The 57,671-nt window shown below is 42.9% G+C and carries 46 protein-coding genes and 2 pseudogenes (2 of these 48 running past the window's edge); 35 read left to right on the top strand and 13 right to left on the bottom strand.

What is annotated here, in order from left to right:
- From CHH91_RS07215 to xylB, 4 genes are all read left to right on the top strand, one after another.
- Window positions 1–223, top strand: partial view of a xylose ABC transporter ATP-binding protein gene (locus CHH91_RS07215; protein ID WP_095222767.1) — the 3' portion only. Its footprint begins 1,313 nt before the window's first position; the window shows 223 of its 1,536 coding nt (coding positions 1,314–1,536); the start codon falls outside the window, past its left edge; it ends in the stop codon at window positions 221–223.
- Window positions 198–1,364, top strand: coding sequence for a sugar ABC transporter permease (locus tag CHH91_RS07210; protein WP_095222766.1), 1,167 nt, complete (start codon window positions 198–200; stop codon window positions 1,362–1,364). The genes CHH91_RS07215 and CHH91_RS07210 overlap by 26 nt, the downstream gene beginning before the upstream one ends.
- Window positions 1,365–1,379: 15 nt before the next feature.
- The gene (xylA, locus tag CHH91_RS07205) at window positions 1,380–2,702 is read left to right on the top strand and encodes a xylose isomerase (protein ID WP_095222765.1); all 1,323 of its coding nucleotides are present in this window, start codon (window positions 1,380–1,382) and stop codon (window positions 2,700–2,702) included.
- A gap of 77 nt (window positions 2,703–2,779) precedes the next feature.
- Entirely contained in the window at window positions 2,780–4,279 is a 1,500-nt protein-coding gene (gene xylB / locus CHH91_RS07200) for a xylulokinase (protein WP_095222764.1), read from the top strand.
- A gap of 499 nt (window positions 4,280–4,778) precedes the next feature.
- Here the strand turns inward: xylB and CHH91_RS07195 are convergent, their stop codons facing one another.
- A complete protein-coding gene (locus CHH91_RS07195) occupies window positions 4,779–5,951 on the bottom strand; it encodes a trans-sulfuration enzyme family protein (protein WP_095222763.1) in 1,173 nt (390 codons plus the stop codon).
- 134 nt (window positions 5,952–6,085) lie between these two features.
- Here CHH91_RS07195 and CHH91_RS07190 point away from each other — a divergent pair, with 134 nt between their 5' ends.
- From CHH91_RS07190 to CHH91_RS07165, 6 genes and pseudogenes are all read left to right on the top strand, one after another.
- Window positions 6,086–7,048 carry a TRM11 family SAM-dependent methyltransferase gene (locus CHH91_RS07190; protein WP_095222762.1) on the top strand — a complete coding sequence of 321 codons (963 nt, stop codon included), beginning with the start codon at window positions 6,086–6,088 and terminating at the stop codon, window positions 7,046–7,048.
- A 305-nt stretch (window positions 7,049–7,353) separates the two neighbouring features.
- A complete protein-coding gene (locus CHH91_RS07185) occupies window positions 7,354–7,905 on the top strand; it encodes a GNAT family N-acetyltransferase (RefSeq protein ID WP_095222761.1) in 552 nt (183 codons plus the stop codon).
- Between the two features lie 26 nt (window positions 7,906–7,931).
- Window positions 7,932–8,021 (top strand): annotated as a pseudogene (locus CHH91_RS07180) (helix-turn-helix domain-containing protein); the annotation flags it as partial.
- A 58-nt stretch (window positions 8,022–8,079) separates the two neighbouring features.
- Window positions 8,080–9,042 (top strand): helix-turn-helix transcriptional regulator, encoded by a 963-nt coding sequence (locus CHH91_RS07175; RefSeq protein ID WP_095222760.1) that lies wholly within the window; start codon window positions 8,080–8,082, stop codon window positions 9,040–9,042.
- A gap of 72 nt (window positions 9,043–9,114) precedes the next feature.
- Window positions 9,115–9,747, top strand: a complete 633-nt coding sequence (locus CHH91_RS07170) for a type 1 glutamine amidotransferase family protein (RefSeq protein WP_095222759.1) — start codon at window positions 9,115–9,117, stop codon at window positions 9,745–9,747.
- Between the two features lie 197 nt (window positions 9,748–9,944).
- A pseudogene (locus CHH91_RS07165) lies at window positions 9,945–10,948 on the top strand (LLM class flavin-dependent oxidoreductase).
- Window positions 10,949–10,987: 39 nt separating this feature from the next.
- On the opposite strand, the gene msrA reads toward CHH91_RS07165, so the two are convergent.
- Window positions 10,988–11,518 (bottom strand): peptide-methionine (S)-S-oxide reductase MsrA, encoded by a 531-nt coding sequence (msrA, locus tag CHH91_RS07160; RefSeq protein WP_095222758.1) that lies wholly within the window; start codon window positions 11,516–11,518, stop codon window positions 10,988–10,990.
- A gap of 112 nt (window positions 11,519–11,630) precedes the next feature.
- On the opposite strand from msrA, the gene CHH91_RS07155 reads away from it, so the two are divergent.
- Complete coding sequence (locus CHH91_RS07155; protein WP_095222757.1) at window positions 11,631–12,518, top strand: 5'-3' exonuclease; 888 nt, start codon at window positions 11,631–11,633, stop codon at window positions 12,516–12,518.
- Window positions 12,519–12,551: 33 nt separating this feature from the next.
- Here CHH91_RS07155 and gltC read toward each other — a convergent pair whose 3' ends face one another.
- A complete protein-coding gene (gene gltC, locus CHH91_RS07150; protein WP_095222756.1) occupies window positions 12,552–13,454 on the bottom strand; it encodes a glutamate biosynthesis transcriptional regulator GltC in 903 nt (300 codons plus the stop codon).
- Between the two features lie 132 nt (window positions 13,455–13,586).
- On the opposite strand from gltC, the gene gltB reads away from it, so the two are divergent.
- From gltB to CHH91_RS07135, 3 genes are all read left to right on the top strand, one after another.
- A complete protein-coding gene (gltB, locus tag CHH91_RS07145) occupies window positions 13,587–18,134 on the top strand; it encodes a glutamate synthase large subunit (protein WP_095222755.1) in 4,548 nt (1,515 codons plus the stop codon).
- A gap of 15 nt (window positions 18,135–18,149) precedes the next feature.
- Entirely contained in the window at window positions 18,150–19,634 is a 1,485-nt protein-coding gene (gene gltD, locus CHH91_RS07140) for a glutamate synthase small subunit (RefSeq protein ID WP_095222754.1), read from the top strand.
- A gap of 171 nt (window positions 19,635–19,805) precedes the next feature.
- A complete protein-coding gene (locus CHH91_RS07135; protein WP_176465712.1) occupies window positions 19,806–21,101 on the top strand; it encodes a globin-coupled sensor protein in 1,296 nt (431 codons plus the stop codon).
- A gap of 37 nt (window positions 21,102–21,138) precedes the next feature.
- Here CHH91_RS07135 and CHH91_RS07130 read toward each other — a convergent pair whose 3' ends face one another.
- Entirely contained in the window at window positions 21,139–21,447 is a 309-nt protein-coding gene (locus CHH91_RS07130; RefSeq protein WP_095222752.1) for a DUF948 domain-containing protein, read from the bottom strand.
- A gap of 213 nt (window positions 21,448–21,660) precedes the next feature.
- On the opposite strand from CHH91_RS07130, the gene CHH91_RS07125 reads away from it, so the two are divergent.
- The 4 genes from CHH91_RS07125 (at window position 21,661) to CHH91_RS07115 (ending at window position 24,947) form a co-directional block, all read left to right on the top strand.
- Window positions 21,661–22,734 (top strand): branched-chain amino acid aminotransferase, encoded by a 1,074-nt coding sequence (locus tag CHH91_RS07125; protein ID WP_095222751.1) that lies wholly within the window; start codon window positions 21,661–21,663, stop codon window positions 22,732–22,734.
- Between the two features lie 118 nt (window positions 22,735–22,852).
- The gene (gene proB / locus CHH91_RS07120) at window positions 22,853–23,944 is read left to right on the top strand and encodes a glutamate 5-kinase (protein ID WP_095222750.1); all 1,092 of its coding nucleotides are present in this window, start codon (window positions 22,853–22,855) and stop codon (window positions 23,942–23,944) included.
- Between the two features lie 65 nt (window positions 23,945–24,009).
- Window positions 24,010–24,138: a hypothetical protein gene (locus CHH91_RS21195; protein WP_286160712.1), complete on the top strand. Its 129-nt coding sequence runs from the start codon at window positions 24,010–24,012 to the stop codon at window positions 24,136–24,138.
- Window positions 24,139–24,152: 14 nt separating this feature from the next.
- The gene (locus tag CHH91_RS07115; RefSeq protein ID WP_095222749.1) at window positions 24,153–24,947 is read left to right on the top strand and encodes an SDR family oxidoreductase; all 795 of its coding nucleotides are present in this window, start codon (window positions 24,153–24,155) and stop codon (window positions 24,945–24,947) included.
- Here the strand turns inward: CHH91_RS07115 and shc are convergent.
- Window positions 24,944–26,806, bottom strand: a complete 1,863-nt coding sequence (shc, locus tag CHH91_RS07110; RefSeq protein ID WP_095222748.1) for a squalene--hopene cyclase — start codon at window positions 26,804–26,806, stop codon at window positions 24,944–24,946. The genes CHH91_RS07115 and shc overlap by 4 nt on opposite strands.
- Before the next feature lie 119 nt (window positions 26,807–26,925).
- Between shc and CHH91_RS07105 the strand changes: the two genes are divergently transcribed.
- The 9 genes from CHH91_RS07105 (at window position 26,926) to CHH91_RS07065 (ending at window position 36,005) form a co-directional block, all read left to right on the top strand.
- Entirely contained in the window at window positions 26,926–27,897 is a 972-nt protein-coding gene (locus CHH91_RS07105) for a quinone oxidoreductase family protein (RefSeq protein ID WP_095222747.1), read from the top strand.
- A gap of 26 nt (window positions 27,898–27,923) precedes the next feature.
- Window positions 27,924–28,691: an exodeoxyribonuclease III gene (locus CHH91_RS07100; RefSeq protein WP_095222746.1), complete on the top strand. Its 768-nt coding sequence runs from the start codon at window positions 27,924–27,926 to the stop codon at window positions 28,689–28,691.
- A gap of 128 nt (window positions 28,692–28,819) precedes the next feature.
- On the top strand, window positions 28,820–30,301 hold the full coding sequence (gene dacB, locus CHH91_RS07095) for a D-alanyl-D-alanine carboxypeptidase/D-alanyl-D-alanine endopeptidase (protein ID WP_176465711.1): 1,482 nt from the start codon (window positions 28,820–28,822) through the stop codon (window positions 30,299–30,301).
- A 203-nt stretch (window positions 30,302–30,504) separates the two neighbouring features.
- A complete protein-coding gene (locus CHH91_RS07090) occupies window positions 30,505–30,831 on the top strand; it encodes a bh protein (RefSeq protein WP_286160711.1) in 327 nt (108 codons plus the stop codon).
- A 302-nt stretch (window positions 30,832–31,133) separates the two neighbouring features.
- The gene (locus CHH91_RS07085; protein WP_095222817.1) at window positions 31,134–31,400 is read left to right on the top strand and encodes a PadR family transcriptional regulator; all 267 of its coding nucleotides are present in this window, start codon (window positions 31,134–31,136) and stop codon (window positions 31,398–31,400) included.
- The gene (locus CHH91_RS07080; protein ID WP_095222744.1) at window positions 31,397–31,918 is read left to right on the top strand and encodes a DUF2812 domain-containing protein; all 522 of its coding nucleotides are present in this window, start codon (window positions 31,397–31,399) and stop codon (window positions 31,916–31,918) included. The genes CHH91_RS07085 and CHH91_RS07080 overlap by 4 nt, the downstream gene beginning before the upstream one ends.
- A gap of 292 nt (window positions 31,919–32,210) precedes the next feature.
- On the top strand, window positions 32,211–33,188 hold the full coding sequence (locus CHH91_RS07075) for a ring-cleaving dioxygenase (protein ID WP_095222743.1): 978 nt from the start codon (window positions 32,211–32,213) through the stop codon (window positions 33,186–33,188).
- A gap of 108 nt (window positions 33,189–33,296) precedes the next feature.
- Entirely contained in the window at window positions 33,297–33,758 is a 462-nt protein-coding gene (locus CHH91_RS07070) for a CBS domain-containing protein (RefSeq protein ID WP_095222742.1), read from the top strand.
- A gap of 99 nt (window positions 33,759–33,857) precedes the next feature.
- Window positions 33,858–36,005 carry a type IA DNA topoisomerase gene (locus CHH91_RS07065; protein WP_095222816.1) on the top strand — a complete coding sequence of 716 codons (2,148 nt, stop codon included), beginning with the start codon at window positions 33,858–33,860 and terminating at the stop codon, window positions 36,003–36,005.
- A gap of 35 nt (window positions 36,006–36,040) precedes the next feature.
- Here the strand turns inward: CHH91_RS07065 and CHH91_RS07060 are convergent, their stop codons facing one another.
- Entirely contained in the window at window positions 36,041–36,883 is an 843-nt protein-coding gene (locus CHH91_RS07060; RefSeq protein ID WP_095222741.1) for an aldo/keto reductase, read from the bottom strand.
- A 239-nt stretch (window positions 36,884–37,122) separates the two neighbouring features.
- Between CHH91_RS07060 and CHH91_RS07055 the strand changes: the two genes are divergently transcribed.
- Window positions 37,123–38,250: an HD domain-containing phosphohydrolase gene (locus CHH91_RS07055; protein ID WP_095222740.1), complete on the top strand. Its 1,128-nt coding sequence runs from the start codon at window positions 37,123–37,125 to the stop codon at window positions 38,248–38,250.
- Between the two features lie 72 nt (window positions 38,251–38,322).
- Here CHH91_RS07055 and brnQ read toward each other — a convergent pair whose 3' ends face one another.
- Entirely contained in the window at window positions 38,323–39,672 is a 1,350-nt protein-coding gene (brnQ, locus tag CHH91_RS07050; protein WP_095222739.1) for a branched-chain amino acid transport system II carrier protein, read from the bottom strand.
- 200 nt (window positions 39,673–39,872) lie between these two features.
- Here brnQ and CHH91_RS20500 point away from each other — a divergent pair, with 200 nt between their 5' ends.
- Complete coding sequence (locus CHH91_RS20500) at window positions 39,873–40,022, top strand: hypothetical protein (RefSeq protein WP_176465710.1); 150 nt, start codon at window positions 39,873–39,875, stop codon at window positions 40,020–40,022.
- A gap of 39 nt (window positions 40,023–40,061) precedes the next feature.
- Here the strand turns inward: CHH91_RS20500 and CHH91_RS07045 are convergent, their stop codons facing one another.
- The gene (locus CHH91_RS07045) at window positions 40,062–41,282 is read right to left on the bottom strand and encodes a DHH family phosphoesterase (RefSeq protein ID WP_095222738.1); all 1,221 of its coding nucleotides are present in this window, start codon (window positions 41,280–41,282) and stop codon (window positions 40,062–40,064) included.
- A gap of 66 nt (window positions 41,283–41,348) precedes the next feature.
- Window positions 41,349–42,875, bottom strand: coding sequence for a stage V sporulation protein B (gene spoVB / locus CHH91_RS07040; protein ID WP_176465709.1), 1,527 nt, complete (start codon window positions 42,873–42,875; stop codon window positions 41,349–41,351).
- A gap of 421 nt (window positions 42,876–43,296) precedes the next feature.
- Between spoVB and CHH91_RS07035 the strand changes: the two genes are divergently transcribed.
- The 6 genes from CHH91_RS07035 to CHH91_RS07010 all read left to right on the top strand — a co-directional run bounded on the left by CHH91_RS07035 (window position 43,297) and on the right by CHH91_RS07010 (window position 52,039).
- Window positions 43,297–44,001, top strand: a complete 705-nt coding sequence (locus tag CHH91_RS07035; protein ID WP_095222736.1) for a DUF5058 family protein — start codon at window positions 43,297–43,299, stop codon at window positions 43,999–44,001.
- A gap of 19 nt (window positions 44,002–44,020) precedes the next feature.
- Complete coding sequence (locus CHH91_RS07030) at window positions 44,021–44,755, top strand: small-conductance mechanosensitive channel (RefSeq protein ID WP_286160710.1); 735 nt, start codon at window positions 44,021–44,023, stop codon at window positions 44,753–44,755.
- Entirely contained in the window at window positions 44,748–46,166 is a 1,419-nt protein-coding gene (locus tag CHH91_RS07025) for an amidohydrolase (protein ID WP_095222735.1), read from the top strand. The genes CHH91_RS07030 and CHH91_RS07025 overlap by 8 nt, the downstream gene beginning before the upstream one ends.
- 267 nt (window positions 46,167–46,433) lie before the next feature.
- Window positions 46,434–48,068: a ribosomal protection-like ABC-F family protein gene (abc-f, locus tag CHH91_RS07020; protein ID WP_095222734.1), complete on the top strand. Its 1,635-nt coding sequence runs from the start codon at window positions 46,434–46,436 to the stop codon at window positions 48,066–48,068.
- A 785-nt stretch (window positions 48,069–48,853) separates the two neighbouring features.
- Window positions 48,854–50,773 carry a glycoside hydrolase family 3 protein gene (locus CHH91_RS07015; RefSeq protein WP_095222733.1) on the top strand — a complete coding sequence of 640 codons (1,920 nt, stop codon included), beginning with the start codon at window positions 48,854–48,856 and terminating at the stop codon, window positions 50,771–50,773.
- A 42-nt stretch (window positions 50,774–50,815) separates the two neighbouring features.
- Complete coding sequence (locus CHH91_RS07010) at window positions 50,816–52,039, top strand: exo-beta-N-acetylmuramidase NamZ family protein (RefSeq protein WP_095222814.1); 1,224 nt, start codon at window positions 50,816–50,818, stop codon at window positions 52,037–52,039.
- 595 nt (window positions 52,040–52,634) lie between these two features.
- Here CHH91_RS07010 and CHH91_RS07005 read toward each other — a convergent pair.
- From CHH91_RS07005 to CHH91_RS06990, 4 genes are all read right to left on the bottom strand, one after another.
- On the bottom strand, window positions 52,635–53,606 hold the full coding sequence (locus tag CHH91_RS07005) for an NAD(P)H-quinone oxidoreductase (protein WP_095222732.1): 972 nt from the start codon (window positions 53,604–53,606) through the stop codon (window positions 52,635–52,637).
- 202 nt (window positions 53,607–53,808) lie between these two features.
- Window positions 53,809–54,963: a glycosyltransferase family 4 protein gene (locus CHH91_RS07000; RefSeq protein ID WP_095222731.1), complete on the bottom strand. Its 1,155-nt coding sequence runs from the start codon at window positions 54,961–54,963 to the stop codon at window positions 53,809–53,811.
- Between the two features lie 9 nt (window positions 54,964–54,972).
- On the bottom strand, window positions 54,973–56,121 hold the full coding sequence (locus CHH91_RS06995) for an NAD-dependent epimerase/dehydratase family protein (RefSeq protein ID WP_095222730.1): 1,149 nt from the start codon (window positions 56,119–56,121) through the stop codon (window positions 54,973–54,975).
- Between the two features lie 120 nt (window positions 56,122–56,241).
- A protein-coding gene (locus CHH91_RS06990; RefSeq protein WP_095222729.1) for an FAD-dependent oxidoreductase crosses the window boundary here: on the bottom strand, window positions 56,242–57,671 show its 3' portion. 88 nt of this gene lie beyond the right edge of the window; the window shows 1,430 of its 1,518 coding nt (coding positions 89–1,518); its start codon lies beyond the right edge, outside the window — the gene reads right to left on this strand; its stop codon occupies window positions 56,242–56,244.

Below are 57,671 nucleotides of genomic sequence, written 5' to 3'. Positions count from 1 at the left end.
GTATGAAATCTATAAAATTATCAATGAACTCGCCAAGGAAGGAGTCGGTATCGTCATTATTTCTTCAGAACTCCCTGAAGTAATGGGTATGTCTGATCGAATTATCGTTATGTCTGAAGGGAAAATCACAGGTGAATTCCTACGGGCCGATGCCAATCAAGAGAAAATCATGACTTGTGCCACAGGAGGGAAGCAAAATGAACAGTCCACTTCCATCGGCTAAAGGTGAATCAGGAAAACAACCTAAATTAACTTTTAAGTTGGACTTACAAGCATACACACTCATTATTGCATTAGTATTGATTGCTGTGATTTTTAGTATCTTCACCGGTGGGGAGTTTCTATCATCAAGAAATATTTCCAATTTATTCACGCAAATGTCAGTGATAGCTGTACTGGCAATAGGAATGACATTGATTATAGTAGCAGGTCATATTGACTTGTCGGTTGGATCTTTGGTCGGATTGCTTGGCGGGATTGCCGCTATATTGCAGGTCTGGCACGGATGGGGAACAATACCTGTCATAATTGTGACTGTGATTGCCGGAGCATTGCTAGGTTTATGGCAAGGATGGTGGGTTGCATATCGGGCAGTGCCTGCTTTTATTGTAACTTTGGGTGGAATGCTGGTTTTTAGAGGAATACTGATTGGAATTAGTAAAGGGCAAACGGTTGCTCCTATGAATGAAAGTTTTAAACAAATAGGAAACAGCTATCTCCCATATGTATTAGGATACATCCTTGCGATGATCAGTATTGCATTGTTAATCTATGGTACTTACAGAAACCGTTTTAAACGGAAGCAGTTAGGATTAGTGATTCCTGCAGGCATCATAGATTATGGAAAAGTATCGTTATATTCCTTTTTTATTCTTCTTGCCACCTATATGTTAAATCGCTACTTAGGAATACCTGTCCCTATCTTCATCGTAATCGTACTGGCAGCGATTTTCATCTTTATATCAAACAAAACGGCATTCGGTCGTTACGTGTATGCTATTGGTGGAAATCAGGAAGCTGCTGCACTATCAGGTATCAATATTAAATGGAATACACTTTGGGTATTCATCACGATGGGAGCTTTGGCGGGCATAGGTGGGATTTTGCTGACAAGCAGATTGAATGCAGCAACTGTCAGTGCAGGTGATATGTATGAATTGGATGCTATTGCTGCCTGTGTCATTGGAGGAACAAGCCTTATGGGAGGAAAGGGAAGAATCACTGGAGCTTTGATTGGTGCTCTGATAATGGCTAGTATCGATAATGGCATGAGCATTATGAATATAGAGGCGTTTTGGCAATATATCGTGAAGGGTCTCATTCTCATTCTGGCAGTTTGGGTGGATATATCAAGTAAAAAATAATAGGAGGCAATAAAGATGGCTTATTTTGAAAACGTTAACAAAATTGTATACGAAGGTGCTGCATCTACTAATCCTTTAGCGTTTAAGTTTTATGATCCTGAGGAAAGAATTGCTGGCAAGACGATGGAAGAGATACTTCGGTTTGGTGTTGCATATTGGCATACCATGACGATGGATGGCACAGATCCATTTGGAGACGGCAATATGCAGCGGCCGTGGGATAAGTTTTCCGGCATGGACTTGGCTAAGGCTCGTGTTGAAGCTGCATTTGAGTTCTTTGAAAAACTGAATGTACCATTCTTTTGTTTTCATGACGTAGATATTGCACCTGAAGGAAATTCACTTGCTGAAACGTATCAAAATCTGGATTCAATTGTTTCCATGATAAAGGAATATATGAATACTAGTAAAACAAAGCTTCTGTGGAATACAGCGAATATGTTCACACATCCACGCTTTGTTCATGGAGCAGCAACAGCTGTTAATGCGGATGTGTATGCTTATTCCGCTGCCAAGGTGAAGAAGGGGCTTGAAGTTGCGAAGGACCTAGGAGCAGAGAATTATGTGTTCTGGGGTGGACGTGAAGGTTATGAAACGCTATTGAATACAGACATGAAGCTTGAGCAGGACAATCTTGGGCGCTTCTTCCATATGGCTGTCAATTATGCGAAAGAAATTGGTTTTACAGGACAATTTTTGATTGAACCGAAACCAAAAGAGCCAACCAAACATCAATATGATTTTGATGTAGCCACTGGCTTAGCTTTCCTTCAAAATTATGATCTACAGGATCATTTTAAATTTAATATCGAAGCAAATCACGCCACATTGGCAGGTCATACATTTGAACATGAACTGCGGGTGGCGCGCATTAATGGATTGTTGGGTTCTGTTGATGCAAACCAAGGTGATTCATTGCTTGGTTGGGATACAGATGAATTTCCAACAGATTTATATACTACTACGTTAGCGATGTATGAGATCTTGCAAAACGGCGGGCTTGGTAAAGGTGGATTAAACTTTGATGCGAAGGTACGACGTGGTTCATTTGAAGCAGATGATCTTTTCCACGCACATATTGCTGGAATGGACAGCTTTGCAATTGGTTTAAAAACAGCGCAAAAACTAATAGAAGATCGAGTTTTGGAAGATTTTATTTCATCTCGTTACAGCAGCTATGCAAGTGGAATTGGAAAACAGATAGTGGAGAACGAAACAGACTTCCATAAACTGGAGGAGTATGCACTTGGATTAGGGGAAATTTCAAATACTTCTGGTCGTACGGAACAGTTAAAAGCAACAATTAATCAATATCTACTAAACGTTCTATCTAAATAGAGCAAAAATGGGGATATACCAGATGATTTGTAGCTTGACTCTGGTATATCCTATTATGTCGTAAAGGGGGAGCAGGCTTGAAATATGTTATTGGAATTGATTTAGGTACTAGTGCCGTCAAAACGCTGCTAGTTAATAAATCAGGGAAAGTTTGTCTGGAACAAACAATTGCTTATCCGTTAATTCAACGTAAGTCTGGTTATAGTGAGCAGGATCCGGAGGAGTGGGTTAGTAAGACGGTCAATGCTTTGAAAGGGCTCTTTAGTAAATTTGATGGAAATATAGAAGACATCGAAGGTATCAGTTTTTCCGGTCAAATGCATGGACTTGTTTTACTTGACCAAGAAGGAAATGTTCTTCGCGATGCCATATTATGGAACGATACGCGTACTACTAAGCAATGTCAGGAAATTTATAATAAAGTAGGCAGGGAGAAATTGCTGACTGTAACTAAAAACCCAGCTCTTGAGGGATTCACTCTGCCAAAATTATTATGGGTGAAAGAAAATGAACCTGAATTGTTCAAGAACGCATCGACTTTCGTGCTTCCCAAAGATTATCTGCGTTATCGTATGACAGGACATCTCGCTACTGATTATTCAGATGCTGCTGGAACACTTTTATTGAATATAAAAGAAAAGAAATGGAGTATCGAAATTTGTGACGATATAGGTATTGCTTCTTCTTTATGTCCTCCGCTTGTAGAATCACATGAATGCATAGGGACATTAACACCCTCCTTTGCTTTTGAATCAGGTTTATCCCAATCAACCAGAGTATTTGCAGGAGGGGCAGATAACGCTTGCGGGGCAATTGGCTCTGGTATCTTAAAAAGAGGAGAAACCTTATGCTCTATTGGGACTTCTGGTGTTATTTTGTCTTATGAAGACAACTCTGATTCGGATTTTGAAGGAAGGGTACATTATTTTAACCACGGAAAAAAGGACTCATTCTATACGATGGGCGTTACTTTGTCAGCAGGTTACAGTCTAACCTGGTTTAAAGAGGTATTCGCTAGGGAGTATAACTTTGAAGATTTACTTGATGGTATTGATACTGTTCCAGCAGGTTCCAATGGTTTAGTTTTTACACCTTATCTTACTGGTGAGAGGACTCCTTATGCTGATTCGGTTATACGAGGTAGTTTTATTGGAATGGACGCTTCTCATAATATAAAGGATTTTGTAAGGGCAATCCTGGAAGGAATCACCTTTTCACTTAATGAATCAATCCATATATTCCGGGAAAATGGCAATGTTATTGATACTATTATCTCGATTGGCGGCGGTGCAAAAAATGATGAATGGTTACAAATGCAAGCGGATATTTTTGATGCTAATATTGTCCGTTTAAAGAGTGAACAAGGTCCTGGTGTCGGCGCAGCAATGCTTGCAGCTGTAGGAGTTGAATGGTTTGCGACACTCGAGGAATGTGCCGAGGTATTCATTGAAAGAATAAAGGAATTCAAACCGAAAGAGGCTAATGTTCAAAAATACCAAAAGCTGTTCAGTATTTACCAGCAAGTTTATTCCAAAACTAAGAGTTTAAATTTAGAATTAAAAGCCTATAGAACATAACTGGACTTCTCTAACGTGTATTGGCCAAGTCTATTGTAGACTTGGCCTTTTTAATCCTTTTATCAACTACTTCTTTTGCTTAACAAATGGATACCAGCTACTAAAGCCATGGTACCTGGTATTAAATATAGTCCGGCAAAAGCATATACTCCAGTTGCAGTAGTAAGGATTAGTAAGCATCCGCCAGTAATAATCTTTTATTATCGATGATAGAGCAAACGATAACAACGATTCCATTACTCATACTCCAAAACCCTATATTACCAAAGGTATACGAATCGTCGATAACAGCAATGATTGCGCTATTTTTGAAAATTCCATTATACCTCACATGCTTATGTTTGATCCCCTCACAAAGTATGAAACGAACGGAAATGAGAACTTGAAGTTAAACTATGCTAAATGATTAAAAGAATACATTGAATAATATACTATTATTCAACTTATCACCAGATCACTGAAGATTACACATACAAGCTACACTAGGATTGGCTGCTGTTCATTCCAATGCTTGCTTCAAATCCTGTATTAGCTCATCCGCATCGCCTTGCCCAACAGATATCCGGATAAGCCCTGTGCTGGTATGCTCCTTTTTCAGCTGTTCAGCATTATTTCCGTAGTTAGGAGACATGATCAAGCTCTCAAAGGAACCCCATGATACGCCAATTTGGAATACTTTTGCTTTATTTATAACCTCTTTCACCGTCTCATAGGTAGCATTCTTAAGCGTAAAGCTTAATAATCCAGAGTATCCTGTTAGTTGTCTTTGTCCCAATTCATAGTCTGGGTGTGATGGCAGTCCAGGATAATGAACTGCCTCAACAGCTGAATGAGATTCTAAGAACTTCGCTACTTTGAGCGCATTTGCTTCATGTGTTGCCATTCGTATCGGTAAAGTTCGCAGGCTGCGTAACAGCTGGGAAGCTTCTTGAGGAGGCATTATTCCTCCAAATAAAATAAATTCATCGGTGAACAGTTTACTTATAATCTGCTTATTCGATATAACGGCTCCTCCCATTAAATCGCTGTGTCCACCTAAATACTTCGATGTCGAATGTACTACGATGTCAATGCCGTGTGTTAAAGGTTTTTGAAAGAGCGGTGTTGCCCAGGTGTTGTCAATAATCGTTCGAATTCCTTTGTTTTTGGCCAAGCTGGCAAGCGCCTTTAAATCAACCAGCCTGAAATTATGATCAGTCGGGCATTCTAAATAGATTACTTTTGTAGTAGGCAGCAATGCTTGTTCAATGGCGGCAATGTCTGTGGAATATATAACAGAGTGCGATACATTGAACTTTTCCATATATGTAAGGAAATCCATAGAAGAGAAGTAGACATTGCTGATACACAATACATGATCACCGCTTTTAAGACTGTTAAGTAATGCAGCACTAATGGCAGCCATTCCCGATGCTAAGCATTTACAAGCTTCACCGCGTTCCAGTTCAGCTAGTTTCCGCTCTGCTATATGCACGGTAGGGTTAGTTCCACGTGTATAAACAAAATGATCTTGTTCCCTCGACACTGCGTTTCCCAATTCTTCAAAGGTCGGGTAAACGAACAGGGTGTTACCAAATGTCGGTGGAATAACTGCACCATTATAGATTTCCGGGTCCTCGCCATAATGCATGCATATTTCGATATCCTTCAATCTTTCCTCATTATTTGCCATTGATTACTCTCCTAGAGTTTGTCTAGTTTTCATTATGTGGATTTTATTATTTTTCATACTTTTTAAGTTGATTCCTTTTCTTTTGGTATAATGGGTTTTTAACAAGAATACAGGCTTAAAGAAAGGCTTAAAGCATGGAAAATCGAAGTATCGAAACAAATGAATATTTATATGTATATACAAAGGGTCTGGAGGAAGGTTCACTCTGCAGACTAGAGCAAAGAGAGCTTTTTGGACAAGAATCAGACAATCTTATCAAAAGTACAACTATGATTGAACCAAGCAGAAGTCCGTTTATTAAAGGAAGACTTACCATTCTTTATTCTGGGGATTCAGTTGAAGAGATCAGCAAACGAGTAAACCAGATAGAGCTTGGTAATAAGACGTTCAAGGTGCTTTATATTAAAGTAAATGACCTGCCTAGCGACCGGAAAATAGAATTTGAAGAACAGCGGGCAATCGAGAAGAAAGTCGGGTGGAATATCATGGGCAAGGCAGAAATGCGAAACCCTGATGTTCTGTTTGGAATTATTCCTTTTGAAGGACGCTGGTATTTCGGCAGTTATGCCGAGAGTGAATCAGTCTGGCTGCATCATGCTAAAAAGCCGCAGGAGTACTCGACAGCTCTAAGTACACGTCTAGCCAGAGCGGTTGTGAATATTGCAGTTCCAGACCCGGCAGATGTTAGTGTGATCGATCCTTGCTGTGGAATCGGCACAGTCCTGGTGGAAGCACTCTCGATGGGGATAACCATAACTGGAGCGGATCGCAATCCTCTTGCGGTTAAGGGAGCTCGGGAAAATATTGCCCACTTTGACTATCATGGGGAAGTGGCAGTTCAAGATATTGCCGAGCAAGAAGGGCACTATGACGTCGCGATTATTGATATGCCATATAATCTTTATTCCCGTGCAACAGCGGAAGAACAGTACACCATCATTAAGCATGCCAGAAGGATTGCCGACAGAGTGGTCATTCTAACTATTGAAGATATGGACGAGATGATTTTGAAAGCAGGCTTTACGATCATGGATCGATGTGTTGCTAATAAGGGATTGAAGGCATTGTTTTCCAGGCAGGTAGTAGTGTGTGAATGAAGCTTTTTGCGTTGAGATACTTAATTATTAGCTGCTTCTATCATTATTTTATAAAACCAGTAAAACTAATGGAATTATGCTCCAATTTTACTGGAGAGGTAAAATTGAAAGCGAATACAAACGGAGGGGGAGCGCAATAGTTACTGGATCAGGTAATAGAAATGCATCTACAGATAAATTTATAGAAAAATGGTTCGAGATTAAGCACTTCTATTATGGAATACATGAATGAATTAGTGAAAGGAACCGCTGCAGACTTAAGACTAGATGGACAAAAAATAGAATTATAAAAGGAGCTGACTTAAATGAAGAGAATTTCACTTCGTATGGTGAGAGAAGATTTGGTGGATATCCCGCAGTACGCGCTTCCAGATGGATTTCGTATTAGATTATTTGAGAAAGGTGACGAGCATCATTGGGCACGTGTGGAAGCAAGTGTAGATGAATTTGAAAATCAAGACTCTGCACTAGAGCACTTTCATAAAGAATTTGGACCATATATTAATGAAATGATGAATAGATGTGTGTTCATCGAGAATGAGCATGGAGAAGTGATTGGAACAACAACGGCATGGTATGGCAACTTAAAGGACGATGGAGAAGTATTAGGGAGAATTCATTGGGTGGGAATTCTTCCTGCATACCAAGGAAAAAAACTATCCAAACCTTTACTAAGTGCAGCTATGAATATCTTGGCCAACTATCATTCAAAGGCCTACCTTACTTCGCAAACAACAAGTTACCAAGCGGTTAATATGTACTTGAATTATGGATTTAGACCCTATATAACAGGACCGAGCTGTCATGAAGCCTGGTCCTTGTTAGAGGATACTTTAGAACGAAAAATAGTAGAGTAAGTCAATTCCATTCCATGATTTGGCAAGAGGGAGATATGACTGTAAATCAAATATGTGAAATTACAAATGTGGCTAGGGCTACCTTTTATAGAAAGCTAACGGCAAGGAACAGTTGATGAGTTATACCAAAAATCGGAAATAAAGAAACTAAATTTCATAGACAGGTGGAATCATATGCCTAAAATTGACAATATGTTAGCAATTCTATGGATGCTTCGTTCAGGTGAAAAAATTACAGCAAAACAAATCTCAGAAAAGTTAGAGATGAATATAAGGAGCGTGTATCGTTATATTGACACATTATCTACAAGTGGCGTACCTATAATTTCAGAACCAGGACATAACGGGGGATACACTTTATTGAACAATTTTATTGAGGCGCCTCTTTATTTTGATTTTGAGGAGCAAACTTCACTATTTCACGCTGCTGTTTTTGCAGAAGAAGCCGGATACTATGGAGGTGAAGCACTAAATAGGGCCATTTCAAAACTAAGTAAATACTCTAATCAAGAGCAGGAAACAAAGATAAACCAACATTTAACTAGTCTTGAAGTAATAAGCCGATTAAGCTCTCTCTCTATGGAATCTTTATTGAAGGAGTTGGAGCAGGCCTTAACTGACGGGTATTCAGTAAAAATTCTTTACCATAAAAGTGGCGAAAAGCAATTAAATCATAGATTAGTCGATCCGTACAGAATTATCTATTGGAATAATAAGTGGTATGTGATTGGATTTTGTCATCTTAGGAATGAAATTCGTAGTTTTAGAGTAGATCGAATTGAAAATCTAATGCGAACCGAAAATAACTTTAATCAGCCAGAAAATTTCTCGGCACGTGACTTTTTTATGAAAAATCTTCTTCCAACTATAGAAGATAAGGAGGGGATTATTTCTTTGGTTATTAACGGGGAAAAAAGTGTATTGGATGATATTTGCCAACATTGGTTTTTAGGACATTATTTACAAGAACGGACTTCAAATAAAGCAGTATTTTTTCTTGAAAAAGATTTGATACATACATATATACCTTATTTACTTTTACCGTACAATAAATCTATTAAAGTTATGGAGCCTATAAGTCTTAAGAAAAGACTAATTGAAGTTCTGTCGGAATTAATAAAATTTCATCAAGTATGATACTACCCTGACGCTAACTGTCAGGGTAGTTTTATTATAATAGCTGTATCAATTGTGATTGGAGAGTATGGGATGCAAACAAAAAAAGTTTTTCTATATGTATTTAATACCATGTCGGACTGGGAATATGGATATTTAATTGCTGAACTAAACTCAGGAAGATATTTCAGAAAAGATTTAGCGCCTCTTAAAGTAATGACAGTGGGAGCTAATAAGGAAATGATTACTACTATGGGAGGACTGAGCATAAAACCAGATATTTCCCTTGATGAATGCACTTTTGAGAGTAAAGATCTTTTAATTTTACCAGGAGGTACTACTTGGAGTGAAAAAACTCATCAACCTATCTTGGAAAGAATTGGCCAAGCTTTGAAGCTTGGCACTATTGTTGCTGCAATTTGTGGTGCAACTGAGGGCCTCGCGAATATGGGATACCTAGATACTAGAAAGCATACAAGTAATAACTTAGAATATACTAAAATGGTATGTCCTAACTATAAAGGAGAAAAGCTCTATGAGTTGGGATCTGCGGTATCTGATGCGAATTTAGTTACTGCATCAGGAACTGCTCCTCTGGAGTTTGCAATGGAGGTACTGAAAATAATAGATGTATTTGCATCAGATACATTACATTCATGGTATAACCTAAATAAGACTCATAATCCTGAATACTTCTTCCAGTTAATGAATTCAATAAATAAATGAAGTAACTGAAAAGCTCAATTTTCTTATTTGATTTGTAGAGAAGTTGAGCTTTTTAATTTGGAATTTCCTTATCGCGGTAAATTCGCATTTCCTGACGCTACCCCAAAAGTATTTTTGCGTTACTGAGCGAATATCTTGTATGCTTCCCATCACTTTCCCTAAAATAAATAGAAGAAGAGCAGAGAAGAGGTGGGCGCATGAAGCTTAGCGTACTAGATCAGGCACCGATCAGGAGAGGTTCAACGCCTGAGGAGGCATTGCAGGAAAGCGTGGAATTGGCTCTGCATGCTGAAAGATTAGGTTATGAGCGATACTGGTTTGCGGAGCATCATAATACAAATGGTTTAGTGAGCGTCGCACCTGAAATCATGGCTACGAGGATTGCCAGTGCGACAAATACAATAAAAGTAGGGACAGGCGGCGTGCTGCTGCCGCAGTACAGCCCACTGAAAGTGGCGGAAACATTTCATACAATAGCTGGACTTTTTCCAGGTCGAGTGGATCTTGGAGTTGGGCGTTCGCCTGGCGGAACGGAACAGACCCGGAGTGCTTTAGCAGACGGAGCAGAAAGCGGGATGGGCGAATTCCCGAGAAAGCTTGCGGAGCTGCAAGGTTTCCTTTATAATGCCCTCCCACGCGAGCATCCTTATCGTTCGGTAAAAGCTTCCCCGCGTGTCAGCGAGCCGGCACCATTATGGGTGCTTGGTTTGTCAGAGGGAAGTGCCAAGCGAGCAGGTGAATTGGGTATCGGCTATGTGTTCGGCCATTTCATCAGTCCTGCTAAACCGAATGCTATGCCTGTATATAAGGAAGCATTCCGTCCGTCTGTCACGAGGGAAAAGCCATATGGCATCGTTTGTATATTTGTCGTATGTGCTGAAACAGAAGAAAAGGCGGACAGTTAGCCGAGAGTCAGGATCATTGGCTGCTGAGTGTCGGAAAAGGACGAGATACACAAGTACCATCTCCGGAACTCATTAACAAACGCCAGCTGACAGAAGAGGATAAAGAAACAATCCAGCAAAACCGCAAGCGTTGTGTCATCGGAACTCCAGAAAAGGTAAGGAAGGAACTTGAAAGGCTTAAAAAGCAATATGAGGCAGATGAGTTCATGTTGATTACAAATATCTACGATAAAGAAGCCAAATGGAAATCATATGAACTTATAAAACAAGAGGTAGACCATAATATTATTATGTAAACTAATTGTTTTAAACAAGGAGCGAATAACTCGCTCCTTTTATTTGTTCCAATGTTCCTCTATGAATTCATCACGTCCGGATTTAGCACGGTCTTCCTCGTAAGCTTCTTTTTCTTTCTTATAGAAGTCCTGATGATAGTCCTCAGCAGGGTAGAAAACAGCTGCCGGCAAAATTTCCGTTACGATCGGCTGCTTGAACTTGCCGCTTTCTTCAAGTGCTTTCTTCGAGAATTGGGCTAGTTCTTCCTGTACGTCATCGTGATAGAAGATAGCTGTACGGTATTGGTCACCGCGATCTTGGAACTGTCCGCCTGCATCGGTAGGGTCGATTTGCGGCCAATATAGGTCCAGTATTTGTTGATATGTTATTTTTGTAGGATCATACGTAATTTCAACAGCTTCATAATGTCCTGTCGTACCTGTTTTCACTTGTTCGTATGTCGGATTTTCGACGTGTCCGCCTGTATAACCGGAGATGACGGATTCGACACCATCCCATTGATCAAAAGGCTTCACCATACACCAGAAGCATCCTCCTGCGAATGTAGCTTTGGCAAAGTTTGTTGTCATAGTTAATAGCTCCTCCCTGGTGCAATATGACTTATTTTACCCTATATATAAAACTTGTACTAGTATGTTAAACTATAAGGATGAAAGAAAAAAGGAGACAGTGAAACTTGTTATGAAAAATCATATTTTACTAATAGATGGCATGGCGATTTTGTTCCGCGCATTTCATGCTACTGCTTACCGAAATTATTTTATGATCAATTCAAAAGGTATGCCGACAAATGGCTTGCATGGCTTTATCCGTCATTTGGCTGCTGCTGTCGAACATTTTGAACCGACACATGTTGCTGCTTGCTGGGATATGGGTTCAAAGACATTCCGCAGCGAAATGCTGGATACGTACAAAGGGAATCGTGAGGCACCGCCTGTTGAACTGATTCCACAATTTGAAGCAGTGAAGCAGGTTGCAGCTGGATATGGTATCCCGAATATCGGATTGAAAAACTATGAAGCAGATGACTGCATCGGTACATTGGCCAGCCTTTATGCGGCAGAAGGACATCAGGTTACCGTTCTTACGGGTGATCAGGATATGCTGCAGCTCGTCCGGCCGAATATCGATGTTGCGATTATGCGAAAAGGTGAAGGCAACTACGAAATATTCCAGGAAACAAGCTTTTTCGAACAAAAGGGACTGACACCAGCGCAGATCATCGATATGAAAGGTTTGATGGGGGATAGCTCCGATAACTATCCTGGAGTCAAGGGTATTGGTGAAAAGACTGCTATCAAACTGCTGACTCAATATGAAAATATCGATAAGCTGCTTGAGAACCTGGAGGAACTTCCAGCAGGAGTACGGAAGAAAATCGAATCTGATTTGGATAACCTGCATTTGAGCAGGAAGCTTGCTGCTATCCATTGCGAGGTTCCCATCAGCTGTGAACTTGAAGATGCTGTTTGGTCCGTAGATGAGAAGCAGAAACAGGCCATGCTTGAGGAATTTGAACTGACAAAGCTAAGCCGTTTATTGCGTGCTGCTGACCAGCTGGCAAATTAAAAAGCGATTGTGCATAACGCACAGTCGCTTTTTTCATCTGAATTGCTGTAAACGGGAAAAGAATTCCCGGACAAATTCGTAGAATAACCTTTCGGACGGCGCTACTTGTCTTTCTCGCGGCATGATGACACCGACCGATCTCCTTACTTCGGGAAACGTAATTGGAATTTTCGCAGTCATCCTGGGCGTAGCATCATAGAATGTACTTTCCGGCAAAATAGTGATGCCGATGCCGGCTGCAACGAGTCCTTTTATAGCGTCCAGATCTTCACCTTCTGATGATACAGTCGGTACAAATCCAGCTTTTTTGCATCCATCCATCACAAGCTGGCGCAGTTTATAACCTTCAGGGAAAAGTACGAACTGCTCGCTCTGCAAATCCTTCAGATGCAGCTGCTCCCGTTCAGCAAATCGGTGAGCGACTGGAACGAGGGCTGAAAAGCTCTCTGTAAACAGAATTTCTCCATCAATTCGATCGTGATCCCTCGGTACAGGGCCAATAAAAGCAATATCGATATCACCGCGGGACACTTGTTCAATCAGAAATTGATACGTTCCTTGGCGTAGCTGGAACTGGATATTCGGATAAGCTTCTTTGAATGAATAGATAACTGTCGGCAAAAGCTGCCCAGCCAAGCTCGTTGGAAAGCCGATTTTGATAGACCCGCGCTCCGGATCCAAATGTTCGTCTATTTGCTTTTTGGCATAATCGATTGCTTGCATAGCTGTTTCAATATGAGAGAGGAAGGTGCGTCCGATTTTAGTCAGTTTGACATTTCTGCCTTCCCGTTCAAACAGATCCACTCCAAGTTCATCCTCTAAATTACTGATTTGGCGGCTGATGGCGGACTGAGCAACAAGTAAATATTCAGCTGCTTCAGACATATGCTCCCGCTTGGCAACCTCGATAAAATAGCGCAGTTGACGCAATTCCATGCTATAATCCTCCGATCTATCTCAAAATGAGATTGATTCTATCTAAATTATATATTGTTTCGATCAATTAGAAAACCTACAATGTTTAATAAGACAACATGTCGGTTCGAGACAGAGAGTGAGGGATTAATAATGGCATTTCATTTCCTACCAAAAGCACAAGGCTTATACCGACCGGAATTTGAGCACGACGCGTGCGGAATCGGTTTGTACGCGCATATGAAAGGTAAAGCCGCCCATTATATTGTCCAAAAAGGATTACAGCTGTTGTGTCAGCTGGATCACCGCGGCGGGCAAGGGAGCGATCCTGCATCAGGGGACGGAGCGGGTATCATGGTGCAGCTGCCACACCGTTATTTTTCCGAAAAGACTGAATTTTCGTTACCGGAGCCTGGTTCATACGGCGTTGCCATGATTTTCTTCAACACACAGGATGCTCAGCAGGAAGAGCTGGAAAGTAAAATCACCGCCTTTGTAGAAGCAGAAGGTCAGCACGTAATCGGCTGGCGCACGGTACCTGTCGATGACACGCACATCGGCATCATGGCGAAGGATGTAAAACCTTTCGTCCGTCAGCTTTTCGTCGGCAAAGGAGAGAACACAGAAAAAGGTCTTCCATTCGAGCGTAAGCTGTATGTCATCCGCAAACAGGCGGAAAACGAAGCGAAAGAAATGCAGCAGCATTTGTATTTTGCCAGCTTCTCCAGTGAGACGATCGTCTATAAAGGAATGCTGACTTCTGTGCAAGTGGATCAGTTCTACTTGGACTTGCAGGACCCATTATTCGAAAGTGCATTTGCACTTGTACACTCCCGTTTCAGTACAAATACATTCCCAAGCTGGGAACGGGCCCATCCAAACCGCTACCTGATTCATAATGGAGAGATCAATACACTGCAAGGGAACGTCAACTGGATGCGTGCCCGCCAAAAGCAGTTAGTATCGAAAGCATTCGGCAAAGACACAGAAAAGATCCTGCCGATTCTTGATACAGACGGAAGCGATTCTTCCATCATGGATAATGCTTTTGAGTTCTTCGTGCTTGCTGGCCGTAAACCGGCTCACGCTGCGATGATGATGATTCCTGAACCATGGGATAAGAACCCCTATATGGATAAGGAAAAACGCGCTTTTTACGCTTATCATAGCACATTGATGGAGCCATGGGATGGCCCGACAGCCATTTCATTTACGAATGGAAAACAAATTGGTGCGGTTCTTGACCGTAATGGTCTGCGTCCAGGACGATATTACGTAACGAAAGATGACCATCTCATCCTATCTTCAGAGGTAGGTGTGCTTGATGTAGAAGAAGAGAACGTCCTATTGAAAGATCGTCTTAGCCCTGGCAAGATGCTTCTACTGGATATGGAGCAAGGCCGTTTGATTCCTGATGAGGAAATAAAGCAGGAAATGGCAGCAGAAGCACCTTATCAGCAGTGGCTGGATGAGAACATTGTGGAACTCCATGATCAGACTGTTTCTGACGATAGCGCTGTTGAAGACCTTATTACAAAACAAAAAGCTTTCGGTTACACATATGAAGATGTGCAGAAGTATATTGTTCCGCTTGTATCAGAAGGCAAAGACCCAATCGGGGCTATGGGGAATGACACACCGTTAGCCGTGCTGTCTGACCGCCCGCAATCATTGTTCTTTTATTTCAAGCAGCTGTTTGCTCAGGTAACGAACCCGCCGATTGATGCTTATCGGGAACAAATCGTTACAAGCACGCTATCTTATCTTGGAAAAGAAGGCAATCTGCTGCATCCGGATGAAACGAATTGCAGACGGATCAAGTTAGCTTCACCAGTTATTACGAACAATCAGCTGGAACAACTAGTTTCTGAACCAAGCGGCAATTTCAAGCTGCAGGAAATTCATACATTGTTCGGAGAAAATCTGAAGAAGAGTATGGAACGAATTTTCCAGGAAGCAGAGGATGCGATCAGCAAAGGTGTCAGTGTACTCGTGCTGACAGATCGCCTCATGTCTGATATCTATGTTCCGATCCCAACCTTGCTTGCTGTAAGCGGCTTGCATCAGCATCTTGTACGGAAAGGTCTTCGCACGAAGGTCAGTTTGATTGCATCAGCCGGAGAAGTTCGCGAAGTGCATCATGTGGCTACGCTTCTAGGTTATGGTGCTGATGCTATTCATCCATATTTAGCATACGCAACCCTGAAGGAAAGCATTGATAATGGCGATATCGCGCTGACTTATCCGGAAGCCGTCAGACAATATGCAGCAGCAATGACTGAGGGTGTTGTCAAGGTGATGTCCAAGATGGGCATCAGTACCGTACAAAGCTACCGCGGCGCACAAATTTTCGAAGCAGTCGGTATCAGTCATGGTGTTATTTCCAAGTACTTCACAGGAACAACCTCCCAGCTTGATGGAATCGACTTAAAGACGATAGCTGAAGAAGCGAAAAAACGCCACCATGCAGCTTATAAATCAACAACCACAGCCTTGGAAACAGGCAGTGAATACCAATGGCGTAAAAACGGCGAGCATCATGCGTTCAACCCGAAAACGATCCATACGCTACAATGGGCATGCCGCCGTGATAACTATGAGCTGTTCAAGGAATACACCGAAGCTGCCGATAAAGAACGGCTCGGTTTCCTTCGTAACTTATTCGATTTCAAGAAGTCCAATCCGATTCCGCTTGAAGAAGTCGAATCGGTTGAAAGCATTGTGACACGCTTCAAGACAGGTGCTATGTCATTCGGCTCGATCAGTGAGGAAGCACATGAAGCATTGGCCATCGCAATGAACCGTCTAGGCGGAAAAAGTAATAGTGGTGAGGGTGGCGAAAACGCGAAGCGCTATAGGCTAGATGAAAACGGAGATTCACGCCGAAGTGCCATCAAGCAGATTGCTTCTGGCCGTTTCGGAGTTATGAGCTCTTATCTAGTGCAGGCAAATGAGCTTCAAATCAAAGTGGCGCAAGGTGCAAAACCTGGGGAAGGCGGACAGCTGCCAGGAAAGAAAGTGTATCCATGGGTTGCAGACGTTCGAAAATCGACTCCAGGAGTTGGTTTGATTTCTCCACCTCCGCATCATGATATCTACAGCATCGAGGATCTGGCTCAGCTCATCCACGACTTAAAAAATGCGAATAGCGATGCAAGAATCAGTGTTAAATTAGTTGCCAAAGGCGGCGTCGGCACAATTGCTGCCGGTGTAGCAAAAGGTGCCGCAGATGTCATCGTCATCAGTGGTTATGACGGCGGAACAGGAGCATCACCGAAAACTAGCATCAAGCACGCTGGTCTGCCATGGGAGATCGGATTGGCGGAAGCACACCAGACACTTATGCTGAATGGTTTGCGTGACCGTGTCCGTTTGGAGACTGACGGTAAATTGATGACTGGCCGTGATGTTGTCATGGCAGCATTGCTCGGAGCAGAGGAGTACGGATTTGCAACAGCGCCATTAGTTGTTCTTGGCTGTGTTATGATGCGTGTTTGTCATATCGACACATGTCCAGTTGGTATCGCGACGCAAAACCCTGAGCTTCGTAAGAAATTCATGGGGGACCCGGATCATGTCGTAAACTTCATGACATTCATCGCACAGGAAGTAAGAGAAATCATGGCTGAGCTTGGTTTCCGCACAATGGAGGAAATGGTCGGCCGTACAGATGTACTTGAAGTTTCGGAACGAGCACAATCGCATTGGAAAGCAGGACAGCTGGATTTAAGCAGATTGCTGCATCAGATCGATGGAGCTCGGACTTACAATACGCCGCAGAACCATAAGATCGATATCGCATTGGATACGACAGATATCCTGCCGCATCTTGAAAAAGCATTATCTGGCAAGGAGCAAGTGAATCTGGAGCTTCCAATCCGCAATATCAACCGTGTAGCCGGAACACTTGCTGGCAGTGAAATCAGCAGGAAATTTGCTGAAGCAGGGCTTCCGGAAGATACTGTTAATCTGCATTTCAATGGTTCAGCAGGCCAGAGCTTTGGTGCATTTACACCGAAGGGTATGACCTTGAAAGTTACGGGAGATGCCAATGACTATGTCGGTAAAGGTTTGTCCGGCGCGAAATTGATCGTCAAGAAACCAGCTGGATTCCAAGTATCCGCTGCTCAGCACGTTATTGCCGGTAATGTTGCATTGTATGGAGCGACTTCTGGTGAAGCATATATCAACGGTATGGCAGGTGAACGTTTTGCTGTCCGAAATAGTGGAGCAACAGCTGTTGTAGAAGGAATCGGAGAGCATGGCTGTGAATATATGACTGGCGGTAAAGTTGTCATACTTGGTGAAGTTGGCAAAAACTTTGCTGCGGGAATGTCGGGCGGAATTGCTTACATTCATACGGCTGATCGGGAAGCATTCAAACAGCTTTGCAATACAGAAATGATCGACTTTGAACAATTGTCTGATGAGAGGGAAATTGCGGAGCTTCGCAGCACGATCGAGAAGCATGCTGCTTACACAGATAGTGAAAAAGCATCCTTCATCCTGGAAAACTGGGAAGCAGAACTGGCATACTTTGTAAAAGTTATTCCAATCGATTACCGTAGCATGATGCATCAAATCGATGCACAGCGTGAACTTGGACTATCGCAGGAAGAGGCTGTCATGGAAGCATTCGTATTGAAAAACCAGCAGCCAAAACCAGTAAAAGAATCCGAGAAACCTGCAGCAGTACATTAAGAAAGAGGTGGAAGTATGGGGAAAGCAACCGGATTTATCGACTACAAAAGAGAAGAAGCAAATGAACGCGATCCAAAGACACGGACCCGGGACTGGAACGAATACGCCGCTCCTTTCTCTGATGCTACGCTGAAGACACAAGGAGCCCGCTGCATGGACTGCGGTACACCGTTCTGTCACATCGGTATGGAGATTGGCGGCGCTACATCTGGCTGTCCTATTTACAACTTGATTCCGGAATGGAACGACCTTGTGTACAAGGGGAAATGGAAAGAAGCATTAGAAAGATTGATGCTGACGAATAATTTCCCTGAATTCACTGGCCGTGTCTGCCCGGCTCCTTGTGAAGGTTCCTGTACGGTAGCAATCAGCGATCCTGCAGTTGCCATCAAGAATATAGAACGTGCAATCATCGATAAAGGCTTTGAAAATGGCTGGATTACACCGCGCATTCCACAAAAGCGTTCGGGTAAAAAGGTCGCAATTATCGGATCTGGACCTGCCGGTATGGCTAGTGCGGATCAGCTGAACCAAGCTGGGCACACAGTAACCGTATACGAGCGTGCTGATCGTGCTGGCGGATTGCTTATGTATGGTATTCCAAACATGAAGCTGGAAAAAGAAGTCGTGGAACGTCGTATCAACTTACTGCGTCAGGAAGGTATCGACTTTGTTTTGAATACAGAAATCGGCAAGGACATCCTTGCTGAAGAGCTTCGTGACCAATACGATGCTGTCATTCTTTGTACTGGAGCTCAACAGCAGCGCGATCTTGTGATCGAAGGAAGAGAATCCAAAGGTGTTCATATTGCAATGGATTATCTGACCGTTTCGACAAAAGCTCTGCTTGATGAGATACAAGCTGTTCAGCCGGAGTTCGATGCAGCTGGCAAAGATGTCATCGTTATTGGCGGCGGAGATACTGGTGCGGATTGTATCGCTACAGCTGTCCGTCAAGGCGCAAAAAGCGTTACGCAATTCGGGAAACACCCACAGCTGCCGCTTGCTCGCAGTGCTGATAACCAATGGCCGGAGTATCCACACGTATTCGGTTTGGAATATGCGCATAAAGAAGCAAAAGCGGTTTACGGGGAAGACCCGCGCCAATACTCTATCCAGACAACGAAATTCGTCAAGGATGAGCAAGGCAATCTTAAGGAATTGCATACAATCGATATGCAGAAAGTACGTAATGAGAAAGGCATGTTCGTTTACCAGGAAGTTGAAGGATCTGAGAAAGTATGGCCTGCTGAGCTTGTGTTGATCGCCATCGGCTTCGAAGGTACTGAAACGCCGTTGCTTACAGAGTTTGGTGTTAATGTAACACCAAACAAACGCGTAGAAGCAGCCTACGGAGATTATCGCACGAATGTCGATAAAGTATTCGCTGCCGGCGATGCCCGCCGCGGACAAAGTCTGATCGTTTGGGCTATCAACGAAGGCAGGGACGTTGCCAAACAGGTTGATCTTCAGCTTATGGGTGAGACTGTCTTACCTTAAATATCAAGCAGAATTTCCGTTTAACGGAGGTTCTGCTTTTATTATGCAGCCATAATGGAACGCAAGCCAGCAACTTGTCAGATCTCCTGCCAGTATTTTGGAAGAACGCCTTCAAATTATTGATATTCAACCGATATACAAGGAATGGGGGATTCATCGAGGAGGATCAGCATGTTATTGAAACGCAAAAAAGAGAGAAATGCAGAAAAAGTGGAACAAACTAATTTATCTAGAGAAGCAAACGTAACATTGAAGATTGAAGGCGAACTGAAAAAACAGCTTGATATGATTCATCTGTCAGAAGATGATTTGCGCGTTTTAACAGGATTACAGCCACTAGTATGTTCGGAGATTGAAAGTATCGTCAGCCGTTTTTATCAAAACATCACCAATCAGAACAATTTGCTCACAATCATTGAAAGCAATAGTTCCGTTGAAAGATTGAAGCAGACGCTTAAGCGGCATATACAGGAAATGTTTGATGGGAAAGTGGATGCTGATTATGTAGAGAAACGCAAACGTATCGCGTTGATTCATGCAAAAATTGGACTGGAACCAAAGTGGTATATGGGAGCTTTCCAGGATCTCCTGCAGCAGATGCTATCCATATTCGAACAGCATCTCCATGACTTCGGAGCCTACCGCTCAGCCGTACTTGCCACAACAAAGATCTTTAACATAGAACAGCAAATTGTGTTGGATGCTTATAATACAGAACATGAACGTGTACATATTGAACATATCGAGAAGCAGGATACATTATATGAAAGAATCCAAGCTACCTCCGAGAGCCTCACAAGCATATTCCTGCAGGTGAACCGAGCTGTCGAAGAGCTTGTTGCATTCTCAGCAACATTGACCCAACAGAGTAATGAAACAAAACAGACAGCAAAAGAAGTGGTGAACCATTCTGAACAAGGACAAGCGGGTCTGGCATCCCAGCAGCAGCGGATGCACCGAATCGGCGAGCAAATGGATATGGTGCAAAAGGAACTAACTGATTTGGAGGCAGCAGCTGCTAAGATAGGCAGTATTGTAGTGTTAGTGGAAGGTATTGCTGAACAGACGAACCTTCTTTCTCTTAATGCTTCGATTGAATCGGCACGGGCAGGTGAACAAGGGAAAGGGTTTGCCGTCGTAGCGAGCGAGGTCCGGAAACTGGCGGAAGAAACGAAATCATCTGTTTCCGATGTAACAGCGCTGATTCAAGATACGCATTCCCAGATTAATAATGTGAGCAAATTCATGGAGACAGCAGAGGATTTGATTGCAAATGGTACGCAACAGCTGGGGAATGTTACGACAAAGTTTGAGAATATCATGACGCATTCACATAGTAATGAACAAATAAGCAGCCGTACAGAAGAAAGCATCAAGGAATTCACTGGGGAGCTTATGGATGTGAAAGGTGCTATGCAACAGGCAGAAACCGTACTGCGCCAATTGAATGAACTTACGGAAGCATAAAGAAAACCAGCAGTCAAATGACTGCTGGTTGTTTGTCTTAAAACTGTGTTTGTTTGAATTGCTCTTTCAATGCAGAAGGTGCTTGTTTAATGGAAGAAATAACCGTCTTCGAACCTTCCGTAATCGATTGAACATTAGACTGGATTTCTTTCTGATGCTGCTGCAAAACTGTCTGCTCTTGCTTGATTGTCTGCATATCCGCTTGCATCGGTGCCATTGTCTTATTGATTTTATTCTTTGTTGCGAGCATTGATTTAACAGCTTTCATGATCATAACAGCAGCGATTGCAAGTGCGCCGATAACAATGATACCGCAGATGATCCACATGATTGTACCCGTTTCCATGCGCCGTCCCTCCTTTATGTATGTGCTTTTCTTTTCCCTTATCTTTGTTTATCCTAACATACAGAATGCAGTTTTGTTAAAATTTTAGGTTGAAACTGTTCGCAAACTCCTATATAATCTGTTGATAAGATATTGTTGTCGCAATATTCTATCATTAGGAACAATTCAACTGGAAAAGAGAAAGAAAATCTTAAATGACAGGGAGTCCTAGCTTTGAAACAACAAACCTTTGCATTTACACGCAGCGAAAATTTAAAACAGAAACCGGAAGCAAGCACGCTTCAATTCGGTAAGGTGTTCACCGACCATATGTTCACGATGGATTACTCAGTCGATACAGGATGGCACGATCCACAGATCGTACCGTACGCACCGCTGGAATTGGATCCGGCAGCCATGTGTTTCCATTATGGCCAGACGGTTTTTGAAGGCTTGAAAGCCTATGTAACCAAGGAAGGAAAAGTATTGCTGTTCCGTCCGGATAAAAACTTTGAACGTATGAATCGTTCAAACGACAGACTGTGCATTCCACGATTAGATGAAGAATTAGCGCTAGAAGCATTGCGACAGCTTATTTCGGTCGAGAAAGATTGGATCCCGACTGCAGAAGGAACTTCACTTTATATCCGTCCGTTCATCATTTCGACGGAGCCGTTCCTTGGCGTAGCTGCATCTGTCAGCTACAAGTTCATCATCATTCTATCTCCTGTAGGGGCTTACTACAAAGAAGGTATCAACCCGGTAAGCATTGCAGTGGAGAATGACTATGTACGTGCAGTCAAAGGCGGTACAGGCGATGCGAAAACCGGCGGAAACTATGCTGCAAGCCTTAAGGCGCAAGAAGTGGCAGCCGCCTCTGGCTTCTCTCAGGTACTTTGGCTGGATGGTGTCGAGAAGAAATACATCGAAGAAGTAGGGAGTATGAATGTATTCTTTAAAATTGATGGCGAGATTGTTACACCACAGCTGAACGGCAGCATCCTTCAGGGAGTTACACGCGACAGTGTCCTGCAGTTGCTGAAACATTGGGGTTATCCAGTAACAGAACGCCGTGTTTCTATTGCGGAAGTGGTTCAAGCGCAGAAAGAAGGCAAACTGGAAGAAGCGTTCGGTACTGGGACAGCAGCAGTCATCTCCCCAGTCGGCAAGCTCTTCTATGAAGGCGAAACGTACGAGATCAATAATGGCGTCACTGGTGAAGTTGCAAGGCGTGTCTATGATACGATCGTCGGCATTCAAAAAGGTGAGCTGGAAGATACATTCGGCTGGACAGTCGAAGTCAACTAACTTAGAAAAACCTCCACACATAGCGGTGGAGGTTTTTAGCTTTGAGACTAGGAGCTTGGGCTATTTTACTATATAATCGTTACTAAAATGAGTTGTTAGATGAAAAGGTGAATGGAAGATGAAAAGAATAATTGTAAAAATAGGCTCTAGCATGCTTTCTGAATCGGGCGGCGGAATGAGTGAATCAAAGATTCGCCAGCATACGGACCAAATAGCAGCGTTAATCAAAGAAGGACATGAAGTGATACTTGTATCATCAGGTGCTGTGGCAGCAGGATTCCGTCAGCTGGGATATCCATCAAGACCGGTGACGATCGAAGGGAAACAGGCCGCGGCTGCAATCGGACAAGGTTTGCTCGTCCAAGCTTATACGGAAGCTTTTGGCAAACATGATATGAAATGTGCGCAGCTGCTTTTGACGCGGGATGTCTTTACAAATGCCGATCAGTATCATAACAGCTACAATACGCTGCAGGAGCTGCTGAAGCGCAATATCATTCCAATAATCAATGAAAATGACTCAGTATCCATACGAGAACTGACATTTGGTGATAATGATATGCTGTCTGCTTATGTCAGCGGACTCGTGAAAGCTGATTTACTGATCCTAATTACAGATGTGGACGGTATCTACGATAAGAACCCAAATACTTATCCTGATGCGAAACGATATCAGCGTCTGGACGCGATTCCTCCAGAAATGCAGGCTTCCATTGAACAGACATCCGGTTCCAAGGTCGGTACGGGCGGCATGTATTCAAAGGTACTGGCTGCTCAAACTGCGCTTGAGTTAGGGGTGCCTGTATTCATCGGTACAACGAATGAGCAATCGACCTTGCTTGAGATTGCCCGAGACAATGGAGCAGGAACCTATATAGGAGACGAAGCAACAGAGGTGCAGCGCAAAACGAAGCAATGGCTCACGCATCATGCAAGAGCGACTGGCAGCCTTATAATCGATTCAGGTGCAGCAGAAGCTTTGCTTGAGCATGGGAAAAGTCTGCTTCCGATTGGAATCACAGAAGTACATGGCACTTTTTCCACGTCCGCTGTCGTGGAAATCAAGACAACAGATGGAGATATAATCGCCCGCGGTATCAGTGATATTTCATCTGCTGATTTGCGCGAAATGCTCACAAATCGCGAGACTGATCCGTCTTCCGTTTGGCATAAAGCTGTAGTCCATCGAAATTATATTGTATTCCTATGAAAGCCGCCAAGCCTGCCTGCTTGGCGGCTTGGGTGTATAATGAAGACCAGAAAGGAGTGGCAATGATGAAAGTAATCATGCTTGTCCAAACAATGTATAAAAATCAACTGCTTCGCGAAGGCGGTACATACGAGATCCCGGAGGAAACAGCAGCTCGCTGGATCAGAAGTAAAATCGCAAAAGCAGCAGATTAAGGAGTGATCATCATATGGATTTAGGATTAAAAGGCAAGACAGCACTGGTCGTAGCAGCCAGCAAAGGGCTGGGTAAGGCGACAGCCTTGCGATTAGCCAAGGAGGGCGCCTCTGTTCATATTGTCAGCCGTAATGAGCAAGCACTTAAACAGACACGAGATGAAATAACGAAGGAATCCGGGAGTGATCTTGTTGCTTATTCGGTCTGTGACATAACGGATGCACAAGATATCATCCGCGCAGTCGAGGCAGCTAAGCTGCATACCGGATCAGTTGATATTCTTGTTAATAATGCTGGCGGACCACCGGCCGGTAAATTAATGGATTTCGCCGATGAAGACTGGCAGCAAGCTTTCGAACTGAATCTATTGAGTTTCGTCCGTTTCATTCGAGCTGCAGCTCCGATCATGAAGGAAAATGGAGGCGGCCATATTCTTAATATCGCTTCATCTTCCATTAAGCAATCAATCGATAACTTGCTGTTATCAAATACATTCCGTGCAGGGATTGTCGGCTTGGCGAAATCTCTTTCGCAAGAACTGGCACCAGACAATATCCTGATCAATACGCTTGGTCCTGGAAAAATACATACCGATCGAGTCGATCAGCTGGATCAGAAGACTGCTGATCAACTAGGCAAAAGCTTGGAGGACGTTCAGCAGCAAAGCCAAGCAACTATCCCGATGGGAAGATACGGTACGCCTGAAGAATTTGCCAACATGGCCGTTTTCCTATGCTCTTCTGCCAATTCATATATTACCGGCCAAGCTTTCGTCGTGGATGGCGGAATGGTCAAAAGTATTGGTTAAGACTTTGCTTTGATTCGGTAATGACTTAATGCAAGCAGCGGGAAGATATGCGGATAGCTTTCATAGCGAATATAAAATTGTCCAGGAAGACCAATTCCAGTAGGATAGTCAATCGAGGTTTGTAGCAGAGGCTCTGATAACAAAAAAGCGATGCCTTGCTGTACCTCCTTACTATCCTGTTCGCCGCTGGCTATTAAGGCATCAACAGCCCAAGCAGTCTGGACAATCGTACTAATCGGCAAGTCTACATATGTTCCTACTTCAGCACTTCGGCACGATTCTCCCCAGCCTCCATCCTCATGCTGGACGGCTTTCAGCCAATTTACAGCACGCTTTATATGCTTTTCTGTCGGTTTTACACCAACTGCTGCAAGACCAGTCAAAGCAGCCCACGTCCCATACAAATAACATACTCCCCATCTGCCATACCATGAACCATTTAATTGCTGGTGTTTATAAAGCCAGCGGACAGCCTTTTTCATACTGGAATGATCTTTTTTCAAACTTGCATATGTTCCAAGGAATTCCATCACCCGGCCAGTCAAATCCGGAGTAGAAGGATCAATGGCAGCATCTTCTGCATTTTCAATCGGAAGCTTACCTAATACCCACCAGTCTGTATCTTTCTCGAAAGCTGCCCAGCCGCCGTCTTTATTTTGCATCGCCAACAGATAATCTGATCCTTTTTTCCAAGCTCGCTTAACAGTAAGGTCATGGCGTGCCTGCCTTGTGAGGGCTCGAAGTGCGGCAGATGTATCGTCGTTATCTGGATGATTTGTATTGATATCTGAAAAACCCCAGCCGCCAGGCTCTGTACCGGGCTGATGAATCTGCCAATCTGCTTTCTTAACATGCTGCCGCTGCAGTAGATAATGATTGGCTGATTGAATCATATGATGTTTGGCAGGGGCGCCTGCCTGCTGAAGTGCATAACTGAGTAAAGCGGTATCCCAAACTGTTGATGTTGAATTTTCGACGTGGATACCGTTACAGTTCTCATTGACAAGTCCGTGTATGCCTTTTAATGCCTGCTGTATTTTTGGACTGTTTTCTTCATATCCAAGCGCTAGATAAGCGTAAATCATGAAGAAAGTGGCACTTGCATAGCTGTATAGAGTCCCATCTGATTCGATTCTTTCTCCCATATATTGTTCCGCATATTTATAGCCGGCACGGTGCAGACGGGCCGGCAGACGGGCGAGACGGCTCCATTCATCTGTGATGGTACGAAAGGGCGATCGAATCTCCGTTAAATCATCCCATTCATCTTCATACAATAAATGCTCAAGCTGAACGCTATGCCGGCTGATTCGTTTAAACTTTTTATTCAGCAAAAGCAGCATCGGTACAAAATGGATTCTGGCATAAGAACTGAATTGAAAGAAATTTATTGGGAATGTGGTCGGTACAAGCAGCGCGGTCATAGGGAACTTCAAAAAAGGCGGCCATGGTATCATCCCGTGCACTGCCAGCATGAAGCGGATCATAAAATGGGCTTTGTTAATCCCTCCGTTCGTGCTGATAAAGCGTTCTGCTGCCCGCAGTTCTTGAGCGGTGACTCCAGAAAAACGCAGTGCAGCATAAGCCAATACAGTAGCCGATAAGTTGCCGTTTCTTTCGCCAGGATATGCTGTCCAGCTGCCATCGTCCCGCTGCTTTTTTAATAAATGGACTTTCAGCTTCTCTACAGTATCTGGTTCTTTGCCGAAAGAAGTGAAGGTGATTATATAGAAGCAGTCTGTCAAAATTGCACCTTCAAAGCACATACGCCAAGATCCATCCTCCTGCTGTAGCTCTTCAAGCTTACTTATACGCTTCTCAATTGCCATCTTCACATCTTCCATGTTGACCTGGCTCATGATACAGCTCCTTTTCCCGAGAGTTATTGAACGGAAAATATACTGCAATATGATAAAATATGCATAGAATAGCTGATTATGACTCTTGCATCTATGTCCCAGTTAATAGGAGGCTTATTATGCGAGCAATTGTAGCGGCAAGTACAGGCGGTCTGGATGTATTGGAATACAAAAAAGTGACTGTGCCTGAGCCATCAGCAGGTGAAGTAAGGATAAGGGTGTTAAAAGCGAGTGTTCATTTTGCTGATATAAAAAAGCGGAAAGGCATGAAAGGAGCATCCAATCCAGGCATACTTGGATTGGATGCTGTTGGAATCATTGATAAGGTAGGACAAGATGTCAAAGGGATTCAAGTTGGAGAAAGAGTTATTGCATTCGTAAAAGAAGGTTCTTATGCGGAGTATGCCATAGCAAATGCAATGCTCGTTTATCCAGTTGCAGATCAAGTTGATACAGCTGTTGCTGCTGCCTGTCCGGTTCCTTCCTTTTTATCCTTCATGCTTCTCGAGCGCGTTGGGAGACTAGGAAACGGAGAAACAGTGCTTATTCATGCTGCATCAGGCGGGACAGGCCTTACATTGGTTCAGCTCGCAAGAAAGCTAGGTGCTGGCAAAATAATAGGGACAGTGAGCACAGATCATAAAGCGGATTTGCCTTTGAAGCTAGGTGCTGATCATTGTATTACTTATGATAATCTATCAGAGTCAGTCCAAAGCCTGACCGATGGAGCTGGAGCCGACCTCATTTTAGATTCGCTAGCAGGCTCTGTAATGGAAGAGAGTTTTACGTGTCTCGCGCCTTATGGTAGATTAGTAAACTACGGGAATGCTAGCGGTGCTGCTGGTTCTATAAAAACATCAGATGTCCACGCAAGCTGCCGTTCATTGCTCGGCTATAGCTTAGGGACGACTCGTAAGAAACGACCAGAAGATTTAAAGCACATCGCTGAACAGGTTATCAGTTTTGTGGAGATGGGAGATATCACTTTCCCAAGCATACAAGAATTCAACCTCGAGGATGCGAGTAAGGCGCATCAGCTAATGGAAAGCAGGACACATGCAGGAAAAATCATTCTGCGCATCGCAGATTAGAGACATACAACGGGGGAAATAGAGAAATGAAGTTGGTATCATGGAATGTGAATGGAATAAGAGCTTGTGTTAAGAAAGGCTTTCTTGACTATTTTAAGGAACAAGATGCAGATTTTTTCTGCTTGCAGGAAACGAAGCTCCAGGATGGCCAGATTGAATTAGATCTGCCAGGATATTATCAATATTGGAATTACGCAGAGCGCAAAGGGTACTCAGGTACGGCTGTTTTCACGAAGCATAAACCTCTCCATGTCACATATGGACTGGATGAGGGCGTTATTGAACCTGAGGGCAGGATCATTACCTTGGAATATGACAATTTCTATTTAGTTACGGTGTATACACCGAATTCCAAACGTGATTTGGCACGATTGGCTGAGCGTCTGGAGTGGGAAGATAGGATATTATCTTATGTTCAGGAGCTGGATAACCGGAAACCTGTCATCTTATGCGGCGATTTGAATGTTGCCCATCAGGAAATAGATTTGAAAAACCATAAGACAAATCACGGCAATTCCGGCTTTACGAAAGAAGAACGGGAAAAGATGACTGTCCTCCTTGCTTCCGGTTTTGTAGATAGTTTCCGATACCTTTATCCGGACCGTGAGGACGCGTACAGCTGGTGGTCGTATATGAATAAAGTAAGAGAAAGGAACATCGGCTGGCGTATCGATTATTTTATCGTCTCTGAACGTTGGAAAAACAAAATACAAGAAGCAGAGATACATGCTGATACAATGGGCAGCGACCATTGTCCGGTATGCTTGTATATAAAGGATGAAGACACCATGTGATGGTGTCTTTTCTTTATGATCCGAACAATATTTTAAATAATCTGATAGTTTGTTACACTAAGATAGGGTACATACACATACATTATAACGTGCAGGTTAAGTAGGATATGCAATAAGGAGAGATGCTGATGATTCGCAAAGTTATGCGGATTTTAACCGCAGGACTGCTGCTTTTTGCTTGTATGGTACCCCATACGCATGTCCGCGTAGCCGGAAAAGAGGATAGGATGAAAGATAGATTATCAGAATATCTGGCCAGTGAAGAACAGCTGCAAGGAGCTGCCTTTGCAATCCATATTACAGAAGAGCATTCAGGTAGGACAATTTTTGAAAAGAGTGCTGACCAGCGTATGCGCCCTGCATCCAATATGAAGCTTCTGACTGCAGCAGCAGCACTGGATGAATTAGGGGAAGAGCATAGGTTCGAAACGATAGTTGCAACAGATGGCCAAGTAAAGAACGGGCAGCTCAATGGAAACGTGTATTTGATTGGTAAAGGAGACCCTTCCCTTACATATGAAGATGTACAGCAGCTTGCAAGTCAGCTGCATGAATTAGGGATAAAGAAGATTAATGGTGATATCGTTGCGGACGATACGTATTTTGATCGGGAGCGTTACAGTGAAGATACAACATGGAAAGATGAATCAGCTTATTATGGAGCAGCAATCAGTGCACTGACAGCAGCGCCTGATAGTGACCATGATACGGGAACAGTGAAGGTCATGGTAGAAGCAAGTTCGTCTTCTGGGAAACCGTCGGTTCATGTCGTTCCGGAAACAGATTATGTATCGATACAAAATGATGCTGTTATTGTATCCGGTAATGAAGAAGCGGAATTAGAAGTGAAACGAATACATGGAACGAATGATATTGTCATTTCTGGCTCGATTGCAACAGGCGATAGCGAGCAGGAATGGGTAGCGGTCTGGGAACCAACAGAATATGTTTTGCACCTGTTTCAAGATTATGTGAAAGCATCCGGTATCCAGGTCACAGGTACAGCGAAAACTGCAAAAGCACCAGCGAATCGAACCGAGCTTCTGCGGAAGCAATCTGCTCCGCTCAAAGAACTGCTTCTTCCGTTCATGAAACTAAGCAATAACGGACATGCCGAAATGTTCCTTAAGCATATCGGAAGCAGAGGAAAAGCCGGGAACTGGGAAGATGGTATCAATCAGATGGAACATTATCTGAGTGAAAAACAGCTGCCAACGGGACAAATGGTCATAAGAGATGGGTCTGGTCTGTCACATGTAAATGGTATAACTGCCAGGCAACTGACAACCCTGCTTACACAAGTAAAACAGGAGTCTTGGTATCCGGCGTTCAAAACATCGCTTCCTGTAGCAGGTGTGTCGGAACGCATGGTCGGCGGAACACTTCGTAATCGCTTTGTTGACACAGAGCTCGCTGGAAAGATAAATGCAAAGACGGGCACACTGACAGGCGTTAGTTCGTTATCGGGATATATGGAAACAAAATCAGGGGAACACGTAGTTTTCTCTATTTTGCTGAACGGACTGTTGGATGAAGAGGAAGGACCTCTGATAGAAGACCAGATATTGAAAATTGTTTATGAAGAGTTGAAAAGTATGCATACAAATTGAATGTTATAGACAGGATATCAGCAAGCGGGCAGCGAAATGTTCTAATTAGGAAGGGAATAAAAGCAGAAGAAATCTTGTAGGAACACAGAAGTAAGCGAGGAAGCTCAGAGCAGACGGTCTTATCCTGCTCTGGAAATGAAGTCGCTCACTGTGTGTTTCTGGTTTCTGAATCTAGATATTAGGAAACGGTGAAACAAAGCCGCATGGAAGCAGAGTTATATTGTATCCATTGTCGCGAGGAGTCTCCATTTACGATTACGTACATCAATGATAAGCTCAAAACCATTTGCTGTACGCAATGCCATCATGCTATCGATGTCAGACTGGATCTGCAAAAAGAATTCAAGGAAGAATGGCAAAATCGCATTCTTTCAAAACCTTCCCGAATGACGACGGAGTATAAAGATGACCTAAGCCAATTTCTCTTTACGCTGCCCATCCGGCTAGCGAGCAAGCCATATCGATTATATCAAGACATTAAAGAGTCGCGCATCATCATGCGGGATTTCAAGGATGTCAAGCATTGGTAAAGCGCCTGGACATATGTTCTGGCGCTTGTTTTTTTGTCCTTTGCAGAAGACGGAAGCTCTCGATAAGGAAACTTTGTAGTAGTACCGAATATATAACTCTATTCAAAATCACACTTTCCTTTGAAGTCTTTTTATCATCATATTAGCTTGGGTATAAGAATTATCGATAACCTGAAATGTATAATATATGGTATTATATCGACACACGATATATATCGCATGTCGATATAACAAAGGAGGTATAACAATTGAAGAAAACAGAGGAACTACTGCCTTTAACGCATACCACCTACTACATTTTAATGGTGCTGCGGCAGCCGCTGCATGGCTACGGCATAATGAAAGAGGTGGAAGTTATCAGTGAGGGGTTAGTGAAGCTTGGCCCAGGGACACTTTATGGAGCGCTCCGCAAATTAGAGAAGCTTCGGTTGATCACACAAGTGGAGCAGAAGGATACTAGAAAGTCTTATCAGCTGACGGATAACGGCAGAAGGTTATTATTCGCTGAATATGAGCGGCTTCGCAAGCTTGTTGAAATCAGCGAAAAACAGTTAGGAGGAGAAATATGACAGAGAGAAAGAAGGTAAGAAAAATATTTTGGGCATGGGAAGACCAGAAAGAAGAGGTTTGGCTCCAGCAAATGGCACAGGAAGGCTGGGTGCTTGAACAATACAGATGGTTCACGTACACCTTTAAAGCTGCAGCACCTTTGAAACTAGTTTATCAGCTGGATTACAGACTAGGCATTCCTGACAAAAGTTATTTCGATTTATTCGAAATGGATGGATGGCATATGGTCAGTTCTTTTGGAGGCTGGTACTATTTCTGCAAAAAGGATGATGGAACAGATAAATTAGAGATTTTTACAGATGTCCATTCAAGAGCTGCTAAATACATACGTTTATCTAATTATCTTTTATTTATTCTTGCAATGCATGTGCTATCTTTCTGGTTGCCGGCAATTACGAATCCAAGCCATATACCTTTCTGGATAGGGGGAACCATTGCTCCAATAGCTATAATAGGTATTTTTGGTGTTTATATGCTAAGAAGAAAAGCAAAGAAGCTAAAAGAGATTTTAATATAGAAATAGAGGTTATTCTGATCGGAAAGAATAACCTCTATTGTTTTGGATAGAAATTGAAAGAAAAGTGAAATGCCGTCGAAAACGACCGTAGGAGCCGAAGAAGCAAAAAAAGAAAAATTAATAAAAATACAAAATAACTTCAATTAAGCCAAAAATTGAAATGAATTGATGTAATTGAAGTATATGAAGGCTTTTCTTTGATTTCTATCCATTTGACATCACAGAGAGAGTACGTCATAATGTATTTATCTCGAATTCGAGGTAATTCCATCATCAGGCTGGAGTGATAAAGATGAATCATTTAAAAGGTATTCACCATGTAACGGCAATTACGAGCAGTGCAGAAAAAAACTATGAATTCTTCACGTATGTACTTGGCATGCGTCTTGTTAAGAAAACAGTGAACCAAGATGATATCCAAACATATCATCTGTTTTTCGCGGATGACAAAGGCAGCGCAGGAACAGATATGACGTTCTTCGATTTCCCTGGCATACCGAAGGGTACACATGGCACGAATGAAATTTACAAAACTTCATTCCGCGTGCCATCCGATGCTGCCCTGGATTATTGGGTAAAACGATTCGATCGTCTAGAAGTAAAGCATCATGGTATCAAAGAGCAGTTTGGAACCAAGACTTTATCTTTCGAAGATTTCGACGAACAGCAATATCAGCTGATCAGCGATGAAAATGATGAAGGTGTGGCTTCTGGAACACCATGGCAGAACGGTCCTGTACCTTTGGAGTTTGCTATCACAGGGCTCGGTCCGATTTTTGTCAGGACGGCACATATTGATTATTTCAAGGAAATGCTCGAAAAAGTACTTGTTTTCCGTCCAGTTGCCCAGGAAGGGTCCTACTATTTGTATGAAGTAGGAGAAGGCGGTAATGGTGCAAGTATCGTTCTTGAGCACAATACAATTCTGCCAGACGGAAGACAAGGATTTGGCACAGTTCACCATGCTGCTTTCCGTGTCGAGGATCGAGCAGTATTAGAGGAATGGATTGAACGGATGCATAGCTTCCAATTCCAAACTTCCGGATATGTGGATCGACACTTCTTCGAATCGCTGTATTCCAGAGTAGCACCAGGGATTTTATTCGAATTTGCGACTGACGGTCCTGGTTTCATGGGTGATGAACCATATGAAACGCTAGGAGAAAAACTTTCCTTGCCGCCATTTTTGGAGCCAAAACGTGACCAAATCGAAAAGCTTGTCCGTCCGATCGATACTGTACGCAGCACAAAACAGCTTGAAAAAGAATGATAAACCGACATCTGCTTATGTAGCAGATGTCTTTTTTTTAGCAGATTTCGTCAGGTAAGCGTATAATAAAGATGTAGCATTCATCCCATACAGAAGGAAGGCTTTTTTATGAAAGCAAAAGACTTCATGATAACAGATGTAATAGCAGCGGGCGAAAACGATACGGTCAAGCAGGTTTTAGAGACGTTTGTTAACCGGCGGATCAGCGGAATGCCGATACTGGATAAAGACCGGCGTATTGTAGGCGTCGTCAGTGACGGAGATATTCTGCGGGGGATTCAGCCGAAGGATACAGTCGTCTTCAACTATTTGTTGACTGTAAGCTTTAAAGCAGAGAAAATAGATAAAATTGTTGATGAATTAAAAGATCATCCTATATTGAATCTTGCTAAAAAACGAGGAATCGTCACCGTCCATGAAGAGGACGAAATGGAAGAAGTCGTGAACATTCTGGCAAAACACCGGTTTAAAAAGATACCGGTTCTGAATGACCAAAAGCAAGTTGTTGGGGTAATCAGCCGCGGTGATGTTCTGCGTACGATTCATTCTAACTTACTGAACGCTCTTTGATGGTAAAGCACTGACTCAAAAGAAAGAGTCAGTGCTTTTTTATGTTAGAATAGAAGTTATGAGCTTGATAGATTAAAGGAGTTTTATCTATATATGAGTATGATAGTTATATTGGCGGAAAAGCCCTCGGTTGCGAAGAATATCGCCGATGCATTGAAAATAAAAACTAAACAGGATGGGTTTTACGAGGGGCCTGGTTATATCATCACATGGGCATTCGGTCATTTGCTGCAGCTGTTTGATGCGAAAGACTATGACGCTGCTATGGCCAGATGGAAACTGGATAATTTTCCATTTGTACCAGATGCTTTCCAATATAAAATCAAATCGAGTCCGCGCAATCGTGACGTTGCCGACCCTGGTGCGAAGAAGCAGATAGCAATCGTAAAGCGTCTCATGCAAAGAAGAGATGTAGAGAAAATTGTATCCGCATGTGACTACGACCGGGAAGGGCAACTGATTGGTGACAGCATCATCAACTATATCAAACCGGACAAGCCCGTTTACCGGCTGCTGTTGAATGAATGGACCGAACAGGAAGTACTTCGCGGTCTACAATCACTCCGGCCGAACACAGAGCTCAGACCACTTTATGATGCTGGAATCGGCCGTCAGTGGGCTGATTGGGTTATCGGAATCAACCTTACCTCGGTAGCGACACTTCGTTATCAGAGCGGCCGCGGACAGGTTTTAAATATCGGGCGTGTACTGCTGCCGACATTGAAAATCATCTATGATCGTGACAAGGAAATCAGTGAGTTCAAACCAGAGCCTTATTTCAAGTTGCTTGCAACTTTCCGAACACCTGACAAGAAATTCTACGAAGGTGTTTACAAGGAAGGGAAGACGGACAAGTTCAAGGAGAGGGATCCGCTGCAGGATATCCCGCAGCGCATTCAAGGCAAACAAGGACAGATCAAGGACAAACAGACGGAAGAGAAAAAGGAATTCTGTCCGCCTCTGTTTAACCTCTCTGGTTTGCAAGGATATATGACAGCAAGATACAGCGGATGGACATCTGATAAGGTGCTGAAAGTGGCGCAAACGCTATATGAGAAGAAGTATATAACGTACCCTCGGACATCCAGTACAGCTTTGGAGGAAAGCCTGGTATCCAAGGCTGCTGGCGTATTGAAGAAAGTAGCAGCAGGTTTGCCATATGAATCGGAAATCAAATTCAGCCGTTCGAAACGGGTGTTCAATAATAGCAAGGTATCCAGCCATAGTGCTATCATACCGACATATGTTCTGCCTAAGAGACTTACGCCTGATCAGGAGCTTGTATACAATGCGGTTAAAAATCGATTTATCATGCAATTCATGCCTGTCGCAGTGTATGAGGAGACGACTTTAGAAACCATCATTGCTGATGTCTCTCTACCTGGCAGTTTTATCTCAAAAGGCCGTATTCAGCTTGTAGATGGCTGGAAGAAGGTCGAGAAGCAGCAAACAAAGGAAACCTTGCTGCCGGATGTCCAGGAAGGCATGCTGGTGGACACATGGGAAACAACCGTCACTTCCCATATGACGCAGCCGCCGAAGCCTCATACGGAAAGAACGTTGTTGCGAGTTATGGAAACATGCGGTAAAGGAAAACAGGATGAAGAGGATGTCGTCGAAGTGCTGCGCGGTTTCAGTATCGGGACAGCAGCAACAAGGGCAGAAACAATCAAGAAGCTGAAAGACATTCACTATATTAGCAATAAAGGTAAAGAACTGCACGTAACCGATACCGGCAAGAAGCTGGTTGAAATGTTTCCGGTTAAGCCTTTGTTCGATTTGAACTTTACCGGACGACTCGAGAAGACGCTAGCTGATATAGAGGATGCGAAAGTCGGCCGGGAAGATTTTCTGGAGATGATTTTCTCCTTTACGAAGGATGCAGTGCAGACAATGAAACAAGACGAAGCAGCACCGATCCGGACTATTGAGAAGCAAACAATCACCCATGAAGTTCTCGGCAAGTGCCCAGCTTGCGGCGGTGATGTTGTAGAAGGGTATAAAGGGTTTGGTTGTAAAAACTATAAGAAAACATGCAGCTACATCATTTGGAAGAATGATAAGTTCCTTTCAGCAGTGCGGAAGAAGCCAACCAAGACGATGGTGAAAGCACTTCTGAAAAGTGGTACAGCTCATGTAAAAGGTATGACAAGCAAACGCGGGAAGAAATTCTCGGCTTATCTTTCTTATGAAAAGAATCCAGACAATGACTATTACAGCTGGAAAATGGAATTCGAGAAGAAATAAAAAGAGCGATGTGTGGATTCCACACATCGCTCTTTTTAGAATTCTTCGTAAACCGCTGGATCCTGATCAGCGATACGTCCATCTGAAACTGTTAAGCTGTTGATCTTCTCCATATCTGCTTGATCCAATTCAAAATCAAAGATAGCGAGATTCTCTACCTGGCGGCTAGGGGTAGCAGATTTAGGTATAGCGATGCTTCCCAGCTGATAATGCCAGCGAAGTACAATCTGTGAGACACTTCTGCCATGATTCTGGGCGATTTCAGCAAGCAATGAATGCTCCAGCAGATTCGTTTTTCTGCCGAGCGGACTCCATGATTCTGTTACGATGCCATTTTCTTCATGGTATTGTCTTTGTTTCTCTTGGTTGAAGAATGGATGCAGTTCGATTTGATTGATAACAGGTAGTTCCCCTGTTTCTGCCTTAAGTCTCTCTAAATGCTCCGGCAGGAAATTGCAAACACCGATAGAACGGATCAAGCCCCATTTACGAGCATCAAGCAAGGCCTGCCATGCTTCTACATAATGATTTTGTTTTGGGTTCGGCCAATGAATCAGATAGAGGTCATAATAATCGAGACCTGCACGGTAAAGGGATTCCTGTATCGTCGTAATCGCATTATCATGCTGATGATACCGACCTGGAAGTTTGGAGGTGACCAAAATCTCATCACGCGAAATACCGTGCTGCTTGATAGCCTGTCCGACAGTTGCCTCATTTTCATAATTATAAGCCGTGTCCAATAAGCGATAGCCTGCATCGATAGCGCTGCGGATGGCCTGAACACCTCCACTGCCTTTCAAGCTGTATGTACCAAAGCCTACAGCAGGAAGAGTCGTGCCATCGTGCAGTTTCTTGGTAGGGATATGATTTTGCATTCTATACTCTCCTTTCCAATTCTATATTTTCAGCCTAGCATAAATGGAAAAGATTGTCCTAAGTCAGCACCTTGCACGAATTCAACATAGAGAGGACTTAGAATTTTATTGATTAAAGCTTCAGCTTAATAGGAAAACGGCTTCTAATTAACCAGTTGTTCGCTTATACTTAAAAATACGGGATATCAGGAAGAACGTACCATGTCGGAAGTATGAGTTCGGGGAAATGAGGAAGCGTTTTGACAACTATTACGAAGCTTGAGTCAAAAGTGAAAGAATTATCAAAACTGCTAGGAGCCCTTAAAGAATTGAATGCTGCAATCGATTTGCAAGATATTTCTCAGGGGATACTCGATCAAATGGTAATGATCTCGGAAGCAAAAGGGGCATTATTATGGGTGCTTGAAAAAGAGAAGAACCTGATAGTGGCAAAAGCGTCTTACGGAATTCCGATTGATTCATTGCCAAAGCAAACCTTATCAGATGGGGAAGGCATCGTTGGAAAAGTGATGATGACTGGCAAGGCAGAATTGATAACAGATACGGAAAGTGTTATCGACAGCTCTGTAGCATATCCCAGCCTTGCTACCACCATACTTACTGTTCCACTTCAGGCAAAAGGGCAAGTTTTAGGTGCCATTCAACTCATGGATAAAGAAAACGGAAGCCACTTCGATACTCGAGACAGGGAGCTTGCTGTGATATTGGCGGAGCAGTCAGCCTTAGCTATGTATAACAGTCAAATGTACGATGAACTGTATAAGATGTTTGTCAGTATGATTCGTATGCTTGCAGAAGCACTGGATGCGCGTGACCCGCTTACAAAAGGACATTCAGAGAGAGTAGCCCGCTATGCCTGGCTGATCGGAAAAAGAATGAAGCTCGATGACCAAATGTGCTTCGAGCTATACCAGGCTGCTATCTTACACGATATAGGGAAAATCGGTATTGAAGATCGAATTCTGCGGAAGTCAACTGGACTTACCGAAAGCGAGTACGAGCTTATGAAGACGCATACCGAAATAGGTGCCCGTATACTGTCCGCCATCCAGCCGAACCGCTTCTTTCAGAAATCGATTGATACAGCGATGCTCCATCATGAAAGGATGGATGGCAGCGGATATCCAAAGCAGTTAAAAGGGGAAGAGATACCTTTATTTGCCCGCATCGTCGGCGTGGCAGATGCGTTTGACGCAATGACTACTGATCGCACATACAGTGAAGGTATGTCAGTCCGGGATGCCGCAGCTGAATTGATTCGCTGCAAAGGCAGTCTTTTCGATACGGATATCGTCGATATATTTATCGAGATTCTTGAAAATTGTTCTTATGATCTTCGATTATTCCCAAATACAGATGATATGTAATAGTCAAAAAAACCGCCTGGATAAGTTCCAGGCGGTTTTCATTTATTCCATTCTTACTGATGCAATGTCATATTATCTTGCATCCGCTTTTCTGATTTCATTTTGACTTGGTTTAGTGACTAGGTAAATCACGTACCCGATAAGTGCTCCAACAATTGCTGGTATTAACCAGCCAAGACCAAGACTGTACATTGGCAGATTATCTGTTAGGAAGTTCTGTACTCCTGGTATAGGAAGTTTCGCAGCATTCAATCCTTCCATCAAGCTGACAGCGAAAGTGAAAAGCAAACTGATTAAGTAAACAGCTCTGCTTCCAGCAAAAGCATCATGCAGGAAAGTCAGGAAGATCAAGACGATTGCCAGCGGATAAATGATAGTCAAAACTGGTACGCTGAAGGTGATGATGTTAGCCAAACCAGCATTTGCAACGACTGTACTAAATAGAGAAAGTACTATAGCGATAACTGAATAAGAAACTTTAGGAAGCAGACGGCTGAAGTAACTGCTGCAAGCAGTAACCAAACCGATACTTGTCGTCAAACAGGCGCCTAGTACAATCAATCCAAGCAAAACATTACCAAGTCTTCCATAGTACACTTCAGAAACTCCCGCCAGTACGGCACCGCCGTTATCCAGTAAGCCAATTCCAGCTACACTGGTTGCACCAAGGTAGGAAATGGAAGTGTAGATCAAAGCAAGAAGTGCTGCTGCTATTAAGCCGGCTTTCCATGTAAATCCGAGAATTGCTTTACGATCGGTGACTCCGATATTTTTCACGGAATTGATGACTATGATACCAAAGACGAACGCTGCCAATGTATCCATTGTCAAGTAGCCTTCCTGGAATCCTTTGAAGAAAGCGTTGCTGCTGTACGCTTCCGTTGGTTCCTGAGGACTGCCTATCGGGTTGACAAGTACAGTAATGATCAATACTGCTATGGCAATGAGCAAAGCAGGTGTCAAGTATTTACCGACTATATCGACAATCTTGGCTGGTTTCAAAGAAAAGAAACAAGTAATTCCGAAGAATAAGATCGAATATATGATCAATGGCCATGGTCCGGGATCACCAGTTAAGAATGGCTGAATGCCAATTTCAAATGATACAGTACCTGTACGCGGCAATGCAAAAAGCGGACCAATAGATAAATACAGAACGATTGTGAACACATAGCCGAATACAGGATGAACCCGGCTGGCTAAATCCTGCAAATCATTCTTACCAGAGAAACCAAAAGCCAATATCCCTAGCAGCGGCAAGCCTACGCCGGTGACAATGAACCCTAGATTTGCGGTTAATACATTCGTTCCGGAACTTTGACCGAGCAAAGCAGGGAAGATTAAATTACCCGCTCCAAAAAATAATGCAAATAACATGAAACCTGTTACGATAACATAAGAAAACGGAATAGATTTTTTCACAGTGTATACCTCCAAGATGAACTACGATTTCTAATTAATCAGATAATTTAAAAGAGAAAAATAATTAGAATATTTAAACCTTGTTAGAGATTCTACCATAGTTCTTTTGTGGCAACAACTATAAATAATATTACATAAGATGTATATTTTCTGCTGCATTCGGCATATATAAGTAAAAAAGCCATTTGGAGGCAGTAATCGTGGACTTTACAGAAATGGATATATTCTACGCCGAACTAAAAAGACTTGAAGACGAGTTTAAACGATGTCCTGAACCGCAAATTCGCAGTCTAATTCATGATGATATCCTTCTGATAGAACAAGCTATTGCAAGTGCGGAGAAAGCATAAAGAAAAGGCGAAAAACACTTCGGTGTTTTTCGCCTTTTTTCAGCTTTCTTGATTTCTTTGAACCGGTTGGTCCACAATCAAATCCTGTTTCTTCACACGCTCACTCAGGTATCTTACATAGCGATGATCTGTAACGAGGAAAGCGAGTTCTTCCCGTTTCAGATGCTTTTCAGCTTCCTCGAAGGAATCGAAACCGATTTCAGCAGGCTGCTGATTTTTCATAATATAATATTTACGGTTTTGCTGCACAATGAGGAACTTGTCATTCTGCTCATTGACATACAGCGTCCCAAGATCGTTCTCAGGTACGTTGAATCTATTCTCTGTGGCATCTGGTCGCAATGTCTGCAGGTCGAAGGCATTCTTTACGAACAATTCAAATGCTTCATCAGTCAATGAAGCTCCGGAAGCTTTCTGGTGGCCGCCTCCACCGTAATTACCCGCAATAGCCGATACATCTACATCATCATGGATAGTCCTCAGACTCAGTCGTTTTGTCCCCATCATGATCATAACGATCAAATCAAGATGCGGGAACGTTTTACCTAAGTCGTTACCCAATTCGGAGAGATAAGATTCGGCATGAACGACCCCAGCCAAATATGTATCTATCTTAACAGGTACAACTTGTTTTCTTTTCTTACGAATATAACGAGCTGTTTGTGCATCTTGTACTTGAAGCAGCTTCTCCTCCAAGTCGCTGAAGACGAATGTATCATTATGCTGCAGCCGTTGAATCATCTCATCAGCAAATTCTTCTATACTTTGCAGGAAGAGCAGTGCATTCAGCTGCTTGGCAGCTTCATTATTCCGTTTCTCCCATTCCCATGTATCATACTGGCGGACAAGCTCGACAAATTCGCTTACTGCCTTTGTTTTTTCCAGATATCCTTCTTTAACAAGAACGTCATACAGCATACTTGTCGCTGACGTAAGTGTTCCATCTTCTTCCTTTGTCGCAATCCATGCCCAATCGTGGGCATTCAAGTGCTCACTTGTTTTGTGATGGTCCACAAGTCGGGCTTTTCCGCCTGATTGGATGAAATCGCTGATAGCAGCTTCATTTTCTTCATTCACAGCCAAATCCGTCACCCATAGTTCTTTCTCATGCTGTGTTTCATCAGCCAGGAATCTCTTTACTTCTTCGTTCAGACTGCTGATGGAATTATAGCGGATTTCAACATCCTCACCAAAAGCAAGTGTGGCTAAAATACCGCAGCCGACACCGTCCAGGTCATTATGTGTCAATAGTTTATACAATGTCTTCACCTCAATTACTAGTATAAGTATAACCCAGCGGAATTATCGGCTTCAAGCATGATTCTATTACAGTTCTTGTTTGAACAGTCTGAATCGGTGAAGTAGGAGCAAATAAAAAGTGGCAGAGACAAGTAATACACTGCTGAGCAGTACGTAACCATTAGAGATATACGTGTCCAGTGTCATATAAAGGAAGATCGCACATGATGCCATACAAACGATGGCAATAAGCAGCTTATAAAACCTGGCAAAACTAAATGGAAAGCGCACAGCCTGGTAAAGACTCGCAAAGTGGAGTATTGTCCCGAGCACCTCTCCTAAGTTAAGCCCGAGTATGACTCCATTCACACCCATGCTTGGCTGAGAAGCAACGAAGTAGATCATCAGCAAGCTGGCAAGCGCCGCAATTAAATTATTGTAAAGCACGACACTGCTTTTCCCTATACCAATAAGAACTGCCTGCAGCGGAATCTGCAAATAACTGAGCATGAAACAGAAGATCATCTTCTGAATAAGCAGTCCAGCTTCTTCAGAGTGATAAAACAAACCTGTCAATTCGGTCGCGAAAAAGTAAAGAAACAGCGCCCACGGAATGCAAATCATCATTGTAACGTTTATCACTTGGTTGATGTTGCTGTACATCTGTTGAAATTGACGACGTGCATATAAGTCGCTGATAGAAGGGAGCAGATTGGTCGATAAGGAATGGGTGATAAACGTCGGTACGAATACTAGCGGCATGACATAGCCCATTAAGAGACCATACGTTTCGGTAGCTGTTTCTGCTGTAAGCCCGGCTGTCAGAAAGCTATGGGTAATAATTATTGGTAATAGAACTCCGGCAAAGCTATTGACCAAATGACTGCCGGTGTTGGGCAATGCGACACGAATCAAGTCTCTTGAATGCTGTTTACCGTCACGGACGAGATCCCGGATAATATGAAAGAAACGCCATTTGAATTCCTTTTGCCTGTTGAACGCTACGATCAATACTCCTAAAGAGATTGCTTCGCCAATGACCATGCTGATCACAGCACCTGCAGCAGCAACACCTAAACCGTAAGGGAGCAAGTATTGAACGAGCATATACGTAACTACAAGCTGCACACTCTGCTCCAGGATAGATGCAAACGCTCCAGGTGACATATACTGTTTACCATGAAAATAGCCTTTCAAGATAGAAGAAATCGCGACAATCGGTATAATTGGGATGATAGCTGTGAATGTGTATATGGCACGTTCATCTGCAAATAAAAGTCCTGGAACATAGTGGACCAGTCCAAGCAGCAGCAAGGATGTGATAACTCCCAATGTCCCCGTTATCAGAAAGGAAAGGGAAAGGACATGCCGCAGTCTTGTCCGATTATTCGTCGCATTATTCTCTGCCACCAGGTTGGCAACCGCTACTTCCAGTCCGAAGCCTGTAATTGCAATCAGCAGACCGGTTATCGGCATAGCCATCATCGCGAGTCCGATTCCTTCTGGTCCCAGAAGCCGTGACAAAACGATTCCGTTTATGAATCCGATCAGCTTACTGTAGCAAGCAGCAACCGCAAGGATGATCGTACCTTTCAATAATGATTGTTTACCCACATTTGTCACCTCAACTTGTCCATAGTTTAGATGTATGTGAGTAAGATGCTATTTATGAATAGAGGAGTACAGATCCAATTAAGTAAGCTATATAAAGGTAAGTACTATTAATCGATCTAATGTTTAATTTAGGGCTACACAATCTAGGCCAATTCCGGGCTAGGTTCAGATAAGCTCTTTTTTATTGCTTTTAACGCATGAGAGCCAGCACCAAAAGATGTTAGCCGAACTGACCAGCGGAGCTTGTTACTTATCGGATGTCTCTTGATAAAGAAACTGACAAGTGGTAGGTATGATTCCGTATTGATTCTTCTGTATCCTTACTCAGATAGGCCTGTTTTTCATAAAGGTTTTGACAGGAAAGGGCCACGCAATTATCATAATAATCAGAATTATTAATTATATTTAAGGAGGCGAAAAATTGCAGATATCTGAGATCATGAACAGCGGTATTCTGTGGGTGTTCTGTCTGCTAGTCGTATCTATCGTTATTTTTCAAGGAGTCGTATTCATGCGATCTGCGCTTCAGGTGAAAGCCAGTGTTGGTATGACAGATCGAGAGGCCCGGAGTGCGATGAAGACAGGTGCTATTGCAGCAATTGGTCCTGCTTTAGGCAATATTATCATTGCCGTTTCACTGATGACGTTGATCGGGAATCCGCTTACGATGATGCGCAGTGCAATTATCGGATCCTCCGCTACCGAATCACTCGGTGCCCAAATGGCTTCGACAGCTTATGGCACAGAGCTTGGATCGGCAAACTTCGGTCCTGAGGCGTTCACAACCATCGCTTGGACATTGTGCATTGGCGGTACAGGGTGGTTAATCGTCACGTTTTTCTTTACGAAGTCGTTAGGCTCTTTCCAAAAGAAGATAACAGCACGTAAAAATGGTACCAAGAAGATGGTTATTATCTCAACCGCAGCCATGTTGGGCGCGTTCGGTTACTTCGCTGCAAATGAGGTAGTGAAGAGCAGCGGGCATACCTTGATCATCCTGACAAGCATTCTGATAACAATCGGCACCTTATTGCTAGCTAATAAGTTTCATCTGAACTGGCTGAAAGAATGGGCATTAGGCTTTGCTATCATCGGCGGACTGACCGTCGGCTACTTTATAGGTTAAGAAAGGGAGGGGAAGGAAAATGGCTAAAACAGCAGAACAGGTCATAGTACAGGAACAGCTGATGGAAACACAGCAGCAATCATTTGATGCTTTTCATGTAAATGCCCATTTCTGGGGCAGACTCACAATTGGCTGTGTGATCGTATTATCAGCGGCATTGCCGCTTTACCTATCTTTTGTCGAGGGCTATCATCCTGGATGGCAGGCCATATTCGCAGCCTTTCTCGCATATATCGCCTTAGTTGGATTTGCCTGGGTAGTGGAGCCGGTCAGTTACTACGCAACACTCGGGGTCTCTGGGACGTACCTTAGTTTCCTAACAGGTAACATCGCTAACATGTGTCTGCCGTCTGCGGCTGCAGCTCAGCAAGTGATTGGCGCGGAACCTGGTACGAGAAAAGGAGAAGTAGCAGCAACTCTTGCTATAGCGGCAGCCAGCTTTATGAATATCGCCGTGCTTATTCCCGTCATTTTAGGAGGATCGTATATCCTATCCGTCATCCCCGAATCCGTTCAGGCTGCATTTGCCTATATCATTCCTGCTATCTTTGGAGGCATGATTGCTCAATTGGCTATGAGAAAACCGCTTTTCGGTGTGATCGGCATCGTTTTCGGGATCCTGATGACACAGCTCCCAATCCCTATCTTCTTTAAAGGCCTAGTCTGTATGTTCCTGACAGTCATTATCTGTGTACTTTTGGAAAACAAGCAAGCACCTAAATCTAACAATAAAGGAGAGATGGTTCATGAGTAAAAAAGAGCTGGTTCGTAATCTGGAGGAGTTAGAGCACGTCACAGGAAGTTTAGCACTTGATATATGGCAGCATCCTCAAATCGCTTATGAAGAGACTTATGCGAGTGCAGCGCAGAAGGGTGTGCTGGCTGATGCAGGTTTCCTCATTACAGATAACATCGGCGGTTTGCAAACTGCTTTTTATGCGGAATACGGGAGCGGCCATCCTATCATCGGCATATTAGGTGAATTTGACGCTTTGCCAGGTCTGTCCCAATCAAGCAAGCCATATAAGGATCCTGTCAGTGAAAACGGACCAGGTCACGCATGCGGCCATCATTTGCTCGGAACAGCTGGTGTAGAGGCCGTGCTTGGGCTGAAGCAGCTTATCGATGAAGGAAAGGTGAACGGTACAATCCGCTATTATGGCTGTCCAGCAGAAGAGGTGCTCTCTGGCAAGACATTCATGGCAAGAGAAGGTGTATTCGACGACTTGGATTGCTGTCTTACCTGGCATCCAGGAACGAGCAACGTCGTCCAGAATTATAGTACCCAAGCAATGATCTCAATCAAGTTCCGTTTCCATGGTATACCGGCGCACGCAGCAGGCGCACCGCATGCCGGACGAAGTGCGCTTGATGCCGTGGAAATCATGAATATCGGTGCCAATTACCTGCGTGAGCATCTAGTGGATGGCACCCGTATCCATTATGCTATCACCAACGGAGGCCAAGCGCCGAATATCGTTCCGGATGAAGCCGAAGTATGGTATTACCTTCGAGGTGAGAACCGGGATCAGGTAGAAGATATGCTGATGCGAATGCATGATATAGCAAAAGGAGCAGCATTGATAACTGGCACCTCAACTTCGCACGAACTTTTAGCGAATTGTTATCATATGCTGACAAATGATACATTGGATACGCTGAATTATCGCAATATGGAGGATTACCCGATGGAAAGCTTCACTTCGGATGAAGTTGCTTATGCTGCTATTCTGCGTAAGTCAATGGATCCGAAACTCATTGAGGAATCCCGTCGTCAGTTAGGCCTTGATTCTAATGACATACTGCCGACCAAGAATTTTTATAACATGACGATGAAAGATACGACGATGCCCGGATCGACAGATGTCGCCGATGTAAGCTGGATCACACCACTTGCCAGTATCAATACGACTTGCGGGCCGATTGGCACCCAAGTACACGCTTGGCAAGCTACGGCAGTATTCGGAACGAGCATCGGCCTGAAGGGCATGCATTATGCTGCAAGAATCATGGCTTTGACCGCATATGATCTTCTGACGGAACCGGCACTCGTTGAGCAGGCGAAAGCAGAATTCGCAGAAGCCACTGTCGACAAGCCTTATCAAGCTGGTCTAGATGAGACTGTATTAGCCCCGGGAACAGAACGAAAAGAGCAATTAATCTAATTGTAATTGACTTCCATTTCACTTTTGATATACTGTAACCAACAAACACGAGAGGATGATGGGTGGCCGATGATTGATTAATCTTGTTTTTAACGAATTGAAAAGTCATTTTCAACGCGTATAAAATAGGATTAGTCTGCCCATTTTCAAACTGAACGGAAACGTATACCTCTCCAAGGACGTATGTGTATTTCTGGTACGGCTAATCCTTCCAATTTATTTTGGGAGGATTTTTTTCTGTCCTCCTATGTCAAGGAGCGATTACTTATGAAAGAATTAATCAAAGTACAGCAAATGACCTACAAGTATGGTGAACGTCTTATCGTACAGCAAGCAAATGCTACAGTACACCAAGGTGATGTGATTGGTATAACCGGAAGGAATGGCGCAGGTAAAAGTACATTATTGCAGCTTATGGCAGGCAGTAAGCCTGTGATAGAAGGTTCAATATGGAAGGCGGATTCGATAGGGATAGAATTAGTGGAACAGGAAAGAGAAAATTATTCTTCTGAATCAGTTCAGTCTGAAGCAGCTGTACTGCTAGGCAAATGGCGAGTTCCATCCACTTCTTACCATAATATGAGTGGAGGAGAGAAGCTGAAAGCAAGACTTGCGAACGGCCTTTCCAGCAGGGCAGACGTATTGCTCCTTGATGAACCAACTAATCATTTAGATGAAGACAGTGTGAACTTGCTTGTGGCAGAAATCAAAAAAACCAACAAAACAATTCTGATTGTTTCTCATGATCGCTATTTACTAGATCAAGTGGCTACAAAGATATGGTCTATAGAAGGGCAGAGGCTTCATACTTTTGCAGGAAATTATACTGCTTATACAGATCATAGAAAAAAAGAAAAAGCGGCACAGCAGCATGCCTATGAAAAGCAGCAGAAACGCATCCAGCAAGTAGAGAGTCAAATTGCTTCCCTGCAAAATTGGAGTACAAAAGCACATGCACAATCTACCAAACAAGAAGGCGCCAAGGAATATTATCGTAAAAAAGCAAAACGAATGGATAAGGCTGTGAAATCAAAGCAAAAGCGACTGGAAAAGGAATTGGAAAAAGAGAAGATCGAAGCAGCTGTACCTGATCATGGCGTATCCTTCGAACTAAGCACAGCCCGTAAAAGGGGGAAACGATTTCTGGAATGTATAAATGTAACGAAGCAATATGATGATAAGATACTTTTTCAAGATGCCAATTTCACTATCAAGCATGGGGAAAAAATCGGTTTGCAAGGACCAAACGGCTGTGGAAAAACAACTTTTTTCCGGATGATAACCGATAATGAACCGTATGCAGGAGAAATATGGATTTCGCCAACAGCTAAGATCGGCTATCTCTCACAGGATGTCTATGATCTGCCCCTTAATAAGACACCTGGGGAGATCTTTCACAAGGAAACATATGCTGAAAGGGGAAAGGTACAAACGCTGCTTCTGAATCTTGGGTTCGATAAAGAAAGCTGGACGCTTCCGATAGAAGGAATGAGTATGGGAGAGCGTGTGAAATTGAAGCTTATGCAGCATATCCTGGCAGATAAGGATGTACTTTTGCTAGATGAACCAACAAACCATATGGATCTTCCATCCAGGGAACAATTGGAACAAACCCTCACAGCTTACAGCGGGACACTTCTCGTTATCTCCCATGACCGCTATTTCAGAGAGAAAGTGACAGATACACAGTTAATCATACAGGGAGGAAAGATAAGCAAGAATCTCGGTACAACAGCAGCTAAATCAGAAACAGAAGATGATATTCTTCTGATGCAGCTTGAAAATGAACAGCAGGAAGTATTAGGGAAGCTGAGTTTGCTGGCACCTGGAGATACAGCGTACAAGGATTTGGATGAGCGTTTTAATCAACTGACAAAAAGAATTAGACAACTGAAGAATTAGATGAAAAATAGAAGAGTCGTGTATACAAAACCATGACTCTTCTTTCCTGCGACCTTATGTAAACAAAGAGGTACACTAACTATTAAAAGCGCAAGTAGTCAGTTATGATTGATCTCTTCACATAAACTCTGCATGTTCAAAACACTAATTAACAAACGTAAACGGGAGTATTTATGTATGTAAACCTTCAGTCCTATATAAAAGGTAATAGTCAAGTTTTCCTGAATTTAAAAGAAATTCTAATATTGAACCATCTTATGATGGAGTATGTTAAACTTGGGGAAAAAATAGATATGGAGGTCATAATAACAGGAAATACTACCACTTAGTTTTAGAATATAGCATACTGTCGATTCCCCCTCATAGTTTTCGGAATATTAATTATATTTAATCCTTCCTACTTCATTGAAGCACTCAGCTAAATATTAGCCCAATTCTTATTTATAAGAACCAATATTCTTTATAAAGGTAATTTATGATAATAAAAGAAAAAATAAGTTGGTTTTTGTGCTTCAAATAAAGCAGTGAAGGGCCAACAGAAATTACTCCGCATTTATTAAGGTACAACTGCCTTACTATTAAGTATCTAATTGCAAGCTTGATAGAAATGTAAAACTGGACGATGTCTCGTTCGCTGCCTCTTTTTCCTGCAAAACAAAGAAAATCCTTTAAGTGCTCAATCTTGTAAAGAATGGCGATATAACCATCGGACTTACTCGCTTTACTATGTAGTGAAAGCTATTTATAAAGCTTTGGTATCAAATAATAAATAAGGGGATGGGGATATGTTCAAAAAGAAATGGGCGGCAGCCGCTTTAGTTGCTGCGTTTTCAGTTACGGCTTTAGTTGGAATCAAACCTACAGATGTGAAGGCTGAAACAGATGTGAAGGCAATTGTTGAAGGAATGTCGGTTGAAGAAAAAGTGGGTCAAATGCTTATGCCGGATTTCCGCAACTGGCAAAAGCAAGGGGAAAGCAAAGCAACAGGTTTTACAGAGATGAACGATGAAGTGGGAAGCATCATTCAGAAATATCATTTAGGGGGAGTTATCCTATTTGCTGAAAACGTCGTAGGTACTGAACAAACAGTCCGTTTGATAGATGGCTTGCAAAATGCAAGCCCGGAAATACCGCTTTTCATAACCATTGATCAGGAAGGCGGAATCGTGACACGTCTGCAAACGGGAACGAATCTGCCAGGCAACATGGCGTTAGGTGCAACACGAAGTGAGAAATATGCCTATCAAACTGGCAAAATCATTGGGGAAGAATTATCGTCTCTTGGTGTAAATGTAAACTTCGGCCCCTCATTGGATGTAAACAACAATCCTGATAATCCTGTAATCGGTGTCCGTTCATACAGTTCTAATCCAGAGCTTGTCTCAAAGTTAGGCATTGAGACTATACAAGGACTGCAACGACAAAATGTTGCTGCAACAGCAAAGCATTTTCCAGGACATGGCGATACTGCTACTGACAGTCATTACGGTTTGCCGCTTGTTACACATGACAAGGATAGATTACAAGCTGTAGAGCTTCTGCCTTTTCAGAATGCAATTGATGAAGGCGTAGATATGATCATGACAGCTCACGTTCAATTTCCTGCTTTTGATGATACAACGTATATCAGCAAAAAAGACGGTCAGGAGATTTTGGTTCCAGCCACACTTTCCAAAAAAGTGTTGACAGGATTGCTGCGCGAGGAAATGGGGTTTGAAGGTGTCATTGTCACAGATGCCCTAAATATGAAAGCGATTTCAGATAACTTCGGCCAGGAAGAAGCCGTCGTATTAGCTTTAAAATCAGGTGTAGATATTGCGTTGATGCCTGCACAAGTGAACTCTTTGGAAATGGAAAAGAATTTGGCTTCCGTTTATAACGCGGTGCTAGCAGCAATCGAATCTGGAGATCTCCCGATGGAGCAAGTAAATGCATCGGTTGAGAGAATTCTAAAATTGAAAGAAAAACGCGGTATTTTGGATCCTGACAAAGCGCCAATTGAAGAAAAAGTAACTAACTCGTTAAAAGTAGTAGGCAACAAGGAGCATTTGAAGCAAGAAAAGAAAATGGCGGAGGATGCTGTTACGCTTTTGAAAAACGAAGACAAAACACTCCCTTTCAAACCAAAAAAAGGTGAGAAGGTTCTCGTGCTTGCTCCATTTGATGATCAAGTAGAAGCGATGACAAGAAGCATAAACGAATTAAAAGGCAAGAAGAAAGATGTTGAAGTTACTGGCTATGCTTTCTCGGAAAAGTCCTTCAATGAAGAGGTGGCAGCCATGGTTGATGAAGCAGACTATGTTATTACCGGTTCCTATGTTGTGAAAAATGATCCTGCTGTAAATGATGGCGTCATTGATGACAATATTCAGGATTCAAGCAAATGGGCAACAGCTTTTCCAAGAGCTGTCATGAAAGTTGCTGAAGAAAAGAATAAAAAGTTCGTGTTAATGAGTCTGCGCAATCCTTATGATGTCGGAAATTTTGAAGAAGCAAAAGCTGTGCTTGCGGTCTATGGTTTTAAAGGCTATTCAAATGGTGCATATAGACAGCCGAACATTCCTGCCGGCATTAAAACGATTTTTGGTGAATCAAAGCCAAAAGGTAAATTACCAGTAGATATTCCATCTGTCACCCAACCTGAAGAGGTTCTTTATCCATATGGTTATGGACTCGATATTCGTTCAGGGAAGCTGCTTAAATAATCCGAATAAAGGGGAGGAGTTCCATTGAAAAGAGTATTGTTGATGGTAATGATTCTGCTGCTGGCTTTAAGTGCTTTTCCTGCGGAAAAAGAGGTTGCTGCCCATAAGAGGAAGAAAGATAGTAAAGTAACGCCTGGTGTTGAGGTCCTTTTAGATGATCAGAAAGAACTTTTAAAAGACAAAAAAGTTGGCTTAATTACCAATCCGACCGGTATTGACTCAAAAATGAACAGCATTGTTGATCTGCTGCACGAAGATTCGGATATTGAACTGACAGCTTTATTCGGTCCTGAGCATGGCGTACGCGGTGATGCTCAGGCAGGGGAATATGTTGAATCTTATATTGACGAAAAAACAGGACTACCTGTATACAGCCTCTACGGACAAACAAGAAAACCAACACCTGAAATGCTCAAAAACGTAGAAGTGCTAGTCTTTGATATTCAGGACGTCGGCACACGGTACTACACATACATCTACACGATGGCTTATGCCATGGAAGCAGCAAAAGAAAATAACATTCCCATTGTCGTGCTTGACCGTCCGAATCCTCTAGGCGGACTTTCAGTTGATGGTCCTGTACTCGAGCCTGATTTCTCTTCCTTTGTAGGGATGTATCCAATTCCAACAAAGCACGGTATGACAGTCGGAGAGCTTGCTTCCTTCTTCAACGAAGAATTTAATATTGGAGCAGATTTGAGAGTCGTCAAAATGAAAGGCTGGAAGCGGTCCATGGATTTCGAAGACACAGGACTTCCATTCGTCCTGCCGTCACCAAATATGCCGACAGTTTCAACAACATTTGTTTATCCTGCAACCGGTCTGATTGAAGGAACAAACCTTTCAGAAGGGCGGGGAACAACCAAGCCATTTGAACTGATCGGCGCACCTTTTATCAACAGTACAAATCTTGCTGCAGAATTGAACTCACTCAATCTGCCAGGCGTGACATTCAGGGCTGCATCCTTTACACCGACATCTTCAAAACATGCTGGAAAACTCAGCCATGGTGTTGAAATTTATGTAACAGACCGCGCTGAATTCGATGCGGTAACAACAGGACTTCACATCATTAAAACAATTCATGACATGTATCCAGACGATTTCGAATTCCTTTCAAACAACTTCTTTGATAAATTAATTGGAAACGATTGGGTCAGAACAATGATTCTGGAAGGAGCATCCGTTAGAGAAATCACGAAAAAATATCAGAAAGATCTATATGAATTTAAGAAGGTTCGAAAAGAGTACTTAATTTATAAGTAATTGTTTGAAAAGGGTGGAATCATTATGATTCACCCTTTTTTAGTATATCAATCGAATTTGAGTAACGCAGCTGAAGTGAACTTTGCAAGCGTAATTAACAAAAGAGATGGGATCAACAGGAATACCATTAAAAACATTATTTTTATAAAGCCTTTTAAATTGTATTTCCACTAGAATTGTATACGATAAAAAGGCTGCCCAAAATAGGATACACTATAAATATTGCTGCAGATAAGGTTAGAATCAAAAACTATGCCGTTTTAAGCATCTGGTAACATAGTAGCTATCGACAGCCGAAATTAAAGGTCCTTATGGAATAAAACTCGGTAGCAATGCGAGTAAAATTTATAATAAGCACAGGTGAACCTACAATTGCAAATCATGGATAGCTAAAAAGCAGGCGTAAATAGAAGTAGAAGTAAGTGAACTATTGGTACTCGTTATTTTAAAATAACTTAGTTTACATAATATATATTATCGGAAGTAAATGAAAAACACTGTATCTTATCTCAAATCCCAAGTATTCTTAAGATAATGAGACAAAATCAAAAAACGGACTATGCAAACAGTTTTGCTGCACAATCCGTTTTTCTTATTAATCTGCCACGTGTAATACGATTTTTCCTGTATTCTTATTGCTTTCCATATATTCATGAGAATCCGAGACTTCCGCTAACGGAAATACTTTATCGACAATCGGCTTGATTGCTTTAGATTCTAACAATGGCAATACATTATCGATTAAATCAGCTGTCAGTCTGGCTTTGTAATCAATGCTTCTTGTGCTTAATAATGTTCCTTTTACATGTAAGCGCTTTGCAAGCAACGGCATTATGGATACATTCTCTAGCTCCGTACCACCTAAGAATCCAATTAAGATCAATCTGCCGTCAGTTTTAAGTGTTTTGATATTCTGATTCCAGTATGTTGCTCCAATGAAGTCCAGAATAACATCAGCACCTGTATCGGCAAGCTTTTCAGCAAAATCTTCCTCTTTATAGTTAATTGTGATGTCAGCGCCAAGCTCTTTACAGAAATCAAGTTTTTCCTGTGATCCAGCTGTAACTGCAACCGTTGCACCTGCTTGCTTCGCCAATTGTATGGCAGCAGTTCCAACACCACTTGCACCAGCATGGATCAAAACGGTTTCACCCTGTTTAAGCTCTCCGAGCCAATGTAGCGTCTGATAAGCTGTCAGGAAGACTTCCGGGACCGCCGCTGCCTCTTCATAGCTTAGATGCTCTGGAATTGGCATTGCCAGCTTACTGTTAAGTACAGCGTATTCAGCATAGCCGCCAGATGGAATGAGTCCAAAGATGCGGTCTCCCTTTTCCCATCCGTAGGCTTCCTCTCCTGCTTCTTCTACGACACCGGCAATTTCCAAGCCTAAAATAGGATCGAAATCACTGGATGGATAGTTTCCTTTGCGCTTTTCTATATCGGCACGGTTGATTGCTGAAGCCTTTACAGCGACAAGAATTTCGTCCGGTTTTATTTTTGGTTTATCAGATTCCTCCAGTTTTAACTTTTCTGGTCCTCCGAAACCTTGTAATGTGATTGCTCTCATAGTTAAGACTCCCTTTCTGCCTTTATTTTTATCCTTTACGGAAAAAAAGTAAATAAATCAGCACTATCCAGAATGGAAGGGCGAACATGATCCCGAATAGCAGACCTTTGAAGAATTTCATGCTGCTGCACCTCATTTCGTGTGCTTTTTCTTATTGTTAACCATATGATAAAAAGCTTAAACATGCAAAAACCCGGCTCCGTTACCTGGAGCTCGGGTTTTGCACTGCTTGATATACGGGGGATCTTGCTTGAATAGTCTCTAAATAGTAATCGAATAATTCACTGGAAGCATTCGTCCAGGAATGCTTCTCAGCTTCTATTCGCACATTCTGCTTCATTATAGCTGCTAATTCCTGATTATCGAGTCTGCCAACCGCTTTACTCATGCTGGCTACATCCTCATTTTCAAAGAGGAATCCTGTCTTGCCTTCCTCGATTTGCTCCAGTGTCGGTCCGCTTTTAGCAGCAATGACTGGAATACCGGATGCCATAGCTTCTAGTATAACCAGACCGAGTGTCTCGGTAACAGACGGGAACAGAAAAGCATCCGCAGAAGCAAACGCCTGTGATAGCTCTTCTCCATGTAGAAAGCCTGTGAACAGCGTGTTTGTTCCTGCAAATATCTTCTCCAATTCTTTACGAGCAGGACCGTCTCCGATAATGGCTAATGCTAAGTCATCCCGTTCATCCAGCAATGGACGAATCTTATGGATTTCCTTTTCAATTGCCAATCTGCCGACAAAGATAAGCAGTTTCTTACTATGATCTCCTTGCAAAAGCCGATCACGCATACGTTCTGAATAAAAATTCGGATGCCGTTTCTCTATATCGACGCCTCTGCGCAACACATGCATCCTCTCGAAGCCGTGTTCGTCAAGCTCCTGCTTGATGGCAGCAGACGTACACAGATTAATGTCAGCTGTATTATGCAACCTACGGAAATGCCACCAGAATAATGGCTTTAAAGGTTTATACAACTTGTAATAATCAAGGTATTTCGGTACATGTGTATGATAAGACGCCAAAAGCGGCAGTCCTTTCTTATGTGCATAATGTATTCCCGCTACTCCGACCAGGGCTGGGTTCGCCACATGTACGAGATCCGGCTGATGCTTCTCCAGCAAGGATTTAATTCGCCTAGTCGGCAAGGAGAATTTCTTGGAACGGTAAAATGGCATCGTTACCGTTCCAACCCCTTCCACAAGAGCGCCTTCGTACTCAGTAACACCTAAATCCGGAGCGATGACGACGACTTCATGATTCTGGCTTCGCAGGAACTTGATCGCTTCGGTGAGCCGGGTGACGACACCGTCAGTCGATGGCAGAAATGTCTCGGTGATAATGACGATTTTCAATGTGTACTCCTATTTCCACGTAACCGTAGGGAGAACATTTTCTTTGATGACGCGATCTTTATGTTCAAGAGCCGTCTCCAGAATTTCACGAAGCACGTCATCTGTTAGCAGATTCGGTTCAAGACCAAGATCACGGAGCTTCGTATTCACCGCATTATAGTAATGCTCTTCTGCTTCCACTCTCGGATTTTCGATAGATTTGATCTGTGGATCAAGACCCTTCTCCCGGCTGACTTTCTGCACCTTCTCAGCAAGTTCTTTCACAGAGAAGCTTTCTGTGAATTGGTTGAATACCCGGAATTCCCCTGCATCTGCTGGATTCTCTGCTGCAATTTCCACACAGCGGATTGTATCCGTGATATTCAAGAAGCCACGTGTCTGTCCGCCGCTTCCATATACAGTGATGTCATGGCCAGTAGCTGACTGAATGAGGAACCTGTTCAAAGCTGTACCAAAGACACCATCATAATCGAAACGGTTTGCAAGAACCGGATCGAGTTTCGTCTCTTCTGTATGAAGACCATATACGACACCCTGATTCAAGTCTGTTGCACGAATGCCCCAGATCCTGCAAGCAAGCATGATATTATGGCTGTCATGAACCTTGGATAAGTGATAAAAAGAACCAGGCTGTTTCGGGAACGGCAGTTTATCCTTTCTGCCTTTATGTTCAATTTCGATATAGCCTTCTTCAATATCGATATTAGGGGTACCGTACTCTCCCATCGTACCAAGCTTAATCAGATGACAAGATGGAGCGAATTCCTTGATTGCATATAATACATTCAAGTTTCCGATCACATTATTCTGCTGCGTGTATACAGCATGCTCACGATCGATCATGCTGTACGGTGCCGAGCGCTGTTCCGCAAAGTGGACGAATGCGTCAGGCTGTGTCTGACGGAATACTTCCGCTAGAAAATCATAATGATTCAAGTCGCCTATGTATGTCTTGATTTCCTTGCCAGTCTTCTCTTTCCACTTTGCGACGCGCTCTTCCAAGGAATAAATTGGTGTTACGGAATTGGATCGTAATTCTTCATCATACTTACGTCTTACTAAGTTATCGACGATTGCTACTTCATGACCTTGCTTGGACAAATAAAGGGCTGTCGGCCATCCGCAGAAACCATCTCCACCAGCTACAACAATTTTCATGACTCATCCTCCTGTGACATCAACATTTCTTGGTACGTTCGTTAACAATTATATGCTAACGATGCTGCAATGAAAAACAATATGGTGTTAAGGAAGATTTGAGAATGTGTAAATAAGTTGTTAACTGTTCAGCCCGCGATCCAATTTTTTCAACGGCTTTTTCGCCGGTCCTTCAAGGACATCACCTGTTCCAGAAAAACGTGAACCATGACAAGGGCAATCCCAGCTGGATTCAGCACTATTCCAATTGACTTCACACTTCATATGGGTACAAGTTGTATCGACTTGGTGGATTTCTCCGTTTTCGTCCTTATAGACACCAAGCAGCAGGCCATTAAACCGCACTTTGGTCGCTTCGCCCCGCTTCAGATTCGGGACATATTCATATGGCTGTTCCAGTTTACCTAGCACAAATTCCTTCGCAACTTCCATAACATTCTTAGTTACACTACCCAAATCCGGGTCAGCCTGAAACCTCGATGGCTGATAAATATTTTTGTAGCGGCTGCTGCCTGCCGTAATAAGTGAACTGATTTCAAGACCTGCAACGATACTGCTAGTCATACCCCATTTACGATATCCAGTAGCGACAAAGATATTATCGTTGCCTTTGCTGATATGACCGATGTATGGCAGATTGTCCAATGTGACGATATCCTGAGCCGACCACATATAGATTGGAGTCTCTGTATCCAGATAAGCGGCAAAGTCCGCGAGTTCCTTATAATATGTTTCCTCAGGATGACCTTCACCTGTACGATGGGATTCCCCTCCTATGAGAAGTAAGGTGCCGTGCTCTTCGGTTTCAATGCTGCGCACAGATCTGGAAGGAGTATCTGCATTGATATACATGCCGCCAGGATAAGACGTTTTTGGCTTAGCAGCCACTACGTAAGATCTATCCTGATACAGTCTGGCAAAGTAGAAGCCTTTTCCGTCGTAAAAAGGAAAATGCGAAGCAACGACTACCTTTTTGCAGTTTACCTTCACTCCGCTCTTTGTAACCACAACAGGTTCCTGTCCCTCTTCGATAGTGTCAACTGGTGTATCTGTATATACCTTACCTCCATTATCAAGAAATACTTGAAGTAAACCGTTAAGGAATTCCAGCGGATGATATTGGTACTGTTCTTTCATGATCAATGCCTTCTCCACATCAAAACCAAGCGGAATTGAATCAGTCAGTTCTCCCTGTATACCAAGCTTCTGATATGCGTCGTATTCCTTCTCCAACTTATTGATGTTTTGTTTATCCTTTGTATAGATATAAGCGTCCTGTTCTACCAGATGGCAGTCGATACTGTGCGCGGAAGTCGTCTCTTTTACAAATCTGATAGCATCCATGCACGCTTCATAATGTGTCTTAGCTGTATCCTTATTAAAATGCTGGATATATTCATCGTAGATCAACCCATGCTGAGCAGTCAGCTTTGCGGTCGTATAGCCTGTAGTTCCGCTATAGAGACTGTCAGCCTCCAGAATGGTCACTTGCCGCCCTTCCTTTGCAAGCATGTATCCTGTGACAATACCGGTAATACCTCCGCCGACAA

Origin of the sequence: Virgibacillus sp. 7505, from assembly GCF_002272135.1 — a bacterium.
Classification (GTDB): Bacteria; Bacillota; Bacilli; order Bacillales; family Amphibacillaceae; genus Terribacillus.
This window is presented reverse-complemented; position numbering and strand designations above follow the sequence as displayed.

What these genes read in the sequence shown, in the direction of transcription:
- CHH91_RS07210 (WP_095222766.1), top strand. Translation starts at nt 198, where the DNA reads ATGAACAGTCCACTTCCATCGGCTAAAGGTGAATCAGGAAAACAACCT.
- xylA (WP_095222765.1), top strand. Translation starts at nt 1,380, where the DNA reads ATGGCTTATTTTGAAAACGTTAACAAAATTGTATACGAAGGTGCTGCA.
- CHH91_RS07195 (WP_095222763.1), bottom strand. Translation starts at nt 5,951, where the DNA reads ATGGCAAATAATGAGGAAAGATTGAAGGATATCGAAATATGCATGCAT.
- CHH91_RS07190 (WP_095222762.1), top strand. Translation starts at nt 6,086, where the DNA reads ATGGAAAATCGAAGTATCGAAACAAATGAATATTTATATGTATATACA.
- CHH91_RS07185 (WP_095222761.1), top strand. Translation starts at nt 7,354, where the DNA reads ATGAAGAGAATTTCACTTCGTATGGTGAGAGAAGATTTGGTGGATATC.
- CHH91_RS07175 (WP_095222760.1), top strand. Translation starts at nt 8,080, where the DNA reads ATGCCTAAAATTGACAATATGTTAGCAATTCTATGGATGCTTCGTTCA.
- CHH91_RS07170 (WP_095222759.1), top strand. Translation starts at nt 9,115, where the DNA reads ATGCAAACAAAAAAAGTTTTTCTATATGTATTTAATACCATGTCGGAC.
- msrA (WP_095222758.1), bottom strand. Translation starts at nt 11,518, where the DNA reads ATGACAACAAACTTTGCCAAAGCTACATTCGCAGGAGGATGCTTCTGG.
- CHH91_RS07155 (WP_095222757.1), top strand. Translation starts at nt 11,631, where the DNA reads ATGAAAAATCATATTTTACTAATAGATGGCATGGCGATTTTGTTCCGC.
- gltC (WP_095222756.1), bottom strand. Translation starts at nt 13,454, where the DNA reads ATGGAATTGCGTCAACTGCGCTATTTTATCGAGGTTGCCAAGCGGGAG.
- gltB (WP_095222755.1), top strand. Translation starts at nt 13,587, where the DNA reads ATGGCATTTCATTTCCTACCAAAAGCACAAGGCTTATACCGACCGGAA.
- gltD (WP_095222754.1), top strand. Translation starts at nt 18,150, where the DNA reads ATGGGGAAAGCAACCGGATTTATCGACTACAAAAGAGAAGAAGCAAAT.
- CHH91_RS07135 (WP_176465712.1), top strand. Translation starts at nt 19,806, where the DNA reads ATGTTATTGAAACGCAAAAAAGAGAGAAATGCAGAAAAAGTGGAACAA.
- CHH91_RS07130 (WP_095222752.1), bottom strand. Translation starts at nt 21,447, where the DNA reads ATGGAAACGGGTACAATCATGTGGATCATCTGCGGTATCATTGTTATC.
- proB (WP_095222750.1), top strand. Translation starts at nt 22,853, where the DNA reads ATGAAAAGAATAATTGTAAAAATAGGCTCTAGCATGCTTTCTGAATCG.
- CHH91_RS21195 (WP_286160712.1), top strand. Translation starts at nt 24,010, where the DNA reads ATGAAAGTAATCATGCTTGTCCAAACAATGTATAAAAATCAACTGCTT.
- CHH91_RS07115 (WP_095222749.1), top strand. Translation starts at nt 24,153, where the DNA reads ATGGATTTAGGATTAAAAGGCAAGACAGCACTGGTCGTAGCAGCCAGC.
- shc (WP_095222748.1), bottom strand. Translation starts at nt 26,806, where the DNA reads ATGAGCCAGGTCAACATGGAAGATGTGAAGATGGCAATTGAGAAGCGT.
- CHH91_RS07105 (WP_095222747.1), top strand. Translation starts at nt 26,926, where the DNA reads ATGCGAGCAATTGTAGCGGCAAGTACAGGCGGTCTGGATGTATTGGAA.
- CHH91_RS07100 (WP_095222746.1), top strand. Translation starts at nt 27,924, where the DNA reads ATGAAGTTGGTATCATGGAATGTGAATGGAATAAGAGCTTGTGTTAAG.
- dacB (WP_176465711.1), top strand. Translation starts at nt 28,820, where the DNA reads ATGATTCGCAAAGTTATGCGGATTTTAACCGCAGGACTGCTGCTTTTT.
- CHH91_RS07090 (WP_286160711.1), top strand. Translation starts at nt 30,505, where the DNA reads ATGGAAGCAGAGTTATATTGTATCCATTGTCGCGAGGAGTCTCCATTT.
- CHH91_RS07085 (WP_095222817.1), top strand. Translation starts at nt 31,134, where the DNA reads ATGGTGCTGCGGCAGCCGCTGCATGGCTACGGCATAATGAAAGAGGTG.
- CHH91_RS07080 (WP_095222744.1), top strand. Translation starts at nt 31,397, where the DNA reads ATGACAGAGAGAAAGAAGGTAAGAAAAATATTTTGGGCATGGGAAGAC.
- CHH91_RS07075 (WP_095222743.1), top strand. Translation starts at nt 32,211, where the DNA reads ATGAATCATTTAAAAGGTATTCACCATGTAACGGCAATTACGAGCAGT.
- CHH91_RS07070 (WP_095222742.1), top strand. Translation starts at nt 33,297, where the DNA reads ATGAAAGCAAAAGACTTCATGATAACAGATGTAATAGCAGCGGGCGAA.
- CHH91_RS07065 (WP_095222816.1), top strand. Translation starts at nt 33,858, where the DNA reads ATGATAGTTATATTGGCGGAAAAGCCCTCGGTTGCGAAGAATATCGCC.
- CHH91_RS07060 (WP_095222741.1), bottom strand. Translation starts at nt 36,883, where the DNA reads ATGCAAAATCATATCCCTACCAAGAAACTGCACGATGGCACGACTCTT.
- CHH91_RS07030 (WP_286160710.1), top strand. Translation starts at nt 44,021, where the DNA reads ATGGCTAAAACAGCAGAACAGGTCATAGTACAGGAACAGCTGATGGAA.
- CHH91_RS07025 (WP_095222735.1), top strand. Translation starts at nt 44,748, where the DNA reads ATGAGTAAAAAAGAGCTGGTTCGTAATCTGGAGGAGTTAGAGCACGTC.
- abc-f (WP_095222734.1), top strand. Translation starts at nt 46,434, where the DNA reads ATGAAAGAATTAATCAAAGTACAGCAAATGACCTACAAGTATGGTGAA.
- CHH91_RS07015 (WP_095222733.1), top strand. Translation starts at nt 48,854, where the DNA reads ATGTTCAAAAAGAAATGGGCGGCAGCCGCTTTAGTTGCTGCGTTTTCA.
- CHH91_RS07010 (WP_095222814.1), top strand. Translation starts at nt 50,816, where the DNA reads ATGGTAATGATTCTGCTGCTGGCTTTAAGTGCTTTTCCTGCGGAAAAA.
- CHH91_RS07005 (WP_095222732.1), bottom strand. Translation starts at nt 53,606, where the DNA reads ATGAGAGCAATCACATTACAAGGTTTCGGAGGACCAGAAAAGTTAAAA.
- CHH91_RS06995 (WP_095222730.1), bottom strand. Translation starts at nt 56,121, where the DNA reads ATGAAAATTGTTGTAGCTGGTGGAGATGGTTTCTGCGGATGGCCGACA.